This is a genomic window from Rhizobium pisi (assembly GCF_003938655.1).
Classification (GTDB): Bacteria; Pseudomonadota; Alphaproteobacteria; order Rhizobiales; family Rhizobiaceae; genus Rhizobium; species Rhizobium pisi.
This window is the reverse complement of record NZ_RJJT01000018.1, coordinates 57,277-112,059: the sequence shown is the minus strand read 5'-3', so window position 1 is coordinate 112,059 and position 54,783 is coordinate 57,277. Positions and strand designations below refer to the sequence as shown.

At 62.0% G+C, this 54,783-nt stretch carries 58 protein-coding genes (2 of these 58 cut by a window edge); 22 read left to right on the top strand and 36 right to left on the bottom strand.

From position 1 onward, the window contains the following. The 3 genes from EFD55_RS23695 to EFD55_RS23685 all read left to right on the top strand — a co-directional run. Positions 1-544 carry the 3' portion of a LysR family transcriptional regulator gene (locus EFD55_RS23695; protein WP_125847982.1) on the top strand. It extends 398 nt beyond the left edge of the window, so the window shows 544 of its 942 coding nt (coding positions 399-942); its start codon lies off the left edge, out of view; it ends in the stop codon at positions 542-544. A 113-nt stretch (positions 545-657) separates the two neighbouring features. Next, on the top strand, positions 658-2,013 hold the full coding sequence (locus EFD55_RS23690; protein ID WP_125847980.1) for an LLM class flavin-dependent oxidoreductase: 1,356 nt from the start codon (positions 658-660) through the stop codon (positions 2,011-2,013). Continuing rightward, on the top strand, positions 2,010-2,549 hold the full coding sequence (locus tag EFD55_RS23685) for a flavin reductase family protein (RefSeq protein WP_125847978.1): 540 nt from the start codon (positions 2,010-2,012) through the stop codon (positions 2,547-2,549). Before EFD55_RS23690 ends, EFD55_RS23685 begins: the two co-directional genes overlap by 4 nt. Here the strand turns inward: EFD55_RS23685 and EFD55_RS23680 are convergent. The 3 genes from EFD55_RS23680 to EFD55_RS23670 form a co-directional block, all read right to left on the bottom strand. Continuing rightward, entirely contained in the window at positions 2,526-3,689 is a 1,164-nt protein-coding gene (locus EFD55_RS23680) for an aminotransferase (RefSeq protein ID WP_125847977.1), read from the bottom strand. The genes EFD55_RS23685 and EFD55_RS23680 overlap by 24 nt on opposite strands. Then, positions 3,686-3,949: a hypothetical protein gene (locus EFD55_RS23675; protein ID WP_125847975.1), complete on the bottom strand. Its 264-nt coding sequence runs from the start codon at positions 3,947-3,949 to the stop codon at positions 3,686-3,688. Before EFD55_RS23675 ends, EFD55_RS23680 begins: the two co-directional genes overlap by 4 nt. A gap of 208 nt (positions 3,950-4,157) precedes the next feature. Further along, on the bottom strand, positions 4,158-4,529 hold the full coding sequence (locus EFD55_RS23670) for a glutathione S-transferase family protein (protein WP_125848021.1): 372 nt from the start codon (positions 4,527-4,529) through the stop codon (positions 4,158-4,160). Positions 4,530-4,550: 21 nt separating this feature from the next. Here EFD55_RS23670 and EFD55_RS23665 point away from each other — a divergent pair, with 21 nt between their 5' ends. Then, positions 4,551-5,177 (top strand): sigma factor-like helix-turn-helix DNA-binding protein, encoded by a 627-nt coding sequence (locus EFD55_RS23665; protein ID WP_245438531.1) that lies wholly within the window; start codon positions 4,551-4,553, stop codon positions 5,175-5,177. A gap of 196 nt (positions 5,178-5,373) precedes the next feature. Here the strand turns inward: EFD55_RS23665 and EFD55_RS23660 are convergent, their stop codons facing one another. Both EFD55_RS23660 and EFD55_RS23655 read right to left on the bottom strand, forming a co-directional pair. Next, positions 5,374-6,018, bottom strand: a complete 645-nt coding sequence (locus EFD55_RS23660) for an alpha/beta hydrolase (RefSeq protein WP_125847973.1) — start codon at positions 6,016-6,018, stop codon at positions 5,374-5,376. Between the two features lie 10 nt (positions 6,019-6,028). Next, the gene (locus EFD55_RS23655) at positions 6,029-6,985 is read right to left on the bottom strand and encodes a VOC family protein (protein ID WP_125847972.1); all 957 of its coding nucleotides are present in this window, start codon (positions 6,983-6,985) and stop codon (positions 6,029-6,031) included. A gap of 168 nt (positions 6,986-7,153) precedes the next feature. Here EFD55_RS23655 and EFD55_RS23650 point away from each other — a divergent pair, with 168 nt between their 5' ends. After that, positions 7,154-8,146: a LysR family transcriptional regulator gene (locus EFD55_RS23650; RefSeq protein ID WP_125847970.1), complete on the top strand. Its 993-nt coding sequence runs from the start codon at positions 7,154-7,156 to the stop codon at positions 8,144-8,146. 62 nt (positions 8,147-8,208) lie between these two features. Here EFD55_RS23650 and EFD55_RS23645 read toward each other — a convergent pair whose 3' ends face one another. The 9 genes from EFD55_RS23645 to EFD55_RS23605 are packed head-to-tail and all read right to left on the bottom strand — an operon-like array spanning position 8,209 to position 17,455. Next, a complete protein-coding gene (locus EFD55_RS23645) occupies positions 8,209-9,093 on the bottom strand; it encodes an intradiol ring-cleavage dioxygenase (RefSeq protein WP_125848019.1) in 885 nt (294 codons plus the stop codon). Between the two features lie 7 nt (positions 9,094-9,100). Then, positions 9,101-10,855: an FAD-dependent oxidoreductase gene (locus tag EFD55_RS23640; RefSeq protein WP_125847968.1), complete on the bottom strand. Its 1,755-nt coding sequence runs from the start codon at positions 10,853-10,855 to the stop codon at positions 9,101-9,103. Beyond that, positions 10,855-11,937: a branched-chain amino acid ABC transporter permease gene (locus tag EFD55_RS23635; RefSeq protein WP_125847966.1), complete on the bottom strand. Its 1,083-nt coding sequence runs from the start codon at positions 11,935-11,937 to the stop codon at positions 10,855-10,857. Before EFD55_RS23635 ends, EFD55_RS23640 begins: the two co-directional genes overlap by 1 nt. 1 nt (position 11,938) lies before the next feature. Further along, on the bottom strand, positions 11,939-12,802 hold the full coding sequence (locus EFD55_RS23630; protein WP_125847964.1) for a branched-chain amino acid ABC transporter permease: 864 nt from the start codon (positions 12,800-12,802) through the stop codon (positions 11,939-11,941). Beyond that, positions 12,799-13,509, bottom strand: coding sequence for an ABC transporter ATP-binding protein (locus tag EFD55_RS23625; RefSeq protein WP_125847962.1), 711 nt, complete (start codon positions 13,507-13,509; stop codon positions 12,799-12,801). The genes EFD55_RS23630 and EFD55_RS23625 overlap by 4 nt, the downstream gene beginning before the upstream one ends. Continuing rightward, a complete protein-coding gene (locus tag EFD55_RS23620) occupies positions 13,509-14,228 on the bottom strand; it encodes an ABC transporter ATP-binding protein (RefSeq protein WP_125847960.1) in 720 nt (239 codons plus the stop codon). The genes EFD55_RS23625 and EFD55_RS23620 overlap by 1 nt, the downstream gene beginning before the upstream one ends. Positions 14,229-14,231: 3 nt before the next feature. Continuing rightward, on the bottom strand, positions 14,232-15,509 hold the full coding sequence (locus EFD55_RS23615) for an ABC transporter substrate-binding protein (RefSeq protein WP_125847958.1): 1,278 nt from the start codon (positions 15,507-15,509) through the stop codon (positions 14,232-14,234). Between the two features lie 24 nt (positions 15,510-15,533). Further along, positions 15,534-16,598, bottom strand: a complete 1,065-nt coding sequence (locus EFD55_RS23610) for a maleylacetate reductase (protein WP_125847956.1) — start codon at positions 16,596-16,598, stop codon at positions 15,534-15,536. Then, positions 16,595-17,455: a dioxygenase family protein gene (locus EFD55_RS23605; protein ID WP_125847954.1), complete on the bottom strand. Its 861-nt coding sequence runs from the start codon at positions 17,453-17,455 to the stop codon at positions 16,595-16,597. The genes EFD55_RS23610 and EFD55_RS23605 overlap by 4 nt, the downstream gene beginning before the upstream one ends. 80 nt (positions 17,456-17,535) lie before the next feature. Here EFD55_RS23605 and EFD55_RS23600 point away from each other — a divergent pair, with 80 nt between their 5' ends. After that, positions 17,536-18,486, top strand: coding sequence for a LysR family transcriptional regulator (locus tag EFD55_RS23600; RefSeq protein WP_125847952.1), 951 nt, complete (start codon positions 17,536-17,538; stop codon positions 18,484-18,486). A 34-nt stretch (positions 18,487-18,520) separates the two neighbouring features. Here the strand turns inward: EFD55_RS23600 and EFD55_RS33275 are convergent, their stop codons facing one another. From EFD55_RS33275 to EFD55_RS23585, 4 genes are all read right to left on the bottom strand, one after another. After that, positions 18,521-18,694 (bottom strand): hypothetical protein, encoded by a 174-nt coding sequence (locus EFD55_RS33275; RefSeq protein ID WP_165504862.1) that lies wholly within the window; start codon positions 18,692-18,694, stop codon positions 18,521-18,523. A gap of 66 nt (positions 18,695-18,760) precedes the next feature. Then, positions 18,761-19,201, bottom strand: a complete 441-nt coding sequence (locus EFD55_RS23595) for a hypothetical protein (RefSeq protein ID WP_125847950.1) — start codon at positions 19,199-19,201, stop codon at positions 18,761-18,763. Next, positions 19,198-20,526, bottom strand: a complete 1,329-nt coding sequence (locus EFD55_RS23590) for a phosphatase PAP2/dual specificity phosphatase family protein (RefSeq protein ID WP_125847948.1) — start codon at positions 20,524-20,526, stop codon at positions 19,198-19,200. Before EFD55_RS23590 ends, EFD55_RS23595 begins: the two co-directional genes overlap by 4 nt. A gap of 9 nt (positions 20,527-20,535) precedes the next feature. Next, positions 20,536-22,320 (bottom strand): bifunctional alpha/beta hydrolase/class I SAM-dependent methyltransferase, encoded by a 1,785-nt coding sequence (locus EFD55_RS23585; protein ID WP_125847946.1) that lies wholly within the window; start codon positions 22,318-22,320, stop codon positions 20,536-20,538. Between the two features lie 200 nt (positions 22,321-22,520). On the opposite strand from EFD55_RS23585, the gene EFD55_RS23580 reads away from it, so the two are divergent. The 4 genes from EFD55_RS23580 (at position 22,521) to EFD55_RS23565 (ending at position 25,546) form a co-directional block, all read left to right on the top strand. Next, the gene (locus tag EFD55_RS23580) at positions 22,521-23,126 is read left to right on the top strand and encodes a CDP-alcohol phosphatidyltransferase family protein (RefSeq protein WP_125847944.1); all 606 of its coding nucleotides are present in this window, start codon (positions 22,521-22,523) and stop codon (positions 23,124-23,126) included. A gap of 123 nt (positions 23,127-23,249) precedes the next feature. Then, positions 23,250-23,915, top strand: a complete 666-nt coding sequence (locus EFD55_RS23575) for a L,D-transpeptidase (RefSeq protein WP_125848017.1) — start codon at positions 23,250-23,252, stop codon at positions 23,913-23,915. A 13-nt stretch (positions 23,916-23,928) separates the two neighbouring features. Further along, complete coding sequence (locus EFD55_RS23570; RefSeq protein WP_125847942.1) at positions 23,929-24,465, top strand: OmpA family protein; 537 nt, start codon at positions 23,929-23,931, stop codon at positions 24,463-24,465. A gap of 169 nt (positions 24,466-24,634) precedes the next feature. Next, positions 24,635-25,546 carry an acetamidase/formamidase family protein gene (locus EFD55_RS23565; RefSeq protein ID WP_125847940.1) on the top strand — a complete coding sequence of 304 codons (912 nt, stop codon included), beginning with the start codon at positions 24,635-24,637 and terminating at the stop codon, positions 25,544-25,546. A 58-nt stretch (positions 25,547-25,604) separates the two neighbouring features. On the opposite strand, the gene EFD55_RS23560 is transcribed toward EFD55_RS23565, so the two are convergent. From EFD55_RS23560 to yghU, 3 genes are all read right to left on the bottom strand, one after another. After that, on the bottom strand, positions 25,605-26,486 hold the full coding sequence (locus tag EFD55_RS23560) for an NAD(P)H-binding protein (protein ID WP_125847937.1): 882 nt from the start codon (positions 26,484-26,486) through the stop codon (positions 25,605-25,607). A 94-nt stretch (positions 26,487-26,580) separates the two neighbouring features. Further along, on the bottom strand, positions 26,581-27,438 hold the full coding sequence (locus EFD55_RS23555; protein WP_125848015.1) for a helix-turn-helix transcriptional regulator: 858 nt from the start codon (positions 27,436-27,438) through the stop codon (positions 26,581-26,583). 145 nt (positions 27,439-27,583) lie between these two features. Beyond that, positions 27,584-28,459 (bottom strand): glutathione-dependent disulfide-bond oxidoreductase, encoded by an 876-nt coding sequence (gene yghU / locus EFD55_RS23550; RefSeq protein WP_125847935.1) that lies wholly within the window; start codon positions 28,457-28,459, stop codon positions 27,584-27,586. A 360-nt stretch (positions 28,460-28,819) separates the two neighbouring features. On the opposite strand from yghU, the gene EFD55_RS23545 reads away from it, so the two are divergent. From EFD55_RS23545 to EFD55_RS23535, 3 genes are all read left to right on the top strand, one after another. Continuing rightward, entirely contained in the window at positions 28,820-29,266 is a 447-nt protein-coding gene (locus EFD55_RS23545) for a universal stress protein (RefSeq protein WP_125847933.1), read from the top strand. Between the two features lie 93 nt (positions 29,267-29,359). Further along, positions 29,360-30,274 carry a DnaJ C-terminal domain-containing protein gene (locus EFD55_RS23540; RefSeq protein ID WP_125847931.1) on the top strand — a complete coding sequence of 305 codons (915 nt, stop codon included), beginning with the start codon at positions 29,360-29,362 and terminating at the stop codon, positions 30,272-30,274. A gap of 2 nt (positions 30,275-30,276) precedes the next feature. Continuing rightward, a complete protein-coding gene (locus EFD55_RS23535; protein WP_125847929.1) occupies positions 30,277-30,600 on the top strand; it encodes a chaperone modulator CbpM in 324 nt (107 codons plus the stop codon). Between the two features lie 26 nt (positions 30,601-30,626). On the opposite strand, the gene EFD55_RS23530 is transcribed toward EFD55_RS23535, so the two are convergent. The 4 genes from EFD55_RS23530 to EFD55_RS23515 form a co-directional block, all read right to left on the bottom strand. Continuing rightward, the gene (locus EFD55_RS23530; protein ID WP_125847927.1) at positions 30,627-31,556 is read right to left on the bottom strand and encodes a phosphatidate cytidylyltransferase; all 930 of its coding nucleotides are present in this window, start codon (positions 31,554-31,556) and stop codon (positions 30,627-30,629) included. Beyond that, complete coding sequence (locus tag EFD55_RS23525; protein WP_125847925.1) at positions 31,553-32,173, bottom strand: lysophospholipid acyltransferase family protein; 621 nt, start codon at positions 32,171-32,173, stop codon at positions 31,553-31,555. The genes EFD55_RS23530 and EFD55_RS23525 overlap by 4 nt, the downstream gene beginning before the upstream one ends. Beyond that, a complete protein-coding gene (locus tag EFD55_RS23520; protein WP_125847923.1) occupies positions 32,170-32,805 on the bottom strand; it encodes a CDP-alcohol phosphatidyltransferase family protein in 636 nt (211 codons plus the stop codon). The genes EFD55_RS23525 and EFD55_RS23520 overlap by 4 nt, the downstream gene beginning before the upstream one ends. 228 nt (positions 32,806-33,033) lie before the next feature. Then, positions 33,034-33,813, bottom strand: a complete 780-nt coding sequence (locus tag EFD55_RS23515; protein ID WP_125847921.1) for a class I SAM-dependent methyltransferase — start codon at positions 33,811-33,813, stop codon at positions 33,034-33,036. Between the two features lie 71 nt (positions 33,814-33,884). On the opposite strand from EFD55_RS23515, the gene EFD55_RS23510 reads away from it, so the two are divergent. Next, on the top strand, positions 33,885-34,796 hold the full coding sequence (locus tag EFD55_RS23510) for an alpha/beta fold hydrolase (protein WP_458385855.1): 912 nt from the start codon (positions 33,885-33,887) through the stop codon (positions 34,794-34,796). Positions 34,797-34,881: 85 nt separating this feature from the next. Here the strand turns inward: EFD55_RS23510 and msrA are convergent, their stop codons facing one another. Next, complete coding sequence (gene msrA, locus EFD55_RS23505) at positions 34,882-35,391, bottom strand: peptide-methionine (S)-S-oxide reductase MsrA (protein WP_125847919.1); 510 nt, start codon at positions 35,389-35,391, stop codon at positions 34,882-34,884. A 187-nt stretch (positions 35,392-35,578) separates the two neighbouring features. Between msrA and EFD55_RS23500 the strand changes: the two genes are divergently transcribed. The 4 genes from EFD55_RS23500 to EFD55_RS23485 are packed head-to-tail and all read left to right on the top strand — an operon-like array spanning position 35,579 to position 39,552. Further along, the gene (locus tag EFD55_RS23500; protein ID WP_125847917.1) at positions 35,579-36,724 is read left to right on the top strand and encodes an extracellular solute-binding protein; all 1,146 of its coding nucleotides are present in this window, start codon (positions 35,579-35,581) and stop codon (positions 36,722-36,724) included. Continuing rightward, a complete protein-coding gene (locus EFD55_RS23495; RefSeq protein WP_125847915.1) occupies positions 36,724-37,614 on the top strand; it encodes an ABC transporter permease in 891 nt (296 codons plus the stop codon). The genes EFD55_RS23500 and EFD55_RS23495 overlap by 1 nt, the downstream gene beginning before the upstream one ends. Further along, on the top strand, positions 37,611-38,438 hold the full coding sequence (locus tag EFD55_RS23490; RefSeq protein ID WP_125847913.1) for an ABC transporter permease: 828 nt from the start codon (positions 37,611-37,613) through the stop codon (positions 38,436-38,438). The genes EFD55_RS23495 and EFD55_RS23490 overlap by 4 nt, the downstream gene beginning before the upstream one ends. Before the next feature lie 34 nt (positions 38,439-38,472). Beyond that, a complete protein-coding gene (locus EFD55_RS23485; protein WP_125847911.1) occupies positions 38,473-39,552 on the top strand; it encodes an ABC transporter ATP-binding protein in 1,080 nt (359 codons plus the stop codon). Here EFD55_RS23485 and EFD55_RS23480 read toward each other — a convergent pair. From EFD55_RS23480 to EFD55_RS23450, 7 genes are all read right to left on the bottom strand, one after another. Continuing rightward, positions 39,549-40,388, bottom strand: a complete 840-nt coding sequence (locus EFD55_RS23480) for an inositol monophosphatase family protein (protein ID WP_125847909.1) — start codon at positions 40,386-40,388, stop codon at positions 39,549-39,551. The genes EFD55_RS23485 and EFD55_RS23480 overlap by 4 nt on opposite strands. A gap of 111 nt (positions 40,389-40,499) precedes the next feature. Beyond that, entirely contained in the window at positions 40,500-41,576 is a 1,077-nt protein-coding gene (locus EFD55_RS23475) for an ABC transporter ATP-binding protein (RefSeq protein ID WP_125847907.1), read from the bottom strand. Positions 41,577-41,637: 61 nt separating this feature from the next. Then, on the bottom strand, positions 41,638-42,525 hold the full coding sequence (locus tag EFD55_RS23470) for a carbohydrate ABC transporter permease (RefSeq protein WP_125847905.1): 888 nt from the start codon (positions 42,523-42,525) through the stop codon (positions 41,638-41,640). Between the two features lie 3 nt (positions 42,526-42,528). Further along, positions 42,529-43,437 carry a carbohydrate ABC transporter permease gene (locus EFD55_RS23465; protein WP_125847903.1) on the bottom strand — a complete coding sequence of 303 codons (909 nt, stop codon included), beginning with the start codon at positions 43,435-43,437 and terminating at the stop codon, positions 42,529-42,531. Positions 43,438-43,503: 66 nt separating this feature from the next. Continuing rightward, positions 43,504-44,766 (bottom strand): ABC transporter substrate-binding protein, encoded by a 1,263-nt coding sequence (locus tag EFD55_RS23460; protein WP_125847901.1) that lies wholly within the window; start codon positions 44,764-44,766, stop codon positions 43,504-43,506. Positions 44,767-44,870: 104 nt separating this feature from the next. Next, positions 44,871-45,770 carry a sugar phosphate isomerase/epimerase family protein gene (locus EFD55_RS23455; protein WP_125847900.1) on the bottom strand — a complete coding sequence of 300 codons (900 nt, stop codon included), beginning with the start codon at positions 45,768-45,770 and terminating at the stop codon, positions 44,871-44,873. A gap of 11 nt (positions 45,771-45,781) precedes the next feature. Further along, on the bottom strand, positions 45,782-46,816 hold the full coding sequence (locus tag EFD55_RS23450; RefSeq protein ID WP_125847898.1) for a Gfo/Idh/MocA family protein: 1,035 nt from the start codon (positions 46,814-46,816) through the stop codon (positions 45,782-45,784). A gap of 135 nt (positions 46,817-46,951) precedes the next feature. Between EFD55_RS23450 and EFD55_RS23445 the strand changes: the two genes are divergently transcribed. Further along, on the top strand, positions 46,952-47,995 hold the full coding sequence (locus EFD55_RS23445) for a substrate-binding domain-containing protein (protein ID WP_125847896.1): 1,044 nt from the start codon (positions 46,952-46,954) through the stop codon (positions 47,993-47,995). Between the two features lie 65 nt (positions 47,996-48,060). Then, positions 48,061-48,297 carry a type II toxin-antitoxin system Phd/YefM family antitoxin gene (locus EFD55_RS23440; RefSeq protein WP_245438222.1) on the top strand — a complete coding sequence of 79 codons (237 nt, stop codon included), beginning with the start codon at positions 48,061-48,063 and terminating at the stop codon, positions 48,295-48,297. Positions 48,298-48,341: 44 nt separating this feature from the next. Here the strand turns inward: EFD55_RS23440 and EFD55_RS23435 are convergent, their stop codons facing one another. Then, complete coding sequence (locus tag EFD55_RS23435) at positions 48,342-49,643, bottom strand: LLM class flavin-dependent oxidoreductase (protein ID WP_245438529.1); 1,302 nt, start codon at positions 49,641-49,643, stop codon at positions 48,342-48,344. Between the two features lie 355 nt (positions 49,644-49,998). Between EFD55_RS23435 and EFD55_RS23430 the strand changes: the two genes are divergently transcribed. Further along, positions 49,999-51,216, top strand: a complete 1,218-nt coding sequence (locus EFD55_RS23430; RefSeq protein WP_125847890.1) for an SfnB family sulfur acquisition oxidoreductase — start codon at positions 49,999-50,001, stop codon at positions 51,214-51,216. Between the two features lie 80 nt (positions 51,217-51,296). On the opposite strand, the gene EFD55_RS23425 is transcribed toward EFD55_RS23430, so the two are convergent. Both EFD55_RS23425 and EFD55_RS23420 read right to left on the bottom strand, forming a co-directional pair. Further along, positions 51,297-52,505, bottom strand: a complete 1,209-nt coding sequence (locus EFD55_RS23425; protein ID WP_125847888.1) for an acyl-CoA dehydrogenase family protein — start codon at positions 52,503-52,505, stop codon at positions 51,297-51,299. 77 nt (positions 52,506-52,582) lie between these two features. Further along, positions 52,583-53,629, bottom strand: a complete 1,047-nt coding sequence (locus EFD55_RS23420; RefSeq protein WP_125847886.1) for a substrate-binding domain-containing protein — start codon at positions 53,627-53,629, stop codon at positions 52,583-52,585. 235 nt (positions 53,630-53,864) lie between these two features. Between EFD55_RS23420 and EFD55_RS23415 the strand changes: the two genes are divergently transcribed. Continuing rightward, positions 53,865-54,783, top strand: partial view of a sugar ABC transporter ATP-binding protein gene (locus EFD55_RS23415; RefSeq protein ID WP_125847884.1) — the 5' portion only. Its footprint extends 566 nt past the window's final position; the window shows 919 of its 1,485 coding nt (coding positions 1-919); it begins with the start codon at positions 53,865-53,867; its stop codon lies beyond the right edge, outside the window.

The window sequence follows — 54,783 nt, the reverse complement described above, 5'->3', positions numbered from 1 at the left end:
CCGCGACAAGGAACCGCGCATGGGCTTCGACGACGTCGATTTCCGCATAAGCTATGGATCGGATGTGCTGCAGCATGAACACTATACCGAACTGTTCCGCGATTGGGTTGTGCCGGCCTGCTCGCCGGCGCTGATCAAGGGCAAGGCGCCCTCCGTCGCGCGGCTTCTCGAATATCCACTCCTGCATGTTGAATGGGAGCGGCATTTCACACCCTATCCAAGCTGGCGCGAGTTTGCTGCTAAGACGGGCACCAGGTTCGAGGAGAGCACAGCCGGTCTTTCCTTCACTCTGTCGAGCAGTGCGATTGACGCAGCCGTCAACAAGCGCGGCGTCGTCCTCGCGCAGATGTCGATGATATCAGATGAGCTCGAGGCACAGACGCTCGTCATTCCCGTCGACATACGCATAGCACTGGCCGAAAGCTATTATCTCGCCTGGGACCGTGCGGCGTTGCAGAAGCCGCATGGGCGTGAATTCCGCGATTGGCTCATGGCTGTTTCCCGTCAGCAGGCCCTGGCGTCCGCGCCCAGGCCAACACTTTAGAAAAACTAAAACGGAACACAGCTGCGCAATATTGATGAAAACTTGTGCCTGACGATAACTTGCGCAGGGCGGTTTCCCGTGGGGTGGCGTGACCGACATGGCAGGAGAGCTCGATGGCACGAACCGACAAGATGAAACTCGGAACTTTCGTCTATACGTTCGGTTTTCATCCCGCCTCCTGGCTGCATCCGGCAAGCGACGTCAACGGCGCCAACGACTTCGCTCATCTGCTCGATGTCGCCAAACGATCCGAGGCGGCCAAATTCGATTTCATGTTCATGGCGGATTCTCCCGCCGCCGCCGTCGGCGATCCGAGTGCGCTTGCCCGTATTCCCACAAAGATGAACCGTTTCGAACCCCTCTCGCTGCTCTCGGCACTGGCGGTCACCACCAGGGATCTCGGTCTCGTCGCGACGGTGTCGACGAGTTACTACGAGCCTTTCAATGTCGCGCGTCTGTTCGCCTCGATCGACCATCTGAGCAAGGGCCGCGTCTGCTGGAATGTCGTCACGTCAGATCATGACGAAACCGGCTACAACTTCAATCGCGAGGGGCTCGATCCGCATGTGCTGCGCTACGAGCGCGGCAACGAGTTCGTCGATGTCGTCTTCGGCCTCTGGGACAGCTTCGAGGAGGGCGCACTGCTTCTCGACCGTGAAAACGGTGTCTATTATGACAAGGACAAGCACCATACGCTCAACCACAAAGGCAAGCACTTCCAGGTTCGCGGCCCCCTCAACATCGCGCGAACGCCCCAGGGCCGCCCTGTCATCGCCCAGGCGGGCGGTTCAGAACCCGGCATGGACATGGCGGCACGCACCGCCGAGATCGTTTTCAGCCTCGCATCGAATATCGATCGGAACCGCGCCTTCTACGAAAACGTCAAAAGCCGGATGCCGGCCTATGGGCGCGATCCGGACGACCTGAAAATCATGCCGGGCATCGTCACCAACGTCGGTGAAACCGAGGCCGAGGCAAAGGCGAAGGTGGATTATCTGATCGACAAGATGCATCCCGATGTCGGCCGCCTGATGCTTTCCGAATTCCTGGAAGCGGACCTGCGCGACGTGGCTCTCGACAAGCCCTTCCCCATGGATCGTCTGCCGGCGGCGCCCAAGGGATCGCGCGCCCTGTTCGACGAGTTGGTCGATTTCGTCAGAAGCGGCCGTACCGTCGGCGAACTCATCCGGCACTATGCCGAGAAGCATACCGGAAATGGCATGACGGGCACGCCGGCCCAGATCGCCGACTACATGGAGGAATGGTTCGAGACACGCGCCGCCGATGGCTTCATCCTGATGTTCCCGACCCTGCCGTCCAGTCTCGACGACTTCGTGCGGCTCGTTCTGCCGGAGCTTCGCCGCCGCGGGCTATTCCGCGAGGAATACGAAGGCAAGACCTTGCGTGAAAACCTCGGTCTTTCCATGCCTGTAAACCGCTTTGCCAAAACGCCGGCGCCGGCCCGATGAGTGCCGAGGCTCTGATCAGCGAAGCGGACTTCAAGCTTTCGATGCGTCATCTTGCCGGTGCGGTGAGCGTGATTACGGTCGGCGACGGGCAAGACCGCACCGGCTTCACCGCAACGTCGGTCTCGTCGCTGTCGGCGGAACTGCCTTCCGTGATCGTCAGCGTCAATCGGGCGTCTTCCTCATGGCCGGCGCTGCGGCGATACGGCTGCTTCTGTGTCAATGTGCTCGCCGCCGACCAGCAGCAGGTAGCGCAATCCTTTGCCGGTTTTGACGGGCGAAAGGGCACGGAGCGCTACGGCGATGCGGGATGGTATCATCTCAAGACCGGCGCGGCCGCCCTTGAAAATGCCCTGACCGTCCTGGACTGCAAGCTCGAAACGGCATTCCACTACCGTTCCCATGCGATTTTGGTCGGACATGTCTGCGCGATCGAAATCCGGCAAGGCATAGGACCGCTGCTTTACTGGCGCGGTGGCTATCACCAACTTCCGGCGGAGGTCGATCGCAGCGGCCTAGCGAAGGCGCTCGGACAATAGCCCAATCGAGGCGACATCCGCATTGGCAAAGGCGAGTCTGAGGTAGCGCTCCTGTCCCTCCCCGAAATAGGCGCCGGGCAAAGAAACAATGCCGGCTTCCCTAGCGAGCTTTTCGGCAACCTCTGACGACGATCGATCTGCGTGGGGATGGCGGACAAAGGCGAAATAGGCGCCGATCGCTCCGATCTCCCAATCCGGTAGCCCGGAAAAGACCTGCCTCAACGCGTGAGCCCTTCGGGCGATCTCCAGCCGGTTTCCGGCCCGCCAATCGGCGAGCGCCGGGAGAGCCGATGCAACGGCGATCTGAGCCGAACGCGGCGCGCAGATCTGCATGTTGTCCATCACCTTGGCGATGTCGGCGACGAGTTTGGGGCCTGCCGTGATCGCACCCAGCCTGTGGCCAGGAATGCAGAAGGATTTCGAGAAGCTGTAGAGAAGAACGAGCGTGTCCTCCCAGCCCGGCTGGGACAGCAGAGAGTGCGGCCGTCCGTAATCCTCGCCAAGGAAATCGCGATAGGTCTCATCGAGGATCAGCCAGGCGCCATATTTCCGGCAGAGAGCAAAAAGCTCATGAAGCAAGCTTGGCGAATACACCGCCCCTGTGGGGTTGTTGGGCGTAACGACGGCAAGCATCTTCGCGCCGGCCGCAAGTGCCGCCTCGGCCGAACGCGGATCGGGAAAGAACCCGTTGGCAGGATCGCAGTCGACCAATTGCCGCCCGATCCCCAGCATCGACAGCGTCGTGTCATGATTGAAATAGAAGGGATTGGTGAGCGCTACGGTATCGCCCGCGCCAGCAAGCGCAATCGCCGTACACATGAACGCCTGATTGCAGCCGGCGGTGATGTGGATATTGGCAGCCGAAAGATCGGTGTCGTAAAGCTCGGCAACATGGGCAGCGTAGGTCTTGCGCAATAAAGGCTCGCCCTCGATTGGCCCGTATCCCGTCATAGCCTGTTGTCCGGCCGCCTCGGCAAGAAGCCGCAGCATCACCGGATGCGCGGGATAGCCGGGCACGGCTTGCGACAGATCGATGAGCGGCCCTTTTTCTCCGCTGTATTCGCGGCTCCAGGCAACGACGGACGGAATGGGCGGGGCAGAAAGGCGGGAAACGAGCGAATTGGACTTTGCGGTGGTCATAACGATTTCTCTTTGATCCCGATTGCTACAACGATAGCAATGGCTTTCTCAACCTCTTTGTTGGGTGAGACGAAACTGAAGCGGAGACGCATGCGGGTGGTGTGCGCACAAAATGCGGCTCGAACAGCTGCGCCTGGACGAAGAGCTGGGCTATTGAAACCGTAACCGCCCGCGATCTGCCAGAGCAATCCGGCACCACCGACAATCGCGATGACCAATGCTGCCGCTATTTCGTATAAGAGCTCGCGAGCGACTGACATCAAAAGTTCTCTAAAAGCATATAGTTAGGTTAGGTGTGCGGCGTGACGCGCTAGCGCTCGAGATCAAGTTGCTTATAATGCCGTCCATGCCGGAGCTGTAACCCTCATCTCGGTTGGTCGACGGTATGTCGGTGGTACGGGCAACACGGGGCTGACCCACCGAATCGCCCAAGACCAGAGGCCTATCCGACGGCGGGGCATCGCCGGCCTAGGCGCCAGCGCCAGGTCCGAGATCAATCGCCGTTCCTGCCTGGCGCTCGGCCTGCCAGGCCGCCGCAGCTGAGGCCTGCTGAGCCAGAGCGACTTGCCAGGGCGGGAGGGCGGCGAGACGAGCGTACCAGAGAGCGATTTCAGGGTACGGGGCTATGGAAAGCCCAATCCGCGCCGCCGAGGGTATGATCGCGCCAACCGAGAAATCGGCGACGGTCAGAGCCTCGCCCGTCAGCCACGTCCGTCCGTTCAGCGACCGGTCGAGCACGGCGGCGAAGCGCGCGAAGTTCTGCTCCCCGCGAGCAATGAACGCGGCGTCCGGCGGTCCCAGACCCAGCACGGCCTTGGAGGTCTTTTCGAATGCGACCATGCCCCACGATTCCGCATCCCAGTGAGCCCGGAGGCGCGCTATGAGCAAACCGAATCCATTTCCCTGGCTTTTGTGACCGCCCTGCAGATCTTGCCGCCTCGCCAACTCGTCGTCCTGATCCTGCGCGATGTCCTCGGATTCCACGCTAACGAAGTAGGCGGCATGCTGGACACGACCGTCGAATCGGTCAAAAGCGCCCTCAAACGCGCGCGTGCAGGAATGCAGCGCCGACTGCCGGTGACCACTGCCATGGAGCCGCCGCCTGGTAGCGCCTCACCTGCAGAGGACGCGATCTTCGCGAAGTTCGTCAGCGCCTACGAATCTGCCGACATCGACGCGTTGGTGGCTCTATTGACCGGTGACGTCTTCCTGTCGATGCCACCGATACCGCTGGAATACCAGGGACGAGACAGCGTGGCCCGCTTCTTCGCATTCATTTTCGGCTCGGTGCAAGGGTTCCATTTGGTGCGGACGCGAGCCAACGGCCAGCCGGCTTTCGGGGTCTACCGACAAACCTCCACCGGTATCCACGGAGTGGGCCTCTTCGTTCTCACTCTCTCCGGCGACCGAATCAGCGCCATGACCCGCTTCGAAGACACCGTCCTCCCGATATTCGGCCTACCGCAATCCCTCCCGAGTACACAGTAGACCGCCTTTGCCCGCACCAATGCGACAGGGTGGCACCTGCAGCCAGATGAACCAAGGAGGCCCCGAGGGCCATCCGCCTGCGACGTTCGGATCCTGGTATCGACCGAAGCCGTCGGTCACGCTAGTCATCTTCCGTGAAGCCAATCTGCACTTGGACTTCCGAAGTATCTTTGCGATAAGCCCCGGTTTGCCTGCACTACCACCAGCTCCGGTTCGAAAGCCCGCACAGGACCTTCTCAAGCTGCGCAATTTCGGTAGCGGAGACCTCGTGTGACCTATCCGGCAGTATGTCGCAATGGAGCCGCGCCCGAGCCCGGGCGAGGGCCGCAGCAGTCTGGGCGAAGGCATCGACGGGTATCCACGGGTCCTTGTCGGAACCGGTTAGGTAGACCGGCAGCCGGTCGAGATCGGCAAAGGGCCTGTCGCAAGCCGGCGTGCCGACGCGGCAACCGGTCAAGCTTGCCAGGGCGCCGTTCCACGGACCGTGCCGCATCGCATACTCGACCGCGAGGCAGGCGCCTTGGCTGAAGCCGCCGATGACGAGCGGTTTCGGGTGGTTGTTCGCCCCGGGAAGGTCGCCGATCAGTTGCCTGACATAAGCGATCGCCTGCTCGAGCTGTTGCCGGGTGGGATCCGTCAGCACGTCGGTCGCGCGCGCGTCATACCAGCTGTTGCCCCGGGCCCGCGGCAGCACGAAGGCGACGCCGGGCACCTTGAGCTTCGAGATCACCTGTTCCTGCATGTCCTCTGGCGACTGGGTACGCCCGTGGATGAAGACGCAGTGCACCAGGGCCTCCTCGGGGCTCGCGCCGCGGAGGAGCGGTGTGTCGTGGTTCGACATGGCGCCGGACTCAGAATGTCGCGGGTTCGAGACCTGCAATCAGTTCCTGCCGGCGATCTTCGAACCATGGTGGGAACACCAGCGTCGTGCCGATCTGGCCCGCCGGTTCGTCGAGCGCCCAACCGCCTTCGACCGACCAGGCGATCTCGAACAACGCCCCGCCGGGCGAGCGGACATAGCAGGACTTGAAATAGTTGCGATCCTTTTGATCCGAGACGTCGGTAAAGCCGAGGCCTTCGAGATGCGCCTTGAGCTCGAGCTGGTTTTCCTCGTTGCCGGTGTTGAGGGCGAGGTGATGGATCGTGCCGCCGGCCAGCGTCCAGGTGCCCTGCGGGCCGGTGGATTCGTGCAGCACCTCGACGATGCTGCTCGGCCCGCCGGCATTCGGCACGGAGAACATCAGGCCCTCGTCGCTGTCGGCTTCCTTCTTCATCGACATGCCGACGCCGAGGAACTCGTCCATCGCGGTGCGGTCGAAGACGGCGATGGCCGCGCCATAGATGCCCTTGATGCCATGGGCGGCGTTCACGTGCTGCGCTTCATTGACGATCGCCGGACGGTTGTCGGCCGGGCTTTCGACCAGTTCATGCGGAATGCCGCATGGATGCTTGAAAGCGACGCGGGTAATGCCGAAGCGCGAAATCTTGGCGGCATCGACACCCTTGCCGTTCAGCCGGTCGATCCAATAGTCGGCCGAACCGACCGGGATGGCCTGCTGGATGATCTTCGACTGGTTGGTGCCGCGCTTGCCGAAGACGGCCGGCTTGCGGAAGGGGAAAGTGGTGATGATAGTCGAGGCGTCGCCGTTCCGCGAGCCGTAGTAAAGGTGATAGACGGGGATGGTACCGTCGAACAGCACCGTGCGCTTGACCGAATAGAGCCCGAGCACCTTGGTGTAGAAGTCGTAATCCTCCTGCACACCGTCGGTGCAGAGCGTCAGATGGTGATAGCCGCTAACAAGGGCCATGTCGTCCTCCTCCAAAGACGTTGCGAATTCCGGATGCGGTTCCTCCACCGTTGTCATCCGGAACCACGGCGCAGCCTGCGTGTCGCAAACATCCCGTGAATGTGCCGACTATAGCCGATCCACTCCGCTCCTGATTGACATTGTTCATGCAAGCTATAGCAATTTGCTATGAAGATCGTCGAAGCGCACCTCGTCCAGCTCGCCGCCGTCATCGAGACCGGCGGTGTCACCGAAGCGGCCGCCATGCTCGGCATGACGCAGTCGGCGGTGTCGCGCACTCTCTCGATCCTGGAAAAGCGCATCGGCGAGCCGCTCTTCGTTTCCGGCCGGCGGCCGATGCAGCCGACACCGCTCGGTGAGCAGCTCGGCCAGCAGGGCAAGGTCATCCTGGCATCGTCGCGCAAGGCGATGGAGATCATCCGCAGCTTCAAGTCCGGCTCGTCGGGGCGGGTGCGGATCGGCGGTGTGCCCTTCTTCATGGATGCGGTTGTGTCGCCGATGATCGCCTCGTTCCAGCGCGGCGAGCCGGGCATCATGGTGCACCAGTCCTATGGCAACTATCCCGACCTCGTCGCCGAACTGGATTCCGGTCAGATCGACCTCGCAGTGACCCCGACCGGATCGGTGGATCTGCGCGCTGACTTGCACTTCGAGCCGATCCTGACGGCGCGCAATGTCCTGACCTGCGGCGCCGGCCATCCGTTGGTCCGCAAGCGCAACCTCACGACCGAGGACATCGTCAATTATCCCTGGATCGCGCCGTTGCCCGGGTCTCCGCTGGTGCTCGACCTGCACAATATTCTGCTGACGCTGGGGCTGGCGGAGGTGTCGCTACGCTATGCCGGCGGGTCGCTGTTGAGCGTCGTCAATTACCTCGCGGGCACCGATGCACTCGCCATTCTGCCGCATTCCGTCGTTCATGCCTTCCGCGGCGAGAATAAGATCAGCATCATTCCGCTTGATATTCCGCAGCCCGAGCGCGTGCTCGGCGTTATGACGCGCAAGAAGCCCTATTCAAACCCGGCCGGCCGCAAGTTTGTCGGCCATATCCGGCGGGAATTCGCTGAACTCCGGCGAGCGGTCGAGAAACACGAAAAGACAATCCAGTGGGTACAAGGACCGTTCATGGGCGAGCGCGAGCGTATCTTATCCGCCGACTGATACGGTGCTGAAAACGCACAGGAGAGGATGCGGTGCACGCATCCTCTCCTGTCGTCATTATGTCAGGTGCGGCTTCTCGCCAGCACGAAGTTATGCGCCACTTCCCAGAAATCGCCGGCGAATTCGTATCTTTTCGCGCGCCCCGGATCATTCACCCGGTTGAATTTCGCCAGCAGGCTTTTCTTGACCCCGAAAACTGCGTCCGAGTGGATATAGGGATCGTCGGGATCGAAGATATGCGTCGTCAGCGTCTCGAAACCGTCGGCGCTGATGATGTAGTGCAGATGAGCCGGGCGGTAGGGGTGGCGGCCGAGATGGCCGAGCAACTGCCCGACGGGGCCGTCATCCGGGATCGGGTAGTATTTCGGCTTCACGGCGCGGAACCAATAATGTCCATTCGGACCGGTCCGGAAGATGCCGCGCAGATTGAAGTCGGGCTGGATGCCCTTCTGCTGTACGTCATAGAAGCCTTCGTCATTGGCCTGCCAGACATCGATGACGGCATTGGCGATCGGCTTGCCCTCAGTGTCGAGGATACGGCCCTCAATGACCATGTCCTCGCCCTTGCTGTCGAGGCAGATATTGGCGCCCATCGGCAGTTCCGGAGCATCAGCAACGTGGAACGGGCCGAGCACCGTGCTTTCGGACGCGCCCGAGGGCTTTCGGTTGTTGATCGCATCAACCAGCATCGACACGCCGAGCACGTCCGACAGCAGGATAAATTCCTGCCGCCACTCGTTGCACATCTGGCCGGTTCGGGTGAGGAAGAGGATGGCCTGCATCCATTCCTCCTGTGTCGGCTCCAGTTCCTTCACCGCCTCATGCAGCTTGCGGGTGATGACGTCCATCACCTCCTTCAAGCGCTCGTCCTTGGCCCCGGCATTGCGGCCGGTCACGACCTCGACCGAGTTCCCCTCGGTGAAATAGCCCTTCTCATCCGCTCCCATCATCGCCTCACCGATCCAGAATTGTTGTCAAAACGCGGCGCAACTCGGCTGCTGGGTCAACGGCCAGCCGTTCGCAGCGCCATACGACGTGGTGGTCCGGCCGCACCAGGACGGCGCCGGCATCGCCCACCTCGCGGGCACGCGCCCAGTCGCCATAGTGATCCTGCCATGTTTGTCGTGGCCCGATGATATGGGTTGCGAGCGGCAGGCCGAGTTCCGCCGACAGGACTTCTGCTGCATCGACCCAGGCCCGGCCGCCGATACCGGTCAGGAGGGTGAACTTGCCGTGACCGCAGAGATCGAGCGTTGAGGCCTTCCGGTTACCCTCGCCGAACAGCCAGGCATGCGGCAGGCGCGCGCCGGGCCAGGTCGTCTGCTCGAAATGCAGTTCCTGATTGCGGGTGAATGGGGGCTCGGGCTGACCGTCGGCTGCGACCGCTGAGGATTTGTAGCGGTGGTTCATCTCTACGCCATGGGCGTCGAATTCATAGACCTTGAAGGCGATCGCCTCGCGCAGCGCCGCGCGCTGGTTCTCGGCGACCGTGCTGTCATCGCAGCGACGATCCATGTTTTCCTGCATCTTCACCGGGTCGATGGAATCGAGCAGGCCGAGCGCGCCGAAGATCGGGCCGAACTCCTCGATCGACTGGTTGGCGCGTGTGACGATCTGCTTTGCGATCGGCGCGCGCTCCTCGGTATAGGTTTCGAGCAGGCCGGCGCCGGCATGGCCCTTGATGACCATGGCGAGCTTCCAGGCGAGGTTGAAGGCGTCCTGGATCGAGGTGTTGGAACCAAGCCCGTTCGACGGCGGATGGCGGTGGATCGCATCGCCCATGCAGAAGACGCGGCCCATTTGGGTGCTCGTGGCGTAACAGTTGTTGACCGTCCACGTGGAGACCGAGGTGATCTCGATGTCGATATCGGGATCGCCGATCAGGTCTCGGGCCACGCCCTCGGCAAAGGCGTTGTCGACTTCCGGCACACCCTGGCTGATGTCATAGCCCCAGTTGATCAGCCACTCGTTCCATGGCCGGATCATGCGCACCAGCCCCATGCCGATGCCGCCGACATTCGAGCCCGGCTGCAGCACCCAGTAGAGGACCGACGGGCGGTGGGCGACGTAGCGGGTGAGATCAGCCTTGAACAGGATGTTCATCGAACCGGCCACGCCCATTTTGCCCTCGAAAGGCAGGCCGAGATGCTGCGCCACCAGCGAATTGCCGCCGTCAGCGCCGACCAGGTACTTCGAGCGGATGGTGATGTCCTTGCCGGTCAGGCGGTCCCGGCAGGTGGTCGTCACGCCATCGGCATCCTGCACGTGGCTCACATATTCGGTGGACATCCGCGCCTGCGTCCCCCGCGCGCATGCCGTCTTGAACAGCAGCGGCTCCATGAAGGTTTGCGGCAGGTCGTTCATTTCAGCGGGCGAGGAGAGCAGATGCTCGGCCTTGGACTTCGGATGGGTGCCCCAGGTCTTGAGACGGCCGAGTTCCTCGCCGGCGAGCGCGGTGCAGAACACGTTCTCGCCCATGATGTCCTGCGGGCTGCAATGGAGGTAGGCCTCCGCCTCGACCTCCTGACCGAGATCGCGCAGCACTTCCATGGTGCGCTGGTTGGTGATGTGGGCGCGCGGCGTATTGGCCAGCCAGCGATAACGGTTGATCGCCATGTTCTCGACGCCGTAAGTCGCAAGCAGTGCCGCGGTCGCCGAGCCCGCCGGGCCGGTTCCAATGATCAGGACGTCGGTTTCAATGTCGGCCATCAGTCACTCCCTCTGATGTCTTTGGTTTTGGGCTGGCCCGCCAGGATACGGCGGACGGGAAAGAGCTGGAATCCGGTGTGGTCCGTGAACAGGCCCCAGAGGCCGCGCGGCGCAAACAGCATGATCAGGATGCCGATCAAGCCGAGAATCAGCAGATACCAGGAACCGTAGTCGGCCAGCAGGCTCCGCAGGATGTAGAACACGATCACGCCGATGATCGGCCCCTCGATCGTGCCGATGCCGCCGATCACCACGATGAAGATCACATAGGCCGTCCAGTCCGGAACGGAGAAGGCGGCATCCGGCGAGATGCGCGCCTTCTGCACATAGATCAGCGCGCCGGTAAGGCCTGTCGCCAGTGCCGCGACCAGATAGACGAAGGACTTCGTCAAGAGTGGATCGACACCGACCGAGCGCGCGGCCTCGCGGTTGTCGCGCACCGCGGCGAGCCCCAGGCCCTGCTTCGAGCGAAGCAGCTTGTAGATCGAACCGATGGTGACCACGGCCAAAAGTAACGCCAGCCAGTAGCAAATGATATCGGTGGCCTGCGGCCCACGCACGCCGAGCAGGTCCGCGACGAAGCGCACGCCGAGCATGTCGCGGGTTGCGCCTGACGGCAGCGACGTGCCGGTTCCGCCACCCAGCGCTTTCCACTGCGCGAGCGACAGCCGCACGATCTCGGCGATGACCCAGGTGCCGATGGCGAAATAGGCGCCTTGCAGGCGGAAGACGAAGAAGGCCGTGGGCACCGACAGCGCCAGCGCCGCAAGCCCGCCGAGCATGATGGCCGCCATCGGATCCATTCCGAGCAGGCTGACGCCGGCAAACATCGCATAGGCACCAAAGCCGACAAAGGCCTGCTGGCCGACGGAGACCAGGCCGGCATAGCCGGCGAGTAGGTTCCAGCACTGCGTCAGCACCAGCATGGTCATGATGAAGAACAGGTCCTGGACGACCGAGCGCGAGACGAAGAGCGGCGCGGCGATGGCCAGCACCACCAAGATGAGGATCACCAGCATGGATGCGGAGGAGCGTCCCGTGCGAGTCGAGATGGTCCAAGAGGGGGAAAGGTGATCGCTCATATCAATCCACCGCCCGTGGGAAAAGGCCGCGCGGCCTGACTACCAGCACCAGCAAGAAGGCAATATGGCCCGCGAGGATCTGCCATTCCGGATTGATCGCGGCGCCCACGGTCTGCGCCACACCTATGATGATGCCACCGGCCAGCGTCCCCCAGAAGGAGCCGAGCCCGCCGATGATCACGGCCTCGAAGGCGTAGATCAACCGTGCTGGTCCCATGGTCGGATCGAAATTGGCGCGTGTGCCGAGATAGAGTGCTGCGATCGTCACCACCATCATGGCAAGCCCGGTGGCCGTGGCGAATATGCGCTCGGCGCGAATGCCCATCAGGCCCGCCGTGGCGCTGTCGTCCGAGGTGGCGCGGAAGGCACGGCCGAGCGGGGTGCGGTAGAAGACGAGGTTGAGCGCGACGATGACGCCCACCGCCGACAAGAAGGTGAGCAGCGGCATGGCGCCGATGCTGACGGGACCGATCTTCAGCGATGCCGTTTCCAAGGCGCCCACCGAAATCCTGCGGCTGTCGGCCGAAAAGCCCTCGAGCAGGCCGTTCTGGATCACGACCGAAAGGCCGAAGGTCACGAGCAGGGGCGGAAGTATATCGTTGCCAAGCGTCCGGTTGAGCACAAGGAATTGCAGTGCCCAGCCGAGTGCGAACATCACGGGCAGCGCGACCGCGGCGGCGGCGAATGGATTGAGACCGAGCGCCGAGACCAGCAGCAGGACCAGAAAGGCGGCCAGCACGATCAGATCGCCATGGGCGAGATTGACCAGCCGCATGATGCCGAAGACGAGGCTGAGACCCGCCGCGAAGAGTGCGTAAAGGCCGCCGAGCAATATCCCCTGAATGATCGTGTCGAGCCAGCTCATCGCGCATGCGCTCCGAAATAGGCGGCGTGGATATCCTCGCGGCTCAGCGTTGTCGGTGCGCCTGTCAGCGTCACCCTTCCCTCCATCATGCAGTAGACCCGGTCGGCCACTTTCAGCGCCTGGCCGATGTCCTGTTCGATGATGACGATCGATGCGCCCGTCGCGCGAATTTTCGGAAAGGCCGCGTAGATGTCCCTGACGACCACGGGGGCGAGGCCGAGGCTCACTTCGTCGCAGAGCAGCACACGCGGATTGGAGATCAGCGCGCGGCCGATCGCGACCATCTGCTGTTGTCCGCCCGACAGCGCCGTGCCGGGACGGTGGCGGTGCTCCTTCAGCACCGGAAAAAGATCGTAGATGGTGTCGAGCGACCACGCACCGTTGCCAACCCGGCCGTATTTGCCGATCAACAGGTTCTCCTCGACGGAGAGGGAAGGAAAGAGCCGACGGCCTTCCGGCACCATGGTGATGCCGAGTTGCAGGACATCCGGAGCGGCCAGCGCGCCGATCTCCCCGCCGTCGAACCGAATATGTCCGGGCACATTGCGGATCAGGCCGGAGATCGATCGCAGCAGGGTCGATTTGCCCGCGCCATTGGCGCCGATCACGGCGACCGTCTCGCTTTCATTCAAGGTGATATCGACGCCGAACAGCGCCTGGAAGTCGCCATAGAAGGCCGTCAGACCATGTGTCTCGAGCAGCGCCATCAGACATCGATCCCGAGATAAATTTCGCGCACGTCCTTTGAAGCCATGATCGTGTCGGGATCACCGTCCCCGATCACCCGACCGAAGTGCAGGACGATGAGCCGGCTGACGACCGAATTCAGGGCATGCAGCACATGCTCGACCCAGATGATGGAAACACCGCGCCCATGGATGTCGCGGATCGTTTCCACCAGTTCCTGGCATTCTCCTTCCGTTAACCCACCGGCAATTTCGTCAAGCAGCAGGATCTTCGGGTCCGTCGCAAGCGCGCGGGCCAGTTCGAGGCGCTTGCGCTGAAGGAGCCCCAGGCTTCCGGCCAGCTGGTTCGCCTTGGAATAAAGCCCGGTCTCGACAAGGATGTCGGCACAGCGGTCGCCGACCTCTCGTTCGACCTTGCGCGATCCGAAGGCGCCGGCAACCAGCAGGTTCTCGAATACTGTCAGCTTTTCGAAGGGCTGCGGGATCTGGAACGTCCTGCCGATCCCGGCGAGGCAGCGCGCCATCGGCGGCTGTCGCGTCATGTCGTTGCCGTCGAGCCGGATGGTGCCGGCATCGACGCGGATATTGCCGGTGATGAGGTTGAATAGCGTCGACTTGCCGGCGCCGTTTGGCCCGATCACGCCGAGCGCCTCGCCCTTTTCCAGCGCAAACGAAATCTGGTCGGCGACCTTCAGGGCGCCGAAGCTTTTCGATACCTGGTCGAGGGCGAGTATGGGCATGGCTCAGCCGATAGCTTCCATCTTGCCGCCCGTCGGAATGTTCGGCGCGGTCTGATTGTCGACGATGACAAGGTCGTAGCCGCCGCCGTCCTTGAGGCGCCACTGACCGCCGACCAGCGGCGTCTTGGCGATGTTCCTGGCGGCAAAGGGCGGCACATTGGCACCGTCCCAAGCCACCTTGCCGACGATCGTTTCGATGTTCGAGGCGGCGATGGCGGCGATAACCGCTTTGCTGTCGGTCGCGCCGGCACGCTTCATCACGTCGACGGCGACCTCGAACAGCGCATGGACGAAACCGATGGGCTGGGTCCAGGGCCGGCCGGTGACCTTGGTGAAGCCTTCAGCGAGCTCACCGGCACTCTGGCCGGTCAGCGACGACTTGAACGGATGGCTCGCCGACCACCAGACTTCGCAGGAAAGGTTATGCCCGTTCTTGCCGAGCGCCTCGACCGCCTGCGGGAACAGGATCGCCTTGCCGATGGAAGCGACCTTGGGCTTGAAACTCTGCTGCTGCGCCTGATTCCAGAATGTGGTGAAATCCGGAGGGATCATCACGCCGGTGATGATGTCGCTGCCGTCGGACTTGAAGGCGTTGATCTGGGCGGAAAAGTCGTCGGTCAGATTCTGGTATCGGCCCGGATCCTTGAGCGTATAGCCGAGCTTCTCCAGAACCGGCGGGAAGCCGACGACCTTGTCGCCCCAGGCATTACCATCGCCGTCATTTGGAAACAGGCCGCCGACCTTCTTGTTGGTCTCGAGCTGGCCCCACATATTGGTATAGACCGCAATGACGTCCTCAAGTCCCCAGAAAAAGTGGAAGGCGCTGTTGAACGGTTTCCACGATCCCGGATCGCCCGGATTTGCCTGCTGGCCGATGAACCAGGGCTGCCAGGGGGCTGCCGTCGAAATGCAGGGCACCTCTTCCGCCTCGCAGGTCGTGGCCACCGGATTGGTCGTTTCCGGCGTCGATGCCACGAGGACGAGATTGACCTCGTCGCTGACGATCAGTTCCTTGGCAACTTCGGCGGCGCGGTTCGGATTGGACTGACTGTCCTTCACCACGACTTCGTAATTCAGGCCGGCCGCCTTGGCGGCGGCCATGAAACCATCGATGATGAACTTGTCCGCCTCGGCGAAAGCGGCGAGTGGGCCGGTCTGCGGGCTGATATAACCGAGCTTGATTGGGGCGCCCTGGGCGACCGCCGGCATGGCGAGGCCGGATGTCGCCGCCAATGCACCCGTGGCGGCGGCGGACTTCAGCAAGTCACGTCTCGTAATCATATTCATTCCTCCTCCCAAAAGAATTCAATATGGCGGTCGTGTTCCGCTCCAGGCGTCCTGTAACAGTGCGCGGATCGCCGTCCGGTCGATCGTTCGCGGATTGGAATAGGGGTTCTTGGTCGCGATGTCGGCCGCCCGGTCGAGATCGGCCTCGCTGAGGCCGAAATCGCTCAGCGCCATCGGCGAGCCGATGGATTTGGCGAAGTCGTAAAGTGCCTGTCCGGGCGTCGCGTCACCGAAAATGTCGGAGATCGGCGTCATCAGGTCCGGTACGGCCGACGCATTGAATCCGATTGTATGCGGCAGCATCACCGAATGGGTTTCGGCATGCGGCGTGTCGAAACTGCCGCCCAAAGTGTGGCAGATCTTGTGATGCAGCGACATCGAAATCTGGCCGAGAACGGTCCCGCAGAGCCATGCGCCGTAAAGCGCCTTTTCACGTGCGGCGCCGTCGTGCGGACTGTCGATAAGGACGGGCAACGCGTCCTTGAGCGCGCGCATGCCATCGATGCTCATCATCGTCGTCATGGGATTGCGATCGGGCGCGTAGAGCCCTTCGGCGGCATGCGCAATCGCATTCAGGCCGCTGGTGATGCTCATGCCGACCGGCAGGCCGAGCGTGAGTTGCGGATCATAGATCACGACTTCGGGCGTGACCTTCGGGCTGCGCAGCGTGGTCTTGGCGCCGTTCTCCGTCTGGCCGAGGATCGGCGTGACTTCGGAGCCGGCATAGGTCGTGGCAACGACGATCTGCTGGATATCGGTGCGATAGGCCATGGCCTTTCCAAGCCCGGTCGTCGAGCCGCCGCCGAGCGAGACGACACAATCCGCGCCGAGCTCGGCCGCGCGTGCGACGGCGCGTTCGGTGACGTCGACCGGCGTATGCATGGTCGCCTCGGTGAAGGTGCCGACCGAGAGATTTCCGAGCCGCTTCGACATGGCTTGCGCATCGGATGCCTGGTGCGGCGTCGACAGCACAAGCGCGCGGCGGCATTCCAGGGCCTCCACCCATTTGCCAACATCGCCACTCGTCCCGTTGCCGAAGACGATGCGCGCTGCGCTGCCCTGATAGGTGAAGGATAGGGTCATGTCGTCCCTCGTCCCTTCTTCGCCCTGGCCATGGCGAAGGTGAAGTCGAGCGTCGACGCATCCCCCTTCCCGGTCGGTTTGAATTCCCCGATGAGTTCGTCCTTCACGCCGAACAAGGCGTCCTGGCCGAGATGCGGATCGCTGCCGTCATAGACATGCGTGCTGATCGTCTCAAAGCCATCGGCCTTGATCAGGAAATGGAGATGTGCCGGACGGCGCATGGCAAAGCCCAGTCCTCCCAGCATCTGCCCGACCGGGCCGTCGCCGGGCACGGCATAGCCGCCCGGACGCACGGTCTTGTAGCGGAAGCAACCCTGGTCGTCGGTGGTGAAGATGCCGCGAAGGTTGAATTCCGGCTGCTGGTCCGGCTGCTGGTTTTCGTAGAAGCCTTCGCTATTGGCCTGCCAGGTCTCGACCGTGGCGCCGGCGATCGGCTTGCCGTCGAGATCCTGCACATGGCCGCTGACGGCAAGCGTCGGGCCGACGCCGTCGAGCGATATGTTGGCATCGAGCGCCAGCCGTGGCGCATCGGCCCGATAGAAGGGGCCGCGCACCGTATTGGGCGTCGCGCCCTTCGGCCGGTTCGTGTTTATTTCCTCGACGAGTGCGGTGACGCCGAGCAGGTCGGAGAGCAGCACCCATTCCTGCCGGCGGCCGTCGCTGGCATGGCCGACATCGGTCAGGAATTCCATTGCCCGCCGCCAGTCGGCTTGCGACGGACGGGTCTCCCGAACGAGCTTGTGCAGATGCTCTATGAAAGGAACCATGAACGCTTGCAGCGGTCCCGCGGTGTGCTTGTCGAGCCGCTCGGCGACACGCTGCGCAGAGTTGCGCTCACTGAACGATATGTCTGGCATGACTCCTCCAATGACGAGAACCTAACAGGCCGAAATAGAGTGCTTGATAATTTTTTCGGCGATTTATATTCGTTATTGTTATGAAGATCGATGAAAGGCATCTTGCGCAGCTCGCAGCGGTCGTCCAGGCAGGCGGAGTGACTGAGGGGGCGACCATGCTCGGGCTCAGCCAACCGGCTGTGTCGCGCACGCTTGCGATGCTGGAAAAGCGTCTGGGCGAGCCGCTTTTCCTCAAGGGCAGACGGCCGCTGCAACCCACGCCGCTCGGCCGGGCGCTGGCCGATCACGGCCAGGCCATATTGACCTCTGCCCGCAAGGCATCGACCCTTGTGGAAGGCTTTCGCCATGGTCGCACCGGGCTGGTGCGCATCGGCGGCACGCCTTTCTTCATGGATGCTCTGATTGCTGGCATGGTCGCAGGCTTCCAGAATTCCTTTCCCGACGTCCGCGTCGAGCAGAGCTACGGCTATCTTTCCGAACTGCGCGCCGCCATCGTCGCGGACCGGATCGATCTCGCCATCTGCCCGATCGACATACTCGAAGAGGGCTCCGGCATGCATTTCCAGGAACTGTTGCCGGGCCGCAATGTCGTGGCCTGCCGCGTCACGCATCCGCTGCTGCTCAAGCGCAAGCTTGCGGGTCCTGAACTGCTCGACTTTCCCTGGATAGCGCCGCCGCCCGGCAGTCCATTGCTCGCCGATCTGCGCAGCCTGGTTCTCTCGCTCGGCGCCACCGAGACCAAGATCCGCTATGCGGGTGGTTCGCTGACGAGCGCGATCAACTACATGAAGGAAAGCGATGCATTGACGATCCTGCCGCATAGCGTCGTCTTCGCCTATCGCAACGATAGGGCAATCACCGCGCTGCCGGTCGAAATCCCCCACCCGGAGCGGGCGCTCGGCCTGCTCCGGCGCTCGGGCGATCCCGGGGCACCCGCCATCGAGGCGTTCTCGGCCCATCTTCGCAAGAGTTTCGAGAATCTGAGGCATCTGATCAAGCGCCACGAACAGTCCGTGATCTGGGGCATGTAGCGGGGAAGCCGGCGGGCATTCGCCGGCATTTTTCTCAGAAGGTCGCAGAATCGTCCGGCCACAACAGCACCGGCGCCGAGGCGGCGTCGACCACCGGACCCAGCGCGTGCCAGGCCCGGTTGGAATAAACCAGCGCCTCGGCCTGTCGCGTCGCATGCGCGCCGCCGGCGCAGCGAAGTCGCTGGTCTGCGCCAGATCGGGATGACATCCGTGATGGTGCTGGCAAGACCTGCCAGACACGCGCCGGCAAGCGCTTGCATCAACGGCCTGCGATTCAGCATAGCGGCTGGCCGTCGGTCACATCGAGCAGAAGGATCGCGAAAATCACGAGATAGATGGCGAGCACAATACGCTGCTGCCAGACGATGCGGCGCGATCCGGCAATACGCCTCTCAAGGCCAGGCGGCGTCCTGTCAGGCTTGCGAAGCTGCATACGGAACAACAGGTCGTCGACGGCGGCAAGACCGGCGGTCTCCGTCTCGTGGCTCGACGCGAGGCGAAACAGCAGCGCATCGAAGAGGAGATGGACAGCCAGCGCAAGGACTATCACGAAGAAAACTAGCATCAAGAGCCAGCCGAACGATGGAGCGAAGCCTCGATATCCTATGATGATCGGGCCGACAATCAGTGGGAGCAGCGCTGTCAGCCCGGAGAAGATTGAATTGCGACCGAGATTTCGCGCGGCGGCCGAGGCTGTCATCTTCCACTGCGTCATCGCAGGCCCTCCGTCACGGCATGGAGACTTTCCACGGGCAGATGAACGCGCCACCCCGCCCGTTCGATCAGTCGCAGCGCTTCGGCAGCATCGTCGCAACGTCGGCTGATGAGCAGCCAACGCACGATGACGCCGGCGCTCCGCTGGAAGCCGAGCGCACAGCAGACGAGGACCGGTCCCTGCTGGCGGACAGCCTCGAGGAGGTTCGCCGCGGCAAGCGTCTGGATCTTGTCGAGGGCTGTAAGATCAAGGGTGGGAAAGCTGCACCAGCGCGCGAGCGTCCCGCTCGGGCGCTGAAGTTCGCCGGTAATGTCGATCACCGTGGCAAAACGGTTGGCCTCGTGGCGACGCGGAAAACGACCGAGATGGACGCCGTCAGCGATTACCACGGATTCCGGCATTCTCCAGGTCCAGAGCCGAATGTTGATAAAAGCGCCGAGCCGGTAGGGTGCCAGTAGCCAGCGACTGGCAAGTGTCGCCCGGCCATCGACGCGTTTCTGAAATATCCGCGGGCCGGCGCCGAAATATCCGACTGCGACGATCGCCAGGGCAACAGCCGGCCAGAGCAATAGAAGCGCTGCTGGCGAGAGAGGAGTGCAGAGCGCCGCAAGGCCGAGAAATGCGACGGCACCGCACAGATAATAGATGCCGAGACGGCGCGACTTTGGATCGTCGCCCATTGCAAAGGCCGCCAGAGGCGAACCGGCATGGCGCGGAAAAAGCCAGACGGCAAACAGACCCAGCAGCATGCCGGTCGGTATGTCGATGACGTGGTGCTGCCACGTGGTCAGCACGGAGGCACCGATCAGGAAGCACCAGAGGTGCCAGAGAAGCCGCACCTTCCGCGGCAGCCGGCCGCGCAGATGATCCCAGATCACCACCAGGAGCGCGATATGGAGCGACGGCGCTTGATTGAACGGCTTATCGAAGCCACCGAGGACGGCGAACATGAAACCGGGCAAGCCGCTCGTTGCCGGCCGCACGAAGGTCGCTTCGAGCGGAAATGCGATAAAGCAGGCGACGGCTATTATCTGGATCGTCAGGTAACGCCTCGCGAGCATATCCACATCGCGCGGTGTCGTGTTGATGAACAGGCAGAGCGCATAGAACAGATTGATCGACCAATAGGGAATGATAGTCCATCCGAGGAACGGAATGGCGCTTTCCCATGCGAAGGCGACGTTCGGTACATGAGCGCGTTGCGATGCCAGCCAATTGGCGCCGCCATAGCTCAGATAGAAGAACGGCGCCAGGAAGGCGAGCCAGAGTGCCGCCCGCTTCGGGACCAGCGCGGACTGGGAAAAAGTTGAACGTACCTTCTCCACGCTTTGCCCTCAGACTCTCTCGGCCAGCGAGACAGTGAAAATGCCCCACTGGTCGATGCGCTGTTCGATCTTGCGAAAACCGGCTGCGGCGACCAGCTGGTCCATTTCCTCTTGCGTCCGCCGCCGCATCACCCACGCCTCGCCGCCGCGGTGGGAGGTCAGTGCGCGGGCGATCATCTCCAGTTGCGGATGCCATGGCTGGTTGGTGTAGACAAGCAGACCACCCGGCCGCATCGCGCGGGCGATCCCGTTGAGCGAGGCGGCGATCATCGCATTGTCGGAAAACAACTCGTAAAGGCCGGAGACGATCGCGAGATCCGGAGCCGGCGTGATTGCAGCCAGCCCCTCGCCGTCAAAGGCATCCTGTTGGCGGAAGCTCACGAAATCACTCAGTCCACGTGTGGCAATGCTCTTGCGGCCGGCGTCGACGTTGATGGAGGAATAGTCCTGCAAACGTGCACTGTCGGGACGCACGGCAGCCATTTCGATGGCATCAAGGACATAACGGCCGTGCCCGGCCGCTATGTCGAGCATATTGGTACTGCGGCCGGCTACTTTCAGGCGCTGCAGCGCGCGGTCGATCAGCTCCTGCAAGTGCAGCTTGCGCTGCCTGATGCCGCGCCAGCCGATCGCCTCGAGGAACACCTTGTCGATCATGCGCCCGCCGGGACCGAGCCCGCGCGGCTTGTTCTCGTAGACGTAATCGAGCGTCGAACCCGAATCAAAACCGGTCTTGACCCCGGTCTTTATGCCTTCGGACACCAAGGCGCCGATCTTGATGTTGAGGCGGCTGAGCACCCAGTAGATGCCCCGTGGGGATGCGGCATCAAGCGGGCTCGCGAGCCGGTCGGCTTCGTCCTTGGTGTAGCCCTGGATATGGGCGGTGCGAAGGTCGGCAGGTGCCCGGGGCTCGGCGAAACGCGCCTCGATAAAACGGCGGACCTCGGCGAGCGCAATCGCACGGTCCTTTTCGCCAAGCGTGTCATGGTAGAAGCCGGCAAGCACATGCCGTTCCTTGATGCGGCTGCCGAGGTTTTCGTAAAACCGGTGCTGCGGTGCGTGTCGCACCACCCAGTCTCTGCCGGAGATCAGCAGCTGGGTCGGAACGGTGATGGCGCGGGCGTCGCCGACGACGCGGGCTGCCGCCTCATAGAGCTGCACCAGGATGTTGGAGGCAATCGGCCTAGATATCAATGGGTCGGATTCGTAGGAGGCGATGCGCTCGGGGTCATGCGTCAAGAACTTTGCCTTGACATAGGAATTGACGAAGAACGTTCCCTTGAGCTTTTCCCAGAGCGCAATGCCTTCTTTGGCAAAAGGCACGTAGAGCTTGACGCTGAAGGCCGGTGAGGCAAGCACGAGCGCACGGATCGGCGGTGCATAGTCGTGCACCCAGGTGGTGGCGAGGACCGCGCCGACGCTCTGCGCAATGACGGCGATGTCTTCGACTGAGATACCGCTTGTCTCGCTGACATGGCGGACAAAGCAATCGAGATCATGCGCCGAGGCAGCAAAGGATGGCGAATAGCCGCGCTCTCCCGGTGAACGCCCGTGGCCGCGTGCATCCCAGGCGTAGAAGGAAAAATCATCGAGGCCGAGCTCGGTGGCGAGATGGGCGACGCGGCCGCTATGCTCGTGCCCGCGATGGAGAAGAATGATTGCGCCCTTCGGTGCGACGCCCGTCGAAGGCCACGTCCGATAAAACAGTCGGGTGCCGTCATGCGACTCGAATTCGGATTCACGCATTGGTCTGGCCGTCGAGGGCGGTTGCACACTATCGGCAGTCTGCAGCACGGTCTTCTCCAATTCTGACTGGTGGGTGGGTTGCAACCATTGGCGGAACAGTGATTTGTCTTCATTGCAAAAGTCTAGTCGCAAATGTAAGCCCTTTGCGAGAGACGGTATGAAGTGTGGCCTTCCTCAAGAGTACGACGATCTGCACCGCCCGAGCCGGGATAGACTTTTCCGATGCCACGAAATTCCACTGAGGTAGCATGTCTGTCTATCAATTGAAGTCCCGATTTCAGAATATTCTTCGTCCTCTTGTGCGCGCCCTTGCGGCACGGGGCGTCACCGCCAATCAGGTGACTTCAGTTTCCGCTGTCGTCTCGATTGCATTGGGCCTTTTTCTGAGCGTCGCCCCGCTTCCGCATTGGTTCCTGCTGGTGCCCGTGTGGTTTCTGCTGCGCATGGGCCTCAATGCCATCGACGGCATGCTTGCCCGCGAACATGGGCAGAAGAGCATTTTAGGCGCGTATCTGAACGAAATCGGTGACGTCGTGTCGGATGTCGCCCTGTATCTGCCGTTTGCGCTCATCGATCCGAATGGCTTGCTGCCGGCAATGGCCGTCATATTCCTCTCGGCACTGACGGAATTTGCCGGCATTCTGGGTCAGGCGGTCGGCGCAAGCCGGCGCTACGACGGGCCATTGGGCAAGAGCGACCGTGCGGTGCTCTTCGGCGCGCTCGGTATCTTTGTCGCGGCGGGTGGTCCATTTGCAGCATGGACTTCGTGGCTTTGGGCAGTGGCGGCTCTACTTCTCGTGTGGACGATCATCAACCGTATCCGCGCCGGCATTCGCGAGGCGGCCGCCCGATAGCCAGTAGGATGCTCTTTGCTCATCAGTCCCGCAAAAGGACCGGTGCCGGGGAATTTTCTGTTGTGGCAATTGAAAAATCTGTTTTACTGCCATTTCGCTGCTTGGCTTTGGGGGATATTGCCGATGGAGTGGACCCGCAGGAATATTTTGCTTGGCGGTTTGGCGTTACTTGGCGCTGGCGCTTTCCAGAAGCCGGTATACGCGCAGGCGTCTTCCTATTTTGCCGGCACCGCCGTCGACAACGGCGTGACGTTTCGAGCGACGAACTTCGCCAAGATCGACAAGCAGTGGCACCGCCAGGTCGTCAAATATTTCAGCAGTGAGCCGATCGGCACCGTCGTCGTCGATACCAGGCATCATTTCCTGTACCTGATCATGGAGAACAAGACAGCCATTCGCTACGGCGTCGGCGTCGGCCGCGATGGCTTCAAGTGGTTTGGCCGCGCCACGATCGACGCTAAATCGCTTTGGCCGCTCTGGACACCGCCGCCGGAGATGCGCAAGCGCCATCCCGAACTGCCAGAGTCCGTGGCGGGAGGTTCACCCAAGAATCCACTTGGCCCCCGAGCCATGTATCTGCATCGCGACGGTGTCGACACCGGCTATCGTTTCCATGGCACGCTGGAGCCCTGGAGCATTGGCAAGGATGCCTCCAGCGGCTGTATCCGCATGTTCAACGAGGACGCCATCGATCTTTATCAGCGTTGCCCGATCGGCACCGCCGTGCAGGTTCTGCCGCATATTGCCGACCAGGCGCCTCCAGTCACAGAAGTAAACGCGGTCGAATAAGGAATATGCCCTGATGCCTGCTTCGACCGGATACAAGAGCCGCCTCCTCGCTGCGGCCATGCTTTTGGCGCTCACCGCCTGCACCACCACCGATGTCGCTTCCGTAGAGGAACCTCCCGCCGCGCCGATGACTGGCCAGACCAACGATCCCGCGCCTGGTTTCGAGAGCGTCAAGACCGGCAGCGAAGAGGATTTTATCCTCAACGTCGGCAGGCGGATCTATTTCGCACAGGACTCCGCCAAGCTTGATTCCGTCGCCATGGCGACATTGGATAATCAGGCCGCCTGGCTCAACAGGAACCCGAGCTGGCTGATCAAGCTGCAGGGATTTGCCGACGATTCCGGGTCCGAGTCCAAGATGAAAACGCTGTCGCAGCAGCGCGCCGATGCGACGATGGCCTATCTCGCCTCGAAGGGCGTAGATGCAAGGCGCATGTGGGCCAGGGGTTACGGCAACGACCGTGAAGTTCGCGACTGCACGGAGCGCTCCTGCAAAGTGCAGAACCGGCGCGTCGTTGCCAATCTGCGCGCCCAGCGTGACGAGTCGTAATCGTAGCCTGCCCGCGCCTCTTGCCGCGCCGCGTCGAATTGATAGCCGACAGCAATTCGGAGCGGGCTACGGATGTTGGCATCCCAAACGATCTCTGATCTATTCTCCAACGCTCCGCCGGGCGTTCGGCCGCGGGCCAATGAGATGCGAAACGAGGCAGAGCTGTATCATGACCACCCACCGCTTCATTCCGACGGTCTATCACAATGTCATCGGCACTCTTGCGCCGGCACTGCACGTCGCCGACGGCGACACCGTCGTCACGCAGACGCTCGATGCCATCGGGTACGACAGGGACGGCATCAAGCGAGCATCCGGCCCAAACCCGATGAACGGCCCGATCTTCGTCGAGGGCGCGGAACCCGGAGATGCGCTCAAGGTTGAGATCGTCAGCATGATCCCGACCAGGGATACGGGATTTACCCGCAGTGTCGTCGCGGCCAATGTCGTCGATCCCGAGACGGTTCGTGACCTGCCGCCGGGCGATATGGCGATCTGGGCCATCGACCGCGAGGCAATGACAGTCCGGCTTTCCGAGCCGGTCGTCGGCCTTGAAGATTTCGTCCTTCCCCTCGCCCCGATGATCGGCTGTTTTGGCGTGGCGCCCAGTCTCGGCCAGGCGATATCGACTGCGACCAGCGGCGAATATGGCGGCAACATGGATTACCGGTTGTTCGGTCCGGGGACTACGGTCCGGTTCCCGGTCGCTGCCCCTGGCGCCCGTTTTTTCCTCGGCGACTGCCATGCCGTGCAAGGGGATGGCGAGATCGTCGGAACCGGCATCGAAACGACGTTCGAAGTCACGGTGCGGCTGACCGTGGAAAAGAAGGCCGGGCTGGTCTGGCCGCGCGGGGAAACCGCCGAAGACATCTTCACCATCGGCAATGCCCGCCCCCTCGATCAGGCGCTCCAGCATGCCACCAGTGAGATGTTGAGCTGGCTGGCGTCGGACTACGGCCTGGACAGGACGGCGGCCAGCCATCTGCTGGGTCAGGTCGTGCGTTACGACGTCGGCAACGTCTTCGACCCGGCTTATACGATGGCTTGCCGTGTTGCCAAGAAATGGCTGGTTCGCCGGTAGAGGCTCTATCATCGCGCAATGCGCTTACGCGAAACGTCACGGGACGCCCCCGCTGGGCTCAAGGACGAAATCGCTCAAGGGCGGCGGAAATATCGGTGCGGCCATGGCGCAATTCGCCGACGCCGGCTTCGGCTCCTATCATGCCTTTGTTGTGCACATCGTTGAGCCTGACGATCAGATCGGCATAACTTTCCGAAAGCCCTGCGCGCATAAGCGTTGCCTGCCAGTCGGCGCGCGGCAGTTCGCGTGCGACGACGCTTCGGGTCAACAACTGCCCCAAGGCTACCGCGATCTCCACCGCCGTGTATTCGCGCGGCCCCTCGCCATGGACGATCCGCGGCGAAGGGCCGTGACCCTCGTCGGCCAGCAAAAGTTCGGCGGCCATGCCGCCGATATCGGCAGCGGAGACGGTCGGGAAGGGTCGTATCAGCGGCAGGTGCATGCTCGGCATCACGCCGGTCTCACCGGCGATCTTCAGGTAGCGTGCCCAGTTTTCCATATGTTCGGCCGAACGCAGGAAGATCATACCCGCGCTGCACTGCTGGAACCGCCCCTCCATCGCGCGGAACATGCTGGTAATGCCGGTATCGATCGCAAGATGGGCGCCGTAATCCGAGATCGCCAGGACGCGTGGCGGCCGGGCAGCATCGATCGCTTCCGCCATCCGCTCGATCGATTGCAGCATGTGGCCGCCGGCATCCGCCGCGCGTGGGTCGATGGGGCAGATGAGCTGAACGGCCGTCGCGTCCCTCATGGCGTCGGCCATGGCATCGACATCGCCGATCTCCGCAATGGCGATCTCGCATCCGATCGCTGCAAGGGGTGCTGCCTTGGCGGGGTCGCGGAGCGCCGCCCTGACGGGAACGCCCTCGGCCCGAAGTTTTGTTACCGTTGCCTTGCCGACCTTGCCGGTGGCGCCGAAGATGACAAACATGATCATTCCTTCGTCTGTTCGCAGTCGGAGGAGAATGCGCTGGCGCCAGGAGTATTGCCTGCGCATTCGGCCGATCCGTTGCAGGATCGGCCAATATTCATCAATTGCGCGCGCGGGTAATGGCGCCGGGGCTAATGCCGAGCAGCCGTTTCATGCTGTTTGCCATGTGGCTTTGATGCGCAAAGCCGGCTTCGAGCGCGATCTGGCTGAGTGGCATGCTGGAGTTCCGGATCAGCGCCTCGGCGCGGGTCACCCGACGGTGCAGCACATATTGATGCGGCGGCATGCTGAAACTTTCGCGGAACTGCGTTTTCAGATGCGAAAGGCTGAGCCCGGCCAGAGCCGCCAGTTCGGCAAGCGAAAGCGGCGTGTCGAGATTATCCTCGATATAGTCGGCAAGCAGCCGTTTCTGGCGCGACGAGAGCGCCCTGCCGATATCCGTTGGCCGAGAGGTGCCGTTGCCGGCCTCGATCAGGCGAAATGCGAGGGCCGTCGCCAGCGTATCAGCATAGAGATTGTCGGACGGCACATCCGCTTCGATTTCGGCTTTCACTGCCCATGCGATTGCCTCGAGCCGCGGATCGCGGAGCTGAAATCTCGGCACGACCGCTTCCGAGGGATCGCGACCGAGGTCTATGGTGGCTTGGCGGAGGAGATCCTTGCTGATCGCCAGCCGCAGAATCATGCACTCGCGGTCATCCTCCCAGACGCCATCGAGCCCGGCCGGCACCACGTCGATATCGCCATGCTTCTGCAAGCGGCGATGTTCCCGCCCGTCGCAGCGGCATTGCGCCCGCACTGGCCGACCGACATGGATTCCCAGGCGATGATAGGGTGTGCCCGAAATATGCGTGCGGCCGGGCGGAATGCGCAACATTTCAGCCTCCAGACCGCGCCAGCCACGCCCCCTGCTCGACGCGAGGATTCTCGCGCTCCCCGTCTGCGGATGGTCGTTCATCGGTCCGTTCCGTTCGCTCTCGAATGGGACGAAGACTACCGCAAGCGGTGTCCTCGCGGCAAGAAGTGGCGCCATGCTCCGCCGCCTTTAAGGCGGCAGAGCATCATTCATTTCAGAGAGAGCCGAAACTGGTAGCTCCCGCTGTTTACTCGGCGGCCGCAAGCTTGTCCTGCGTCTTCGTGTCGAAGTCGCTGGCGTCGTGACGTTCATGCAACTGGCTCGCGGGATCGCCAGAGAGGCGATTGACCATTCGCCCGCGTTGCACGGCCGGCCTGCTGAGGATGGTGTCGGCCCAGCGCAGCACGTTCTTATAGTCCTCGACCTGCAGAAACTCGGCCGCGCCGTAGGTCCAGCCCTTCACCAGGCCGCCATACCAGGGCCAGACGGCAATGTCGGCGATCGTGTACTGGTTGCCTGCCAGATACTCGCTTTCGGCGAGGCGGCGATCGAGCACGTCGAGCTGGCGCTTCACTTCCATAGCGAAGCGGTCGATCGCATACTCGATCTTGACAGGCGCATAGGCGTAGAAATGGCCGAAGCCGCCGCCGAGATAGGGCGCGCTTCCCATCTGCCAGAACAGCCATGACAGGCATTCGGCGCGCTCGCTCGGCTCGGTCGGCAGGAAGGCGTCGAACTTTTCGGCGAGATAGGTGAGGATGGCGCCGGATTCGAAGACGCGGATCGGCTTTTGACCGCTGCGGTCCATCAGTGCCGGGATCTTGGAGTTGGGGTTGACGGCGACGAACCCGCTGCCAAACTGGTCGCCCTCGCCGATCCTGATCAGCCAGGCATCGTACTCCGCGCCGCTATGGCCAAGCGCCAGCAGTTCCTCGAGCATGATCGTGACCTTCTGGCCGTTCGGCGTGCCGAGCGAATAGAGCTGCAGCGGATGGCGGCCGATCGGAAGCTCCTTGTCATGCGTCGGCCCGGAGATCGGGCGGTTGATGTTGGCGAATTGACCGCCATTCGCCTTGTTCCAGGTCCAGACTTTCGGGGGTACATACTCGGGAGAACCGCTCATCTTTCAAACTCCTGGGATTGGTCAGACAGAGTGCGGCGCAGGTTGGGGTTGCCGCATTTTTCCTGACATAGCAGAGCCGATGAGGTTTTGTCACAAGTTACGAGCGGTTTCACGCAATCGTCACAGCCTTGGCAAACCTGAAGAAAACAGCCGCTCCAGGCGCTCTCTTCGGGAAGGTGCCTGCCTGACGCGGCGAAGATATAAGCGCGGCTTGGACCGGCCGCACACCAGGTGCCGGCTCCTCCTTTGAGGGGAGCGCCATTGCGATATCGCAAGGTTTCTGCTTGATATCGGTCAAAGCAGGCGCAGTCGATATCGGTATGATCGACGAGGCCATTCCTACTCGAAGGTATTGACTGCATGTATCGGACGATCATCTGCGCCATCGGCATGGGTTCCCGCGAAACGGCAAACCGCCTCCTGCGACGGGCTGCGGCGCTGGTGGATGACGGCGGCAGCATCATCGTCATGCACGTCGTCGAGAATATTCCGCGCCGCCATCTGACCGACCTTCCCGAGGAGTTCGAAACGACCGCCCTCGTCGAGGCGGAGAAGAAACTCATGTCGCTCTGCAAGGAGCTCGCCGTGCCGGCGACCGTCGAGGTCCGCATCGGCATTGCCGCCTCGCTGCTGGTATCGGCTGCCAGGGAGAAGTCGGCCGATCTCATCCTGCTTTCATCTCACGTGACTGACATCACCGACTACGTCTTCTCCTCGATCGTCGAAAAGGTCGTGCGTCATGCCGGATGCTCGGTTCTCATCGACCGGCGTCCCAACCAGGCGCAGGAAGACACGCCGCCGCTCTAACCTTCCACGGCCTCCCCTCCCCGGCGGCCGCCCGGGAACCTATATCTCCAGCAAGATAACCGGCAGTATTTTCTGCCCTGACCGGAGATGTGCATGAGCCAGGATCCATACGAGCTTCTGGGCGTGAAACGGGACGCGACGCAAAAAGATATTCAAGGCGCGTTTCGCAAGCTTGCCAAGAAACTTCACCCCGACCTTAACCCCGGCGACAAAAAGGCCGAGGAAAAGTTCAAGGAAATTTCGACCGCCTACGAGATTTTGGGCGACGAGGAAAAGCGTGGCCGCTTTGACCGCGGCGAGATCGATATGACGGGCGCCGAGCGGGCGCAGCGCAACTATTACCGCGACTATGCCTCGGCGAGAGGTCCCGAAGATCCCTATCACAACAGCGCCGGTTTCGCTGATTTTGGCGATGCCGACGATCTCTTTGCGAACTTCTTTTCGCGCCGCGCCGGTGGCGGGCGGGCCCGCAGCCATGGACAGGACCGGCATTTCTCCATGGAGGTCGGCTTTCTCGAAGCCGTCAACGGCACCAGGACGGAGATCAAGCTTCCCGATGGCCCCGCGCTCGAAGTGCAGATTCCGCCGGGCACCCGCGACGGCCAGACCTTGCGGCTGCGCGGCAAGGGCGAGCAGGGCATCGGAGGCGGGCCGGCAGGCGATGCCCTCATTGACATCCATGTGCGTCCGCACCGCTTCTTCACGCGCGACGGCGACGACATTCGCCTGGAACTGCCGATTTCGCTCTCGGAGGCCGTGCTTGGGGGTAAGGTTCGCGCGCCCACGCCTTCCGGGCCTGTCAGCCTGACATTGCCTCCTCATTCCAACACCGGCAAGTTGCTGCGCCTCAAAGGCAAGGGCGTTGCCAAACGGGGTGGCGGGCACGGCGACGTTTACGTCTCCCTGAAGATCGTGCTGCCTGATACTCCCGACGAGCGGCTGACGGACATGGTGAAGGAATGGACGACGGCGAATCCATACGATCCGAGAAAGAACATGGAGGCCTGATCATGGATGATCTCGAATTCCGTCTTTACTTGAAAATCGATGTGGTCCAGCTCGATTTGTGGATCGAACAGGGCTGGCTGATCCCGGAGACCTCGAGCGGAGGACGGAGGTTTCGCGACGCCGACGTCGCCCGCGCCCGGCTCATCCTGGATCTCATGGGCAATATGGGCGTCAACGAAGCCGGCGTCGATGTCGTCATGGATCTGGTTGACCAGCTTCATGGCCTGCGGGGAACGATGGGCAAGTTGATGACAGCGATCAGCCGGCAGGAACGGGACGTTCAGCGCCGGCTGTTCGAGAGCCTCGAGGATATCGACCGGTTTTGAACGGCCGGGACATGCCGGCCGTATCCTCAGCTGGTGAACCAGTAGCGGACGATGTGGAAGAACAGCGGCGCTGCGAAAGTGATGGAGTCCAGGCGGTCGAGCACGCCGCCATGGCCTTCGATCACGTAGCCCCAGTCCTTGGCATTGAGATCGCGCTTGATGGCCGAGAGCACGAAGCCGCCGAAGAAGCCCGCGACGACGATGACCGTGCTGACGGCCGCCGCCTGCAGGGGTGAGAACGGCGTCAGGCGATAGAGCAGCGTTCCCACGAGGATGGCCGAGGCGCCGCCGCCGATCAGCCCTTCGAGCGTCTTCGATGGGCTGATGTTTGGCGAGAAGCGGTGCTTTCCCAGGAGCTTGCCCCAGACATACTGGAAGACGTCGCTAAGCTGCACGACGATGACGAGGTAGACGAGAAGAAGCGCGGACGGCGTGCCGGTCTGCAGCATGAGGAGTGCCGGCGCGTGGCTGATCGAATAGACCGTCAGCATCAATCCCCATTGCACCCTGGCGGTGCGCGCCAGGAATTCGTTGACATCCCCCGTCAAGGTCGCCACCGCCGGCAGGATCAGGAAGGCGTAGACCGGGATGAAGATTGAAAACAGGCCGTACCACTGCGTTCCGAGCAGCACATATTGTACCGGCAGCACTACGAAGAAGGACAGGAAGAGTGCCTGGTGATCGCCGCGCCGTGACGGCGTCAGCGTCCAGAATTCGCGAAGCGCCATGAACGACAGAAGTGCGAACAGAATGTCCACTGCGGTATCGCCAAGCAGGATCGCGCCGCCGAACACCGCGACCATGATCCACCAGGAGCGGATACGGGCATTGAGGTTGTGGACGGTGGCGACGGAGCCGGGCTCGGTCGCGCGCCGTTGCAGGATGAAACCTATGGCCGAGGCGACGGCAAGGAGGCCGAGGATCGCAGCAAGGACGAGCGGGAAAAAGCTGGTCATGCGGCAGGCCCCCCTGGCGCAAGCTCGATGACCGCGGCGCGCGCGCGGGCCAGGAATGCGTCCTTTCCCTCGCCCGGTTCGACGCGCAGCGGCGTGCCGAAGCGTGCCGTGCAGGTGATCGGAACGATCAGCATGCTTCCCTTGGGCAGGATGCGCTGAAGATTGTCGAGATGGACCGGCACGAGATCGACATCAGGAAAACGGCAGGCAAGGCGATAGATGCCGCTGCGGAACGGGGCGATCTCATCGGTGGCGCTTCTGGTTCCCTCAGGAAAGATCAGGATCGAACGTCCCTCCTCGAGCAGGCGCTCGAGCGGTTCCAGAGGGTTGCTGTCAGGCAGAGGCTTGCGGTCTATCAGGACGGCGCGCAGGCCTTTCTCCGCGATGAAGCGGCGAAAAGCGCTCGTTCCCCAATAGTCGCGCGCCGCGATCGGATGGGTTAGCCGCCGCACCGGCCATGGCAGGGCGGCCATGACGGCGACGGTATCGACATGGCTGTTGTGATTGGCGAAATAGATGCGGCGGCGAGTGTCGGGCGCGCAGCCTCGCCACTCGCTTCGGGCGCCGACCATGATACGGACGAACAGCACGAGAAGGCGACGGATGAGTGCGATCATGATCTCTCCAGGGAGCGGTTGAGCCTGATCGTGCGCGTGATGCAGGTGACGAGGCTTCCGGCCGCGATGATGACCGAGGCGAAGATCAGCGACCAGCGGCTGGCCGATATCGGCGTCTCCAGGCTCTGGGCGAGGAGGCCCGCCGTCAAGACCGCCATGCGGCGCTGCTTTGCCATGATGCCGCTGAAATCCTGGGGAAGGCCCACCGATCCTCCGAAGACCCTGATATAGGCGGTGAGCGCGGCAAGCAGTGCGGACAGCCAGCCGAGCCAGCCAAGGCCGCAGGCATAACCGGCCGCAACGAGAAACAGGCTGTCGGCGATGCGGTCGGGGAACTCGTTGTAGATCGGCCCGCACTTGGTTTTCTTGCCGCCTTCGATTGCGACCATTCCGTCAAGCAGATTGCAGACCAGCCGCAGCTGCACTGAAATCGCGGCGCAGACCATGGCGATCGGATGTGCTGTCAACAGGATGAGCGCTGCGCCGATGCCGGCAAATACGACCGAGAGCAGCGAAATGCCGTTCGGCGTCGCACCGTTGTGCGCCAGCCACGCGCTCATGCCAATCGCCCAGGACGACGACCGGCTCGCGATCGGCCGCCGCGAGGCGCCTTCTTCTTCACCCGTTTTCATTTTCCCCACCCGAAGATTCTGCGGCATCCGGTCGATATCGTGCCTTCAAGGCACGTTGCGGATATCCGGTTCATGGCTCTGGCGACGCAGAGCTATGAACGCCACCAAGATGCTTCAGCGCAATGGCTTCGGCAAGGTCTTCCCGGAGGCTATTTCTCCACCGGACGCTCGTGGCCAGGACGAAGTGATGCGCATCAGCGGATATTCGCGGCGCGGTCAATCTGTGAGCTATCCGTCGGCCCGGCGAGCGGTGATGATCCATGCGCGGGAGTCGAAAAATACGCCCTCGGGGGTCATGTGCACCTCGAGCAAATCGCGCAGCCGCTGCCGCGGTTTGTCAGGCGGTTCATTCGTGCGCGCGAGCGCATCCGTCACAAGATAGAGGTTGCTAAGCGCATCAAACGCCGTATCGACATCCGGTCCATAGAAGACCGGTTCCCGCACGTCGACGAAGGCGATCGAGGTAAAGCCTGCCACGTTCAGAAGGCCGGTCGCAATAGCGGGATCGCCAAGCGAAAACGGATTGGGACCGCCTGCAGAATCCGCAGTTGTGGGCGCCAGGGCTTGGCGGATGGCGTCGGACCACCCGTTACGCTCCCGGCTTTGCCACACCATCCACGCAAGGCGCGCGCCCGGACGCATCGCCCGGCCGATATTGGCAAAGGCCGCCGCCGGATCGGCGAAAAACATGACGCCGAACCGGCTGATGCAGAGGTCGAAACCGGCCGTCGGGAATGCGTGGAATTGCGCGTCGCCCTGTTCGAACGTCACGTTTCGCAACCCCTCCGAGGCGCTCCGTCGCCTTGCGACCTCGAGCATCTCCCCAGAGGTATCCACGCCGACCGCTTCTCCCTGCGCCGCGGCGCGGGCCGCCTCACGTGTTGTTTGCCCGGCGCCGCAGCCGATATCGAGCACCCGATCCTCCGTGCCGACATTCGCAGCAACCCGAAGGTGCCGATTATGTCGCGCCAATTCTGCGTCGTAAAAGTCGGCACGATCCAATGCCATATTCCCTCTCCCTTGGCCTGACATGTGCATTTTCGATTTCGTCGAAAACAGATTGCATAGTGGGATCAGTTATGCAAGATGGAACCAGTTTCAATTTGCAATCAGATAGCTCTGCCATGGAACCTGTGAAGTCGCCTCTCGTCACCGAAAAGATTGTCGAACTCCAGGGTGCAGAACTGCGAACCCAGGCATTCGGCAATCCGACCAGCCCGCCTGTGCTGCTGATCATGGGGGTGATGTCCTCGATGTTGTGGTGGCCGGAAAGGTTCTGCGAGGAACTCGCCGCCCAGGGGCGCTACGTCATCCGCTACGACCAGCGTGACACTGGCCTTTCCACGCATTATCCGCCGGGTAAGCCCGACTACTCGTTCAGCGATCTGTCCAACGATGCCGTCGCCATTCTCGATGGCTATGGGATTGAAGCCGCGCATCTCGTCGGCATGTCGATGGGCGGTTTCGTGGCACAGGAGGCCGCGTTGCGCTATCCCCAGCGTGTGCGGACGCTCACCCTGATCAGCTCGTCGCCGGTTGGGATTGACGGCCTGCCCTCCTCCACCGCAGCTTACAAGGAACACTCTGCGGCTGCCGAAAGCATCGACTGGTCCGACCTTGAAGCCATTGCCGATTTCCTGCGTCGCGACGCAGCCATGCTTGCCGGCACCGGGCATCCTCACGATGCCCGGTCGGCCAAAACCCTGATCGCGCGCGACATGGAGCGTGCGCCGTCCTTTGTCAGTGCGACGAACCACTTCATGCTGTTGGGTGAGGATGGCGGCGCCAAGCTGCATGCGTCGCGAATAGAGGCGCCGGTTCTTGCAATCCACGGCACATCAGATCCGCTGTTCCCCATCGAGCACGGAGAGGCCTTCACCCGTGACGTTGCGAACGCAAAACTGCACCGAATTACCGGCGGAGGACACGAAATCCACGATCAGGACATCGATGAGATGACGCGCGTTATCGCAGGCCATACCGCGTCTTGACGTTTGGAAGTCCGTTCAGGCCGCTCGGCAAAGGCGACGGGCCAGCCCATGCATGCCGCCTTTGGGCCGGCAGGCATGAAGAGTGTCAGGCGATTTTCTGGCGGGCCGGCAGCTTCCAGCCGGGACGGACGAAGTGGCAGGTATAGCCGTTCGGGATGCGCTCCAAATAGTCCTGGTGCTCTGGTTCTGCTTCCCAGAAATCGCCGGCCGGCACGACTTCGGTGACGACCTTGCCGGGCCACAGGCCCGATGCGTCGACATCGGCGATCGTATCCCTGGCGACGCGTTCCTGTTCGGGGCTGACGTAGAAAATCGCAGAGCGATAGCTCGTGCCGACATCGTTGCCCTGGCGGTTGCGCGTGCTCGGATCGTGGATCTGGAAGAAGAATTCGAGGATGTCCCGATAGCTGATCCTTGAGGGATCGAAGATGATTTCAATCGCCTCGGCATGGGTTCCATGGTTGCGGTAGGTGGCGTTCGGCACATCGCCGCCAGTATAGCCGACGCGGGTCGAAATCACGCCGTTGTATCGGCGGATGAGGTCCTGCATGCCCCAGAAGCAGCCGCCGGCGAGCACTGCACGTTCTTCGGTCATTGGGTGTCTCCTTGTTTGCCGAAAGATAGTGTCTCCCGCCGCCGATTTCCATATGGCGGAAATAAGCACAGCTGTGCAATTTCTCTGAAGCACCCTTCATCCTGTCATGCCGATGTTACGCGGCGGGGCTAGCAAAGCCTTGGACAACCCTCCGAGGCAGGGCCTCGACACCTGATGGAGATGGCTTATGAACAGGCGTGAATTTCTGATCACATCGTCGGCTGCGGCCGGTCTTCTGGCTCTTCCGCGTTTCGCATCGGCCGCCGCCGGCACGATCGACCTCTACAGCGGCTCGGATGCCAACATCATCGACCTCTGGAACAACATCATCCGTCCCGCCTTCGAAAAGGCTCATCCGGGCGTTGTTCTGAAGGTGACCGATGCCGGCGACAACAATGGCCTGCGCGCCATCGCCGACCGTGCGCTCGCGGCGCTGAAGACGAAGACCGATCCCCAGGCCGATCTCTTCGAGGTGTTCGATCCGCGCCTGCCGTCCGGCGGCATCGACGCCGGCCTCTGGGTCAAGTTCTCGGCCGAGAACGTCGAAGGCTACGACAATATCAACCCGCTCGCTTTCGACACGCCCTATTCCCTGCCCTATCGCGGTTCGCAGGTCCTGCTCGCCTACGACAAGACCAAGCTCGACCCGAAGGATGCGCCGAAGAGCTGGGATCAGCTCACCACCTGGATCAAGGCCAATCCGGGCCAGTTCATCTATAACAGACCCGACAAGGGCGGCTCGGGTGGCAATTTCGTTCGCCGCGCCATTCATGAGGTCAACGGCCGCGATCCGAAAAAATTCAAGATCGACAATTTCACCGCCGATTTTGCTACCGAAGCGCTGCCGCCGGCCTGGAAGATCCTTAACGATCTCGCCCCCTCGCTTTACGACAAGGGCGCTTATACATCGGGCAACACCCAGTCGATCCAGCTGCTCGCACAGGGCGTCGTCACCATGGTGCCGGTCTGGTCGGATCAGGTGCTGCAGGCCATCTCCCAGGGCGTGTTGCCTGAGACAACCGGCCTGGTCCAGCTCGGCGATCTCGCCCTTTGCGGCGGATTCTCCGGCTTCACCGTGTTTTCGAACGGCGTCAACAAGGATGCGGCGCTGAAGCTTGCGGCCTTCATGCTGACCAGAGAAATGCAGGAAGCTATCATCATTGAGATCGGCGGCTTCCCGGCCGTCTCCTGGGATCACATCTCCGACGACCTCCGCAAGAAATATGCCGACGTCATTCCATCGACCATCCCGACCTTCCCGGGCGGCAATTGGGAAACGGCGATCAACGACGGCTGGTACCGCAACGTCGCTCCCGGCATCAGCCGCACCTGATGTCTGCCGACGCTGCGCCGGCGGCACTGCGCCGTCACCGGTCCATGAAAGGGGGGAGCTCGATCGGGCTCCTCCTCGTCGCCCTGCCGGTTTTCCTGCTCGCATGGCTGATCATCTTTCCGATCTTTTCGGCGGTCGTCGGCACTATCTTCGTCAGGGGTCCTGACGGAGCGACCGAATTCTCGCTTGCCTCCTACCGCTTCTTCTTCACCGACGGTTACAGCCTCAGCAATCTATGGGTGACGCTCTGGACCACCGCCGTCTGCGGCATCCTGCTCCTCACAATCGGCCTTCCGATTGCGCTTTACCTTCGTTTCTCGCAGGGACGTCTTGCCGCCTATGTGCAGGGCCTGGCGATCTTTCCGATGTTCGTGCCGTCGATCATCCTCGCCTATGCGCTGATCAGGACCATCGGGCCGAACGGCACTGTCGACCTGCTGCTGAATTCGGTCGGCCTGCCCAAGCTGCGCACGCCCTATCTGACGCCGTGGGGACCGGTCATTGGCCTCGTTTGGGACAATCTTCCGCTCACGGTGCTGATGCTCACGGCCGGACTTTCCTCCGTTTCCAACAGCTCGATCGAGGCCGCCCGCGATGTCGGCGCGAGGCCGCTTCGGGTCTTCATCTCGATTATCCTGCCGCGCATGGGCAATTCGCTGCTGGTCACCGCGTCCTTCGCCGTGCTCGGCATCTTCTCCGCCTTCACCCTTCCCTACGTGCTCGGCCCGGCATCGCCGGAGATGATGGGACCGTTCATGCAGCGTACCTTCGCCGATATGAACGACCCGCTGAACGCCATGACGCAGGCCGTCATTACATTCGGCTTCTGCCTGGTCTTCGGCATCTTCTATATCAGGTCGATCGCCCGCAGCCGCGAGGCCCGGCCATGAGCGCGGGCAGATTGGGCATCGGCCTCCGCTTTGACTGGATCGGCATGCTCTTCGCATGCCTGCTAACACTGTTCATCGCGATGCCGCTCATCGTCGTCGGCACATGGGCCTTCACCGAGGTCTGGCGTTATCCCTCGCTGATTCCGCAGCAGTTCGGTCTGCGTTTCTGGGGTCAGACCCTGGCGCGCGCGGATGTCTGGGACGCTCTCTTCCTCAGCCTGCGGCTGACGACGACGGTCACCGTCCTTTCTGCCGTCATCTGCCTTCCCGCGGCTTATGCCTTCGCGCGCATGCGCTTTCCGGGCAGGAACATCCTGTTCCTGTCGTTCCTCGCCTCGCATGCCTTTCCGAAATTCGGCCTGCTTGTCGCCATTGCCGGCATCTTCCTGCAGCTCGGCCTGATCAGCACCTTCTGGGGCGTCGTGCTGATCCAGCTCGTGGGTACGCTGATGCTGATGATCTGGATTCCGGTCGCTGCCTTCCAGAACGTCGATCGGCGCATGGAAGAGGCGGCACGCGATGTCGGTGCCACGCCGCTCCGCGTCTTCTGGTCGATCACGCTGCCGCAGGCCGCCCCGACGATATCAGCAGCCCTGCTCCTCACCTTCGTCGGCACTTTCTACGAGACCGAGGGTGCCTGGCTGATCGGCGCCCCTGAGATCCGCACCATGCCGGTGCTGATGATCAGCTTCATCAACAATCAGATCGTCGTGCAGTACGGCGCCGTGCTCTCCGTGATGCTCTGGGTGCCGTCCTTCATCGCGCTGATGTTTGCGCGCCGCGTGGTCGGCACCGGGGCCTTTGCACGAGGCTTCGGCGCGTGAGCCGCCGCTTGCCAGTTTAGGGAAGGATTTGAGAATGGCACATCTGGCGATCGAGGGCGTTTCGAAGCTGTTCGGAACTGCCTTTGCCGTTCGCGACTTCTCGCTTGAGGTGGGCGACGGCGAACTCGTCTGTCTGCTCGGCCCCTCCGGTTCCGGCAAGTCGACGCTTCTCAGAATGATCGGCGGCTTCGAGCGCCCGAGCGGCGGTACGATCCGCATCGACGCGAAAGACGTGACGAGTCTGCCGCCCGAGCGGCGGCCGACCGGCATGGTGTTTCAGAGCCACGCGCTCTGGACGCATATGGACGTCTTCAACAACATCGCTTTCGGCTTGAAGCTGCGCCGGCTGCCGAAAGCGGAAATCCGTGCGCGAGTCGAGAGCGCACTTGATCTGGTCGGCCTTGCCGATTACGGGCGCCGGATGACGACGCAGCTGTCGGGCGGACAGCAGCAGCGCGTCGCGCTTGCCCGCTCGCTGGTGCTCGAACCGAAGATCCTGTTGCTCGACGAGCCCTTCGCCAGCCTCGACCAGCACCTGCGCGAAAGGCTGCGGGAAGAGGTGCGTGATATCCAGCAGCGCCTCGGCATCACCACGTTGTTCGTCACCCATGGCCAGGACGAGGCCTTGGCACTCGCCGACCGCATCGTCGTCATGCGCGACGGACGCACCGAACAGATCGCGCCGCCAAGCATCATCTACCGGCAGCCCCAGACGGCTTTCGTCGCCGATTTCATCGGCTCGATGAATTTCGTCCAGAGCCGTACCAGCAACGGCGTCTGCGAGCACGCGCTCTTCCCGCTTGCCGTTCCCGTCGAGGACGGGCCGGTCACGCTTGCCACCCGCCCCGAAGCGCTGACGATCCGCCCTTCCGACCGGGCGGACGCGGCAACGGTCCACCGCAGCGTCGATTTCGGCACCCACAAGATGGTCGATATCGATCTTGCCGACGGCACCCGCCTGAAGGCGATGGTGGCGCCAAGTGATCGGAGCCGCGCCGGAATGAAGGTCGAGCCGAGTTTTTCCAGCTTCTTCGTCTACCGCGACAACCAGCTCGTTCATCAGTCGGCGCCGGCAACCGGCGCTGCGGAGATCGAAGAACTCCTGCGGATCTAGGCGGTCGCGTTTACGAGGAAACCGTCCAGCAGCCACGGATGCAGCGCCTGGCTGGCGACGAGGATATCGCCACGCCCATCGACTTTGGCGCCGGAGAAACGGGTGACGATGCCGCCCGCCTCTTCGACCATCAGCGCCGAGGCGCCGAAATCATGGATTGCGAGCCCATCTTCGAAGAATCCGTCCAGCCGGCCGCAAGCGACATAGGCGATCGACAGCGCAGCCGAGCCGAGGCGACGCACGCCTGCCGTGTTGGCCATCAGGCGCTTGATGGCATCGAAATAAGTCTCTTCCGCAATCGCCTTGACCTGGCCGGGGATCGGCAGACCGGCGCCGACCAGCACGTTCTCGATGTCGGCGACATCGGCGCAGCGGATGCGCTCACCATTGAGATAAGCGCCGCCGCCGATCTCGGCGCTGAAGAGTTCGTCCTGCATGGCGTCATAGACGACGCCGGCGACGACCCTGCCGCCTTCGGCAATCGCGATCGTCATGCCGAAATGCGGGATGCCCCAGGCGTAGTTGGTGGTGCCGTCGATCGGGTCGATATAGATGATCGGCGTCTCCGGCCTGCCCGTGCGGTTGCCGACCGCTTCCTCGCCCTGGATGGCATAATCGGGAAAGGCCCTGGTCACGTCCTCGACGATGATCCGCTCGACGGCGACATCGATCTCGGTCTGATAGTCGCGCGGCGCCTTGGCAAGCATTTCCTGAGACGTTCGCCGGCGCAGCGAGGTCCGGGCGGTGTCCCCCGCCTTCAAGACGGTTTCGGCAAGCACCACGAGGCGGGGCGACGCGTTCGGGGAAAGACGCGCGGAAATCGGGGAGGATGTCATCTTAAAAATCCGGATGCTGCAAATATGGCGGGAGTAATCGTGCGGAGCCACTCCCTTCGCAGAGGCCGATGATGGTTTTATGAAGCTGGCCGCACCCTTGCCCGACGGATATTATATCAGGCGCTCGGTTGATGCGTCAAAGAGATGGACCTGGGCCGGATCGACCGAAAGCCCGATTGTCTCTCCGGTTTTGACTCTGTCGCGCCGCGACTCGACGATCGTCAGTTCCGGCTGGGTCGCCGCGACGATGAAGGTCGACGAACCAGTCGATTCGACGAAGGCGATCGGTACGTCGAAGCTGCCATGGCCGGGGGCAACGACCTCGATATGCTCCGGCCGAATGCCCGCGACGAGCTTGCGCCCCGGCTCGACGGCGCGGGCTATCGCAAGCGTCTGCTTTACCGCGCCGAAATCCAGGATCAGGCTCTTTCCGTCATCCCCAACGATCGCGGGAATGAAATTCATCGCCGGCGAACCGATGAAGCCGGCAACGAAGCGGTTTGCCGGCCGGTCGTAGAGATCAAGTGGTGCCCCCTGCTGTTCGATGACGCCGTCGCGCATCACCACCACATGGTCGGCCATCGTCATCGCTTCGACCTGGTCGTGCGTGACGTAAACGAAGGTGGCGCCCAGCCGGTCGTGCAGGGCGCGGATTTCCTTGCGCATCGAGACACGCAACGCGGCATCAAGGTTGGAAAGCGGCTCGTCGAACAGGAAGGCCTGGGGGTTGCGGATAATGGCGCGGCCCATGGCAACGCGCTGTCGTTGGCCCCCCGAAAGCTGGCGCGGATAACGGTCGAGCAGCCGGGAAAGACCGGTGATGGCAGCGACTTCCTCGGCTTTCTGTTTTGCCTCAGCCTTGGGGACGCGGTGCATCTTCAGCGAATAGGTCAGGTTCTGTTCCACCGTCATATGCGGATAGAGGGCGTAACTCTGAAAAACCATGGCGATATCGCGTGCCCGCGGCGGCACGTCGTTCATCACCTTGCCGGCAATCTTCAGCGTGCCGCCGGTAATTTTTTCCAGCCCGGCAAGCGAACGGAGCAACGTGGACTTGCCGCATCCGGACGGACCGACCAGCGCCACGAAAGTGCCCTTCGGAATTGAAAGGTTGACGTTCTTAAGCGCGTGAAAGGCGCCGTAGTGCTTCTCGACGCCCGAGAGTTCGATTTGGATGTCGTGGCTCATACCGAAAACCTTGCTGGTCCCCAACCGGGACCGATGAGATGGTCAAGGGTGAAAAACGTCGTCACTTGACTGCTCCAGCGGCGATGCCGCGCGTTAGCGTGCGCTGGAAGATCAAGAAGAAGATCACGGTCGGTATTATACCCAGGAAAGCGGCCGAGGCCTGCAGCACCGGGTCCGACATGTTCTGACCGCGGGTGAGGCCCATGGCGACCGAGACCGTCTGGTTGTTGTTGGACACCAGCATGACGAGCGGGATCAAGAATTCGTTCCAAGTCCAGATGAAAAAGAAGGTTCCCAGGACCATGAGCGTCGGCCTCAGCACCGGGACGACTACGAACCACAGCGTTTTCCAGTGGGTCGAGCCATCCATCTCCGCCGCTTCGAGGATTTCCTTGGGAAAGGTACTCAGCACGGTCGAGAGCAGGTAAGTCCCGAAAGCGCTTTGCAGGACCGCGAAAATGATGATCACGGAAAGCTGCGTATCGTAGAGGCCGCTCGCTTTCGCCATGTAGTAAAGCGGGTAAATGATGGACTCCTGCGGCACCATAATGCCGAGAAGAAAGATCACCAAAATCACGCGCGAACCCGGCACCTTGCCGACCCCAATCGCATAGGCGTTGAACAGGCTTATCAGTACCCCCAACACCGACACAGCGAGACTGATCACCACGCTGTTGAGGAGCTTGCGGCTGAAATCAGACACCGTCCAGAATTTCTCGATCGCCGTGAGATCGATCGACCGAGGAATCGAAAGCGGTCCGCCGACTGCGTATTCGGCGCTCGCCTTGACGGCGTTGAGCAGAGCAAGGAAAAAGGGAAAGAGCGTAAAGGCGAGAAGTAGAATAAGGATGGCCAGCACCACCCACCGCATGGGATCGCGTCGCGCGCGATCGGCTGCCGCCGTCGCCTTTGCCTTGGTCTTACCATCGCTGAGAACTGAGTAAGCCATGATCTACTCCTTCGACTCCTGCTGGCTCTGGAAGCGTAGGAAAATCACAGCCAAAGCGATCGTCAGAGTCGTTTGCACGACCGCGATGGCTGCGGCATAGCCGACGCGTTGCGTTGTGAAGAAGTGGTAGTAAGTCAGATAAGATGGCACCAGGGTGGAATTGTCGGGGCCGCCGGCGGTGATGACAAAGATTGGCGCAAAGACCTTAAGCGCTGCGATCAGCGTGGTCAGCACAACGACGAAAATCTCCGGCGCCAGGAGTGGAATGGTGAGTGTCACCAGCCGGCTCCACCAGTTTGCCCCGTCGAGGTCGGCAGCCTCGTAGAGAGAAGGGTCGATGCGCGAAAGACCGGCCATGAAAACCACCAGACAATAGCCGACCTGTATCCAGACAATAACGAGCGAGACGGAAGCAAGCGCGTATGTCGCATCGCCGATCCAGTTCTGGGCGAGATTATCAAGGCCGATGGCCTTGAGCGTGATGTTGATGACACCGACGGGATTGAGAATCCAGCCCCAGAGCACGCCCGCGACCGTTACGGGCAGAATCTGCGGTAAGTAAAAACCGGCCCTGAAGAAGCTCGAGACCCATTCCCCGAATTGGTCCCTGACGTAGTCGAACAGCAGAGCGGCCAGCACCAGGCCGATGCACACAGGTATCACGGTCATCGAGACGATGAACAGCAGCGTGTGATACATCGATCCCCAGAATTGATCGTCCGTAAGCAGGCGATGATAGTTCTGCAGGCCGACCGGTCGCGGCGTGCCAACGCCTTTCCATGCCGTGAAACTCAGCCCGATATTAGCAAGCTGCGGTATGAGCACGATCAGAATGAAGCCGATCGCCCCCGGGATGAGGTAGAGGCTATAGCTTCGAGAACCGTCGCTCGATCGCTGGCTGGATATGGCCATATTATTCTTCCTTCAGCCTCCCAGAATGGGCTGCGCCAGAGGCGCAGCCCAGCGTTCAAGGTCGCGCTACTGATTTTCCTGCGCGTCGTCGTAAACCTGCTTGATCTGTTCGACGAACTGTTCCGCAGTCAGACTGCCCTGGAAGAGACCGGTATCCTTCTGATTGAGCACGTCGTAGTAGCCGGGGACCGGCCAGTCAGGATAGAAGCCGAGGCCGTTTTTGTCAGAGATCTGCTTGAAAACCGCTGCGGCGTTCTTGCCAATGGGGTTGGTGATGGCGGAAAGATCAGCGGCGATCGGCACGCCGCCGGCATTGCCGAGTTCAGCTTGGTACTTCGGCGACAAGGTCAGGCTGATCCACTCGGCGGCGAGATCGGGATTCTTGCTACCCTTGGGAACGACCCAGAGATTGCCTGTCGAGCCGACTGAAAATTTCGGCGTCGGAATGACGAACTGACCCCACTTGAAGTCCTTGATGGTGGAGGCAAAGGTCCCAAGATTCCACGTGCCCGAGACGTACATCGGTGCCTTGCCGGAGGTAAAGAGCAGAGCTGCGTCCGGGTCCTTCATGCCCGTGGAGTCCTTGTTGATGTAGCCCTTGCTGACCCAGTCGACCAATGTCTGCGCCGCATACAGGTAGGGCGCGCCGTCGAGGGGGGTCTTCAAACCCTGATAGTTCTGGACCCAGGCGTCATCGGCCTTGGTGTAGGCGAGAGAGGCAAGCAAGTGCTGGCCACTGGTGTCGATGGCACCGAGCGCGAGAGGCGTGAGACCCTTCTGCTTGAAGGCTTCCAAGTCAGCGACCCACTCTTCGAGCGTCGTCGGCGGCTTGAGGCCTGCCTTTTCGAACATGTCAATATTGTAGAAGCACGAAACATATTCCCCGAAGACCGAGACGCCCCAAACAGGGCCGGAGCCATAGATGCCCTTTTCGTCATAACGGCTTAGGACAAAATCGCCTTCGTTAAGGATCTTGTCCCAGCCTTCCTTCTTCACATAGGCATCCAGATTGGTCAGCAATCCCTGGCTTGCAACCAAGCCAGCGGTCGCATTGCCCTTGTTGTACTCGAGCACGTCGGGGGCCTGATCGGAATTGAGGATCATGCCGCCTGAGGCCTGCAACTGCTGAAAGGTCTTCTGCTCGAAGCTGACGTTAATGTCCGGATGTTTCGCCTTGAACTCCTCGAGCGCCTTCTTCCAGACAATGCCCTGAGCCGTGGTCGGCTCCTCGAACCACCAGATCTTGAAGGTCTTCTGTTCGGCATGGCCGATCGATGTCATCAGCATCGCCGTGCCGAGTGCTAGCGCAAGTGTTGCAATTCTTTTCATGCTTTCCTCCCAAAAAAGCGGCTGCGCCGCGAAAAGACCAAGTAGTCAGTCATGGCGCCCCGCCGGGCCTCCCAGCCCGGCGGCGGCGCATCTTAGGCGGTTGATCAGGGATCAACAATGAAATCTCCGCCCCGGCATTTCTTTAGATAGTTGAGCCCGTGAACCTGGCCAGTCATTTCGAGTTCGTCGCGATAGACTGGGTCGTGCCAGCCTTCGATGTCGATCGAGCCCGACCAGCCGGCAAGGCGCAGTTCGGAAATGATGTCGGTCCAGTTGCTGTCGCCGAAGCCCGGCGTGCGCATGAAGACGAACTTCTCCTTGCCGAAGATGCCGTGTTCCTTGATGACCTCCCAGCGGATGGTCGCGTCCTTGCCGTGGACGTGGAAGAACTTGTGCGCCCATTTGCGGATCTGCGGCAAGGGGTCGATCAGATAGACCATCTGATGACACGGTTCCCATTCCAGTCCGATGTGGTCATCCGGCGTCTCGTTGAAGATCAGTTCCCAGGCATCGGGATTGTGCGCGATGTTCCAGTCGCCACTTGCCCAGTTGCCGTCCATGGCGCAATTTTCGAAGGCGATCTTGATGCCCTTGTCGGCGGCGCGCTTGGCGAGTTCGCTCCAGATCTGCTTGTAGCGCGGCAGGCTGTCGGTCAGCGGCTTGCCGCGGACGCGGCCGGTGAAGCCGGCGACGCAGGTGGCGCCGAAGTGGTGGGCATTGTCGATGCAGTCCTTCCAGCCCTGCAGGGTCTCCAGGTCGATTGCGTCTTCTTCCAGCGGGTTGCCGAACATGCCAAGCGTCGAAATGGTGATGTCGCGGTCGCCGATCGCATCGAGGCAACGCTTGCCGAGTTCGGCGAGGTTCTGGCCCTTCGTCGTCTGCCAGAAGAAGGGTTCGAAGCTCTCGAAGCCCAGGTCGGCAATCTGGCCGATGCGCGCGGCGGCATCGCCCTTGTTGCCGCTGACCATGGTGCCGATGCGAATGGATTTTGCAGGGTTGCTCACGTCACTTCATCCTATGCTGAAATTTCGATGCGCCGGCCGCTCTTGGCGCTTTCGATCGCGCCGAAGACCATGGCAAGGCTTCTGATATTGTCGGAATTGACGGTCTCTGGCTGTTTGCCGCTGCGGATCGCCGCGATGAATTCGGCGATGACGCTGGCGTGGCCGTGGGTTTCCCCGTCACGTTCCGGACCGGGAACGTTTACGCAAGTAACGCCACGCAGAAGGCCGGGCTCTTCGCCGGCAATGGCCGCCTTGAAGCCTTCCTCGCCGTCCCAGGTGAGCATTCCTTTCGAGCCGACAAGCCGCCACTGGCTTTCCCAGCTGGTGCGCTCGCCCTCGGCGCACCATGAGCCGCGATAGGTGAAGACGACGTCGTCGGAAAATTCGAAGATGGCATTGGCCGAAGCGCCGTGCCTGTACCAGGAACCCTTCGGATTGCGCTCGACGCAATAGACGGCGAGCGGCTTCTTATCCGCAACGTAGCGTGCCGCATCGAAAGTGTGGATCGCCATATCGAGAAGCAGCACATTGTCCATCTCATCGCGGAAGCCCCCGAAATGCGGCGCGAGGAAGAAGTCGCAGTGGATGCCGGTGAGTTCGCCGATCGCCCCACTCTCGACGAAACGGCGCAGGCGCCGGATGCCCGATATGAAGCGGCGGTTCTGGATGACAGCGTGAATGCGGCCGGTTTCTGCCGCGAGATCGATCAGCGCGGCGCCCTCGGCAAGTGAAGCAGCCATCGGCTTTTCGCTGAGTACGTGGCAGCCGGCCGTGAGAGCCGTCGAAACGACGTCGTAACGAGCGGACGGGATGACGATGTCGAAGACCAGGTCGGCCTTCGTCGCGGCGATGACGTCGGAGAGGTCCGAACCAATGACGGCACCCTCAAGGCCGAACTCGGCTGCGAGGTTTTCCGCGGTCTCCCGGTTCAGGTCGACGAGGCCGACGATGGCGATGGAATCTGCCAGGACGGGGTTGGACGCAATGGCGCGCAACCAACCTTTGGACATAGCTCCGCACCCGCACAAAATGGCTCTGAATTTCACGATTTCCTCCGAGGGAATGGCGCCAACTCTCCTGGTGACACGCACTCCGTAAACGTTTACGAATGTAGGCGGAAATATTTTGAGATGTCAATAGAGGTCGATGCGAAAGTGCGGATCGGAGGAAAATCGTCAGCAATGACAGGGATTCGCCAGCTTGCCGAACACCTGGATATTTCGATCGGCACGGTCTCCCGCGCGCTGAACGGCAAACCTGACGTGAACGAGGAAACCCGCCGGCGCGTGCTGGCTGCGGCCGAGGAACTTGGCTATGTCGCCAACCAGTCTGGGCGGAGCCTGCGGCAAGGAGAGACGAAGGTCATCGGGTTGATGATCGAATCCAGCAAAGAGACGGTTGAGAATGCCGACAACTTCTTCCTCGGCGTCACCAGCGGTCTGCAGAGCGTCTTTGCCCGCCACAAGCTCGACCTCGTGATGCTGCCCTGCCCGAGCGATGAGGACCCGCACGAATATCTGAAGCGAATGGTGGCGCGGCGCATCGTCGATGCGATGATCATCTCGGATACGCAACGCGTCGACCGGCGTATCGACTTTCTATCGCGGGCCAAGATCCCCTTCGTCGCGCTCGGCCGCAGCCTTTCGGCCGGGAATTTTCCATGGATCGATCTCGATTTCGAGGGCGTGGCCGATCACGCGGTCGAACGGCTGATTGCGCGCGGCCACCGTCGGATCGCGATCACCGCGCCGTCGAGCGAAGCCAATCTCGGTTATCTCTTTGTCGGAAGCTATCGCCGCGCGCTCGAGCGACACGATATTGCCTTCGACCCGGCTCTCGTCATCCGTGTCAAGTCGAGCGAGCAGGGCGGCTATCAGGCGGCCCATGAACTGCTGCAGCTCGAAGAGCGGCCGACGGCGGTGATCCTGATCTATGAGCTGATGGCGATCGGCCTTTACCGCCGCCTGATGGAATCGGGCATCCTGCCTGGCCGCGACCTTGCTGTGATCGGCTTCCGCGACGCTCCGCGCGCACGGTTCCTGCAGCCGTCGCTGAGCTGCTTCCGAATTTCGCTGTACGATCTCGGCGTCGATCTCGGCCGGATGCTTCTCGCCAACATGCCAGCGTATCGCGATTTCTATCCGGACAGCGGCCGCGACATCATCTGGCCCCTCGAACTGGTGCCGGGAGAAAGCGACGCGTTCGATGTCGGGGCCATAGTCTGAAGGCGGTTGGTTGGGTATAGTCCCTGCTTGATGGAGAGTGGGTGGTTTCGATGAAAATGTCTTTCATGACCGGCGCAGCCTTCAACCGGAATCCGAGCAACGCGAAGAAGGAAGCGAGCGCTCGGCCGCTGCTGATCACTGCTCGCGGCGAAGTAGCCTATGTCCTTGTCAGCTATGCTGAATTTCAAGCGAACTGGACAGCGCCGAAGACGCTGTTTGAGGCATTGCGCGATCCCTCCGGTGATGAAAGGGAATTCGAAGCCGCGCGGCTGGGCTTCAACAACAGGATCGTCGAATTCTGACGGCTACTTGTATCGTCTTTCCGCGCGGGGCTGCCCGCAGCGTGTTACCTACCGGTGGCGAAAAACCGGTTTTCCGGCCGCGGCAATCCGAGGTGTTCGCGCAGCGTCGTGCCCTCGTATTCGCTGCGAAAGAGGCCGCGGCGCTGAAGCTCGGGAACCAGCCGTTCGGTGACGTCGAAGAGACCCTGCGGCAGGTAGGGGAAGACGATGTTGAAGCCATCAGAACCCTCCTCATCCAGCCACCGCTCCATCTCGTCGGCGATGCTGGCCGGCGTACCGACGAAGGCAAGGCCGGCATAGCCGCCGTAGCGCTGGGCCAGCTGACGCACGGTCAGATTTTCTTCCGCAGCAAGCTTCAGCACCTGCACCCGACCAGTCTTGCTGGCATTGGTGTCGGGAATATCTGATGGTAGCGGCGCGTCGGGATCGAAGCCGGACGCATCATGGCCGAGCGCGATCGAAAGCGAGGCGATGGCACTGTCGTAATGGACCAGGCTGTCGAGCGTGGCGCGTTTGGCGCGCGCTTCCTCGATGCTGTCGCCGACGATGACGAAGCCTGCCGGCAGAATCTTCAGGTGATCGCGGTCACGGCCGATCGCTTCCATGCGACCCTTGATATCGGCATAAAGCGCCTTGCCGGCGGTAAGATCGCGCGGCGAACAGAAGACCATCTCGGCGGTTTCCGCGGCAAGCTGGCGGCCGGGGTCCGACTGGCCGGCCTGGACGATGACGGGCCATCCCTGCGGCGGCCGGGCGATATTGAGCGGTCCGCGCACGCTGAGTTCCTCGCCCTTGTGCCCGAGCACATGCATCTTCTCCGGATCGAAGAATAGGCCGCTTTCCCGGTCGCGAATGAAGGCATCGTCGGCGAAGCTGTCCCAGAGCCCGGTCACGACATCGTAGAATTCTCGCGCCCGGTGATAACGCTCGCCATGCTCCACATGTTCGTCCAGCCCGAAATTGAGAGCCGCATCCGGGTTCGATGTGGTGACGATGTTCCAGCCGGCGCGGCCGCCGCTGATATGGTCGAGCGAGGCGAAGCGGCGGGCGATGTGATAGGGCTCGTCGAAAGTGGTGGAAGCGGTGGCGACAAGGCCGATGCGCTCCGTCACCGCTGCCAGCGCCGACAGCAACGTGAAAGGCTCGAAGGAGGTCACGGTGTGGCTGCGCCTGAGTGCTTCGACCGGCATGTTGAGCACGGCGAGGTGATCGGCCATGAAGAAGGCGTCGAATTTCGCCCGTTCCAGCGCTTGCGCGAAGGACTTCAGATGCGCGAAATTGAAATTGGCGTCGGGGTAGGAACCGGGATAGCGCCACGCGCCGGTGTGCAGGCTGACGGGACGCATGAAAGCGCCGAGGCGCAACTGCCTGAACGAGTCATGACTTTCCTCATGGATCGGGCAAGGCGGCGGCCTGCCCCGCATTGGCGTTCGGTCTGGAACCGCTGCGGCGACGCATCGGATAGCGGTTACGTAGGAACTCGACGAATTCAAATCGAGGCCGGCTCCGCTAATTTCCGGTAGCGATTTCGGCGCTTTTCCGGCCACGTTTTCGCAAAACCGCCGGACCGAGACACTAATCGCGGCAGCCAGAAGCCGATAAGCAAACACATTTTATTTTCGACCACATCTATAGAATTTGTACTCTTATCTCGGCGTTCGATTTCTTTCACCGATAGCATCGTCAGAATTGGAGACATCGATGAACACCGTGCTGAGGCAAGCAGACCAGATCCGGCCCGTGGCCGCCCGTATCGGCAGTGACGAGGAAGCGATTGCAACCGCCCGCAGACTGGCGGCACAATTTGCCGCGCGCGCCGCCGAGCGCGATGCCGACCGGATCCTGCCGTTTGCCGAACTCGACCTTCTCGCACAGTCCGGACTGCTCGCGATCACGGTGCCGGCCCAATATGGTGGGCTCGACGTCTCCAATGCGGTGCTCGCCGAGATTACCGCGATTCTGTCGGAGGCGGACGGTTCGATCGGCCAGATCCCGCAGAACCATTTTTATATTCTTGAGGCGCTGAGAACCGACGGCAGCGAAGAGCAGCAGCGCTATTTCTTCGGGCGCGTGCTGGCCGGCGATCGTTTCGGCAATGCGCTGTCCGAGCGCGGCACCAAGACGGTCGGCCATTACAACACACGCATCACCCGCGACGGTCCGGGCTACCGGATCAACGGCCGCAAATTCTATTCCACGGGCGTGCTCTTCGCCGACTGGATCACCGTCTTCGCGCTCGATCCGGAGGATCGGCTGACCATGGCCTTCGTGCCGAAGGGCACCGAAGGCGTCGAGATCGTCGACGACTGGGACGGTTTCGGCCAGCGCACAACCGGCAGCGGCACTACGATCCTCGACAATGTCTATGTCAGCGCCGATTCCGTCGTCTCTCACCACAAGGGTTTCGAGCGGCCGACGACGATCGGTTCCGTCGGCCAGATCATTCATGCTGGCGTCGATCTCGGTATCGCGCGGGCGGCTTTCGCCGAAACGCTTGAGTTCGTCAGGACGAAATCGCGCCCCTGGATGGATAGCGGCCTCGACCGTGCCTCCGACGATCCGCTGACCATCGCCAAGATCGGCCAGACCGCCATCCGGCTCGAAGCCGCAACGGCTCTTGTCGAGCGCGCCGGCCACAAGGTCGATGCCGCGCAGGTCGAGACGACGGAGGAAAAGGTGATCGCGGCGACGCTTGCGGTCGCCGCGGCGAAAGTGCTGACGACAGAAGTAGCGATCGAGGCTGCGAATACGCTGTTCGAGCTTGCCGGAACCTCGTCCGTGCAGGTCGGCCTCAATCTCGACCGCCACTGGCGCAATGCCCGCACCCATACGCTGCACGATCCCGTTCGCTGGAAATACCACGTGGTCGGCAACTACCATCTGAACGGCGTGACGCCGCCGAAAAACGGCGCGCTCTGACGCTTCCATTCCTCCCAAACAAAAACCCCATTGCCGGCCCGGCAATGGGGTTTTTCATATTCGTGGGAGGTGCGGTCGTATCAGCTGTAGAGACTGACCTCCGGTATCTTGTCGTTCAGCACGAATTCGCCGACTTCCTTGGCCTTGTAGAAGACCGGGTCGTGCAGCGTGTGGGTGCGGACATTGCGCCAGAAACGGTCGAAGCGGTATTTGTCGGCCGTCGAGCGTGCGCCGGTCAGCTCGAAGACGCGCGAGGTGATATCGAGCGAAACATGCGTGGCGTGCACCTTGGCTGCATAGGCTTCCGCCGCCGCCTCGCCGCGCTCGCGCGCGGTTACATCGCGGCCGCGGGCAAGACCTGCCTGCACGGCAGTGGCCGCGTTGTCGGCAAGAGCCGTCGAGGCCTTCAGCGCCGCGGTGAATTCGCCGACGCGTTCGAGGATATAGGGATCGTCCGCTGCTCGCTCGACGCCGGAGGTGAGCCAGGGCCGGGTCGTCGTTCTGACGTAGTCAACGGCCGCCTGCAGCGCACCTTCGGCGGTGCCGAGGTAGAAGTTGACGAAGACCAACTGGATGAACGGCGTGTTGAAGGTCGAGAGCACGGGCGGTGCCGCATCGGGTGCGGCGGGCGCACCGACGAAGTCCTCCTCATAGACGGGGAAGTCGCGGAACTCGACGCTGCCGCTGTCGGAGAGGCGCTGGCCGATATTGTCCCAGTCGTCATTGGCGATATAGCCGGGACGATTGGTCGGCACGGCGAAACCGGCGATCTTGTCGTCGAGGGCCGCATTGGCGTTGATATATTCGGAGACCCGCGCCGCCGTGGAGAAGGATTTGCGCCCGTTCAGCACATAGCCGTTGCCGCGCCGGGTGAGCGTCAGCCCCGGATCGCGCGGATTGACGGCCGCACCCCAATAGAGGTTCCTGGCGACCGTCTCGCTGCCCAGCGCATGGGCGCGCGCCGCATCGAGCGCCCAGTAAATATACTGGCTGTTGACATAGTGATAGCCGAGCAACTGGCCGATCGAGCTCTCGCCGCGGGCAAGAATGCGCACCAGCTTCAGCCCATCGACCCAATCGAGGCCACCGCCGCCGATCTCGCGGGGATGCAGCGCATTGAGCAGCCCGGCATTCTTTAACTTGACGATCTCGCCAAGCGGCGGGCGGCCTTCGCGGTCGAGATCTGCGGCGCGCCTGGAAAGATCGGCAGAAATATCCTCAGCACGCGCAAAAAGGTCTTCTCGCGTCGGGTTGCGGCTGGCCGCAAAGACGACATTGGACTGGCTCATGGACGGGGCTCCAATTCTCCAAAAAGATGATCCGGCGGGAACCGAGGCTCCCGCCGGAAGGATCGAGGGTGACCTCCTCAAAAAAGCTTGTCCGGAATCCAGCTTGCGGTTGCCGCATCGCTTGTGCTGAAGGCCGGGATCTTTGCCGCCAGGTCCTCGATCGTCTTGACGCCGGCGGCGCGCAGGCTCTCCTGCGTCAGAAGCGTCGGCTTGATCGTGATCTGGTGGGGAACCGCCTGGCCGGCGATTTCGAGGGCTGCGGCGCGGATGGAGACGGCGCCGACGACGGCAGGATTGGTCGCGACGGTCGCAACCCATGGGCTGCCTACCTCGGTGATTTCCTGAATATCGGCTGTCGAGACGTCGGCCGAATAGATCTTAAGCTTGCTTGATATGCCGAGGTCATTGGCGGCAAGCTTCACGCCGCGGGCGAATTCGTCATAGGGGGCGAAGACGACCGAAATATCGGGATTGGCGGTGAGCGCGGCCTTCGCCTGGTCGGCGGTCGAGGTCGCCGTCGTGTCGCTGACGTTGCCGAAGCGGGCCTTTTCGACGACGCCCTTATTGTCCGACTTGAACTTGTCCCAGACCTCGTTGCGGCGGTCGAGCGGCGCGAAGCCCGCAACATAGACGTAGCCCGCTTTGAAGTCCTTGCCGTTGTCCTTCGCCACCTGCTCGAGAGCCAGCGAGGCAAGCTCGTGGTCGCTTTGCTCTACCTGCGGGATCTTCGGATTGTTGAGGTTGACGTCGAAGGCTACGACCTTGATGCCCTTGTCGAGGGCCTGCTGCACGACGTCGCCGAGCGATTCCGGCAGGCCGTGATCGATGACGATGCCGGAGACGCCGAGATTGATCGCCTGCAGGATCTGCTCACGCTGCTCGGCGGCGTCCTGCCGGCCGGGGAAGATGCGCAGGTCGATATCGAGCGCCTTGGCCTGGGCTTCTGCGCCCGCCTGGTAAGCCTGGAAGAAGTCGCCGGCCGAGATGTAGCTGATCAAAGCTACCTTGACGCCGCCCTTATCGAAGGGGGCTGGAGCGCCGGACAGGCCGTCGGCTTTGGCGCCTTGAATGAAAATGAGCGGAATGACGGCGGCAGACAGTGCAAGCCGTGCGAGGGATTTCATCGTCGCGTTCCTTCTAGCAAACGAAAGCGTCGTCTGACAGGTCTGACAGCCCTCGCGACGCGTCGGATTATTTAGATATAATCTCTATGTTTTTAGTAGAGTAAATGATCCGATTTTGCGGGCTGCGAGAGATTCTTTGTTTCGCCAGCACCGCCCGCCGGGGAAATGCGTGCCTGGAAATCGACCGTCCGGACAGGGCACACTCCGGCTACGAATGCAGTCCCGGACATGAACGATGCCCCTTCTTCACGTTAAAGATATTACCCGCAGTTTCGGGTCGACGCGGGCGCTTGCCGGCGCTGGTCTTTCGATCGAGCGTCGTGAGATCGTGGCGTTGATGGGCGCGAACGGCGCGGGAAAGTCGACGCTGGTGAAGATCCTGTCCGGCGTACTTCCAGCTGATGGTGGCACGATCACTCTCGATGGCCACCCCTTTGCGCCGCGCAGCCCGGCCGAAGCGGCAAAGGCCGGCGTCGTCACCGTGCACCAATCGACGGATTTGGTCGGTGCGGCCGGCCTGAACGTGGCCGATGCCTTGCTGCTCAACCGGTTCGCCGATCGCAGCATGCCCTTCTTCGTCTCGCGGGCCGGCATCCGACGCGCCGCGCAGGCGATGCTCGATGCCGCCGGCTTCAGCCTGCCGCTCGATCGTGATTTCGGCGAGCTCTCCAGCGCCGACCGGCAACTCGTGGCGATTGCCCGGGCGCTCGCCAACCGCGCCGATCTCCTCATCCTCGACGAGCCGACGGCGAGCCTTTCCGGAGAGGAAAGCCGGCGCCTCTTCGATATTCTGCTGAGGCTTCGCAATCGGGGTCTGGCGATCCTTTATATCTCGCACCGCACCGCCGATCTCGAAGCGATCGCCGACCGCGCGCTCGTCATGCGTGGCGGCCGCGTTGTCGGCACCTTCTCGCGACCGATCGATTTTTCGAGCGCCATCGAGACGATGATCGGCCGCAGACTGGATGCCGCCCGGCCGGATGCGCGAGCGGCGACCGGACCTGCGATTTTCGAGATGCGCGATATCAGCCTGCTGCCTGCAAGCGCGACCTTCGATCTGTCGCTGCATGAGGGCGAGGTGGTCGCGGTAACAGGCGTGCTCGGCGCGGGCAAGAGCCGGCTGCTCCAGGCGATCTTCGGCGTGACGGCGCTTG

Excerpts from the sequence above, each read along its gene's own strand:
- EFD55_RS23495 (WP_125847915.1), top strand. The coding sequence starts at position 36,724 with ATGTCTGCCGACGCTGCGCCGGCGGCACTGCGCCGTCACCGGTCCATG.
- EFD55_RS23575 (WP_125848017.1), top strand. The coding sequence starts at position 23,250 with ATGGAGTGGACCCGCAGGAATATTTTGCTTGGCGGTTTGGCGTTACTT.
- EFD55_RS23645 (WP_125848019.1), bottom strand. The coding sequence starts at position 9,093 with ATGGGAGCGGATGAGAAGGGCTATTTCACCGAGGGGAACTCGGTCGAG.
- EFD55_RS23625 (WP_125847962.1), bottom strand. The coding sequence starts at position 13,509 with ATGGCGCTGCTCGAGACACATGGTCTGACGGCCTTCTATGGCGACTTC.
- EFD55_RS23620 (WP_125847960.1), bottom strand. The coding sequence starts at position 14,228 with ATGCCCATACTCGCCCTCGACCAGGTATCGAAAAGCTTCGGCGCCCTG.
- EFD55_RS23660 (WP_125847973.1), bottom strand. The coding sequence starts at position 6,018 with ATGTCGAACCACGACACACCGCTCCTCCGCGGCGCGAGCCCCGAGGAG.
- EFD55_RS23540 (WP_125847931.1), top strand. The coding sequence starts at position 29,360 with ATGAGCCAGGATCCATACGAGCTTCTGGGCGTGAAACGGGACGCGACG.
- EFD55_RS23470 (WP_125847905.1), bottom strand. The coding sequence starts at position 42,525 with ATGGCTTACTCAGTTCTCAGCGATGGTAAGACCAAGGCAAAGGCGACG.
- EFD55_RS23515 (WP_125847921.1), bottom strand. The coding sequence starts at position 33,813 with ATGGCATTGGATCGTGCCGACTTTTACGACGCAGAATTGGCGCGACAT.
- EFD55_RS23640 (WP_125847968.1), bottom strand. The coding sequence starts at position 10,855 with ATGGCCGACATTGAAACCGACGTCCTGATCATTGGAACCGGCCCGGCG.
- EFD55_RS23525 (WP_125847925.1), bottom strand. The coding sequence starts at position 32,173 with ATGATCGCACTCATCCGTCGCCTTCTCGTGCTGTTCGTCCGTATCATG.
- EFD55_RS23680 (WP_125847977.1), bottom strand. The coding sequence starts at position 3,689 with ATGACCACCGCAAAGTCCAATTCGCTCGTTTCCCGCCTTTCTGCCCCG.
- EFD55_RS23630 (WP_125847964.1), bottom strand. The coding sequence starts at position 12,802 with ATGAGCTGGCTCGACACGATCATTCAGGGGATATTGCTCGGCGGCCTT.
- EFD55_RS23430 (WP_125847890.1), top strand. The coding sequence starts at position 49,999 with ATGAACACCGTGCTGAGGCAAGCAGACCAGATCCGGCCCGTGGCCGCC.
- EFD55_RS23440 (WP_245438222.1), top strand. The coding sequence starts at position 48,061 with ATGACCGGCGCAGCCTTCAACCGGAATCCGAGCAACGCGAAGAAGGAA.
- EFD55_RS23535 (WP_125847929.1), top strand. The coding sequence starts at position 30,277 with ATGGATGATCTCGAATTCCGTCTTTACTTGAAAATCGATGTGGTCCAG.
- EFD55_RS23615 (WP_125847958.1), bottom strand. The coding sequence starts at position 15,509 with ATGATTACGAGACGTGACTTGCTGAAGTCCGCCGCCGCCACGGGTGCA.
- EFD55_RS23690 (WP_125847980.1), top strand. The coding sequence starts at position 658 with ATGGCACGAACCGACAAGATGAAACTCGGAACTTTCGTCTATACGTTC.
- EFD55_RS23650 (WP_125847970.1), top strand. The coding sequence starts at position 7,154 with ATGAAGATCGTCGAAGCGCACCTCGTCCAGCTCGCCGCCGTCATCGAG.
- EFD55_RS23580 (WP_125847944.1), top strand. The coding sequence starts at position 22,521 with ATGTCTGTCTATCAATTGAAGTCCCGATTTCAGAATATTCTTCGTCCT.
- EFD55_RS23500 (WP_125847917.1), top strand. The coding sequence starts at position 35,579 with ATGAACAGGCGTGAATTTCTGATCACATCGTCGGCTGCGGCCGGTCTT.
- EFD55_RS23475 (WP_125847907.1), bottom strand. The coding sequence starts at position 41,576 with ATGAGCCACGACATCCAAATCGAACTCTCGGGCGTCGAGAAGCACTAC.
- EFD55_RS23605 (WP_125847954.1), bottom strand. The coding sequence starts at position 17,455 with ATGCCAGACATATCGTTCAGTGAGCGCAACTCTGCGCAGCGTGTCGCC.
- EFD55_RS23685 (WP_125847978.1), top strand. The coding sequence starts at position 2,010 with ATGAGTGCCGAGGCTCTGATCAGCGAAGCGGACTTCAAGCTTTCGATG.
- EFD55_RS23435 (WP_245438529.1), bottom strand. The coding sequence starts at position 49,643 with ATGCGTCCCGTCAGCCTGCACACCGGCGCGTGGCGCTATCCCGGTTCC.
- EFD55_RS23600 (WP_125847952.1), top strand. The coding sequence starts at position 17,536 with ATGAAGATCGATGAAAGGCATCTTGCGCAGCTCGCAGCGGTCGTCCAG.
- EFD55_RS23675 (WP_125847975.1), bottom strand. The coding sequence starts at position 3,949 with ATGTCAGTCGCTCGCGAGCTCTTATACGAAATAGCGGCAGCATTGGTC.
- EFD55_RS23570 (WP_125847942.1), top strand. The coding sequence starts at position 23,929 with ATGCCTGCTTCGACCGGATACAAGAGCCGCCTCCTCGCTGCGGCCATG.
- EFD55_RS23555 (WP_125848015.1), bottom strand. The coding sequence starts at position 27,438 with ATGAACGACCATCCGCAGACGGGGAGCGCGAGAATCCTCGCGTCGAGC.
- EFD55_RS23520 (WP_125847923.1), bottom strand. The coding sequence starts at position 32,805 with ATGAAAACGGGTGAAGAAGAAGGCGCCTCGCGGCGGCCGATCGCGAGC.
- EFD55_RS23530 (WP_125847927.1), bottom strand. The coding sequence starts at position 31,556 with ATGACCAGCTTTTTCCCGCTCGTCCTTGCTGCGATCCTCGGCCTCCTT.
- EFD55_RS23460 (WP_125847901.1), bottom strand. The coding sequence starts at position 44,766 with ATGAAAAGAATTGCAACACTTGCGCTAGCACTCGGCACGGCGATGCTG.
- EFD55_RS33275 (WP_165504862.1), bottom strand. The coding sequence starts at position 18,694 with ATGTCATCCCGATCTGGCGCAGACCAGCGACTTCGCTGCGCCGGCGGC.
- EFD55_RS23595 (WP_125847950.1), bottom strand. The coding sequence starts at position 19,201 with ATGACGCAGTGGAAGATGACAGCCTCGGCCGCCGCGCGAAATCTCGGT.
- yghU (WP_125847935.1), bottom strand. The coding sequence starts at position 28,459 with ATGAGCGGTTCTCCCGAGTATGTACCCCCGAAAGTCTGGACCTGGAAC.
- EFD55_RS23560 (WP_125847937.1), bottom strand. The coding sequence starts at position 26,486 with ATGATCATGTTTGTCATCTTCGGCGCCACCGGCAAGGTCGGCAAGGCA.
- EFD55_RS23610 (WP_125847956.1), bottom strand. The coding sequence starts at position 16,598 with ATGACCCTATCCTTCACCTATCAGGGCAGCGCAGCGCGCATCGTCTTC.
- EFD55_RS23465 (WP_125847903.1), bottom strand. The coding sequence starts at position 43,437 with ATGGCCATATCCAGCCAGCGATCGAGCGACGGTTCTCGAAGCTATAGC.
- EFD55_RS23655 (WP_125847972.1), bottom strand. The coding sequence starts at position 6,985 with ATGGCCCTTGTTAGCGGCTATCACCATCTGACGCTCTGCACCGACGGT.
- EFD55_RS23670 (WP_125848021.1), bottom strand. The coding sequence starts at position 4,529 with ATGGTCGCATTCGAAAAGACCTCCAAGGCCGTGCTGGGTCTGGGACCG.
- EFD55_RS23420 (WP_125847886.1), bottom strand. The coding sequence starts at position 53,629 with ATGAAATCCCTCGCACGGCTTGCACTGTCTGCCGCCGTCATTCCGCTC.
- EFD55_RS23490 (WP_125847913.1), top strand. The coding sequence starts at position 37,611 with ATGAGCGCGGGCAGATTGGGCATCGGCCTCCGCTTTGACTGGATCGGC.
- EFD55_RS23445 (WP_125847896.1), top strand. The coding sequence starts at position 46,952 with ATGACAGGGATTCGCCAGCTTGCCGAACACCTGGATATTTCGATCGGC.
- EFD55_RS23545 (WP_125847933.1), top strand. The coding sequence starts at position 28,820 with ATGTATCGGACGATCATCTGCGCCATCGGCATGGGTTCCCGCGAAACG.
- EFD55_RS23425 (WP_125847888.1), bottom strand. The coding sequence starts at position 52,505 with ATGAGCCAGTCCAATGTCGTCTTTGCGGCCAGCCGCAACCCGACGCGA.
- EFD55_RS23485 (WP_125847911.1), top strand. The coding sequence starts at position 38,473 with ATGGCACATCTGGCGATCGAGGGCGTTTCGAAGCTGTTCGGAACTGCC.
- msrA (WP_125847919.1), bottom strand. The coding sequence starts at position 35,391 with ATGACCGAAGAACGTGCAGTGCTCGCCGGCGGCTGCTTCTGGGGCATG.
- EFD55_RS23510 (WP_458385855.1), top strand. The coding sequence starts at position 33,885 with ATGCAAGATGGAACCAGTTTCAATTTGCAATCAGATAGCTCTGCCATG.
- EFD55_RS23565 (WP_125847940.1), top strand. The coding sequence starts at position 24,635 with ATGACCACCCACCGCTTCATTCCGACGGTCTATCACAATGTCATCGGC.
- EFD55_RS23635 (WP_125847966.1), bottom strand. The coding sequence starts at position 11,937 with ATGAGCGATCACCTTTCCCCCTCTTGGACCATCTCGACTCGCACGGGA.
- EFD55_RS23480 (WP_125847909.1), bottom strand. The coding sequence starts at position 40,388 with ATGACATCCTCCCCGATTTCCGCGCGTCTTTCCCCGAACGCGTCGCCC.